Below are 53222 nucleotides of genomic sequence, written 5' to 3' on the forward strand. Positions count from 1 at the left end.
TCACTGTTTTATATTTTTTATCCATAGTTAGAGTTATATTATTATGTTGTGACTTGATATTCACTTATTGAATACTAGTATAAAAGTAGAGTGATACTTTTATAAGGGATTCAGATGGGTAGTTTTTTTGCGTTATTTTTTATGTTAATACTTGGTCTTTTTCCTGTGAATGCTTCAGAGATTGATGCTTACGTTGAACAGCATGAAACACAGTTATTTTATCCACAATTAGTTGCTCGTTTTTATCAAAATGAACAGCTGAAATGGTACTCACCAAACGCGCGGAAAAACTTAGAAAATCAATTAGCGTTATTGGTTCTTGCTGATCTTAATAATGCTCTTGAGCAACGCTACTATCATTTACAAAATTCAAAAGATCTGGAATACGATATTTTAGCAACAGATACCTTAATTTATCTTCTTACCTATCAATCTAAAATACCAAAAAGAGGACGCGGTTGGTTTTTTGGTAGTCGGCTTGATGAGCATATAGGTGAACCCTACCCACAGATTATCTCTTCAATAAATAGTGCTTTTACTGATGAACGATTGGATTACCTTACCCAAACTTTAGCTCCTAACTCAGAGAAGTACGAGGGGTTTTACGGACATTTGTTGAGCTATTATGATCCTTACAGTGAGCCAATTGAGAAACTAACCTCTTCTAAACTTATAAGGCCTAACCAAGAGATCTCTTATGTTTCGCTGGTTAATCGTCTTTATGTTGCCGGCGAGCTGACGAAAGAAGAAAGCAGAGAGCTCTTATTACATGATAACGGTCTTTATAATTTAGAACTTGTTGATGTTGTAAAACGTTTTCAAAAGCGCCACGGATTGTTGCCTGATGGGATAATTGGACCTAAAACTAAATATTGGTTGAACATGTCGGCAAAAGAGCGTGTTCGTATCATGGCATTAAATATTCAGCGATTACGCTTATGGGAAAATAAAAAAGCGCGTTTTGTGCTTGTGAATATCCCATCTTATGAAATGCAATATTGGCAAGAAGATGAGCTGTTGTTTCACAGTAAAGTGATTGTAGGGAAACTGGCAAGAAAAACACCATTGTTTTCGACATATCTTAATTCCATCGTTTTCAATCCTAGGTGGAAGGTACCAACGAAAATTATGAAAGAAGATATTTTGCCAAAAGCATTTAATGATAAAGGCTTTTTACAAGCACAAAACTTTGAAATTGTACCCACTTGGTTAAGTGATGAGGTTATTCCTATTGAAGATATCGATTGGGAACAGATGAGTATTGAAACCTTTCCTTATAAGTTGAGACAAAAATCAGGTAATAGTAATGCGCTTGGTCGTTATAAATTTAATACACCTAATCGAAATGCCATTTATTTGCATGATACGCCATCCAAATCACTTTTTAGAAAACAAACGAGAGCTTATAGCTCAGGGTGTATTCGAGTTGAAAGAGCGTCGGAGTTCGCCCAACTCTTAATGAAAGAGTCCCATTTTTCTAAAAAAGAGTATCGTAATTATCATCAGTTACCTGAAACTAAAGAAGCATTTTTATCTCAAATGATCTCGGTATATACGATTTATCAGACAGCGTGGATTGATGAAAAGAACCAAGTTCAGTTTAGAGATGATATTTATAAGTATGATCAATGGAGTAAGTCTAAAAATTGACCAATAATTGACATTTAGTATTGAGTATAAAAATAGATATAGTTCAATAAGTAAGCTGTTCACTGTGTTTTTAGCTAAAAAATAATATTGTTCATTATTTGACCGCTGATGAGGAAGTGTGTATCTTCTCGCTCAGTTATTGATTGATCTATTTATAAGTGAGCTGTTTACTGTATGTCTGAATTTAGTCCATTACGCCGTAAAATCCTGCTTGGTAGCGCTGCTACTGCTGGTTTAAGTCTATTTCCTACGTTATCTTTCGCATTACAATTTGAAGAGTCACCTCGTAAACTCGCATTAAATAATTTGCATACTGGTGAAGAACTACAGACTGAATATTTCAATGGACGAAGTTATCAGAATATAGAACTGGCAAAATTAAATCATTTATGTCGTGATTTCAGACGTAATGAAAGTATTGAGATGGACAAGCGCTTATTTGACCAATTATCAGCGATTCAAAATGTCATTGGCTGCGATACACAAGTTCAAATTATCTCAGGCTATCGTTCACCTGCGACAAATGAGATGCTAAGTGCGAAGTCAGGTGGTGTTGCTAAAAAAAGTTTGCATATGCTAGGCAAAGCCATGGATTTTCGCTTAGAAGGCGTCCCATTGGCTGAAGTGAGAAAAGCGGCATTATCATTAAAAGCGGGCGGAGTAGGGTATTATCCAGGCAGTAACTTTGTTCATATTGATACGGGTAGAGTGCGTTTTTGGTAATCAATGTTTAGGTTATACCCCGTAAGGTTCAACAGACCGTTAGGTTAAATAAACAGCAAAAAAATGGCGACCGCATTGGTCGCCATTTTTGTATTCATTACTTTCTACTTAATCTATTCTTACAGAGCTCATGTTCTGTAAGAAAAAACAAATTAGAAGTTAGCTGAACGTGGAGTACGTGGGAACGGGATAACGTCACGAACGTTGCCCATACCAGTTACATAAGATACTAGACGCTCAAAGCCAAGACCGAAACCAGCATGAGGAACAGTACCATAACGACGTAAATCGCGGTACCAACCCATGTGCTCAGGGTCAATGCCCATCTCAATCATACGTGCATCAAGAACGTCTAAACGCTCTTCACGTTGAGAACCACCGATGATCTCACCAATACCTGGTGCAAGAACATCCATCGCAGCAACCGTCTTACCATCGTCATTTTGACGCATGTAGAATGCTTTGATGTCTTTCGGGTAGTTCTTAACGATTACAGGTGCTTTGAAGTGCTCTTCAGCAAGGTAACGTTCATGCTCAGAAGACATATCGATGCCCCACTCAACATCAAACTCAAATGTACGGCCAGAATCTTTCAAGATTTGGATAGCATCTGTGTAGTCAACTTGTGCGAAATCAGAGCTTACGAATTGCTCTAGACGAGTGATTGCTTGTTTGTCGATGCGAGAAGCAAAGAATTCAAGGTCATCACGACGCTCAGCAAGAACGGCTTCGAATACATACTTAAGCATGTCTTCAGCAAGCTTAGCTACGTCATCAAGAGTAGCGAAAGCAACTTCAGGCTCAACCATCCAGAATTCAGCTAGGTGGCGGCTTGTGTGTGAGTTTTCAGCACGGAAAGTAGGACCGAATGTGTAAACTTTGCTTAGTGCACAAGCGTAAGTTTCCGCATTAAGCTGACCAGATACGGTTAGGAATGTTTCTTTACCAAAGAAATCTTTGTCGTAATCAACATTGCCTTTGTCATCCATAGGAAGGTTCGCGTGATCTAATGTAGAAACACGGAACATTTCACCAGCGCCTTCAGCATCAGATGATGTGATTAGCGGAGCAGACATCCAGAAGTAGCCTTGCTCGTGGTAAAAACGGTGAATCGCCTGAGATAGACAGTTACGAACACGTGCAACCGCGCCGATCACGTTAGTACGTGGGCGAAGGTGTGCAACTTCACGTAAATATTCAATTGAGTGACGAGTCTTAGCCATTGGGTAAGTGTCAGCGTCTTCAACCCAACCTACAACTTTAACTTCAGTTGCCGCTAGCTCAAAATCTTGACCTTTAGCAGGAGAAGCAACGATAGTACCCGTTACTTCAACAGAACAACCTGTTGTTAGTTTAAGAACTTCGTCATTGTAATTATTTAAGTCATTAGGAACTACGGCCTGAATCGGATCGAAACAAGAACCGTCATAGATAGCTAGGAAAGAGATCCCAGCTTTAGAGTCGCGACGTGAACGGATCCAACCGCGAACAGTTACTTCACTGTCAACCGCTAGTTTGCCGCTTAATACGTCTGTTACAGGCGCGTAAGTCATGTTAATTACATTCTCCATTGTTGTGCTACATGCACGAATATTTTTATTTCAAGAAATACATATTACCTTTCTTATTGATAGCTTCAAGTGTTGTTGTTCTATAAACGTGATTTTTCAGAATAAGAATCAATTTTCGATCTAAATTAGCCGAAAAAATCGCCAATATTACAAGGTAATAGGTAACTTACAGGTTGTGAGTCTTGTTGTTTAGTAGGGAAGTAGAGTACTATCGCTGCTTCATAATATAGGTAATAGAGATTTTAACTAATGACAACTGAACTATATAAAGACTTCATGTTTGAAGCAGCACACCATTTACCACATGTACCAGAAGGTCATAAATGTGGTCGTCTTCATGGTCACTCTTTTTTAGTTCGTTTGTATGTTGAAGGTGAAGTTGACCAACATACGGGTTGGGTAATTGATTTCTCTGAAATTAAAGCGGCATTTAAACCAACCTATGATCGCCTTGACCATTATTACTTAAACGACATTGAAGGGTTAGAAAACCCAACAAGTGAAGTTTTAGCTAAGTGGATTTGGAACGAAGTAAAACCAAGTTTGCCACTACTAAGCAAAATTGAAATTAAAGAAACATGTACTGCAGGTTGTACTTACCGCGGTGAGTAATCTAAATTAACTGTCATGTTTAGAGAGGGCTGAATTATTCAGCCCTTTTTTATGCCTGCCGTATATGTGCAGTAATTGAAACTAGCGCATGATCGGTACTGAATTGGTCAATATCAAATCTAGGGTTCACAATATGTTGATCTGTCACCGTATAATCAACGACTTCTAAAATATTGCCCGAAAATGAGCTATCAAATTCGTTAGATAACAAGATGTAATCCAATACAGACCCTTTTGATCCGTAGTAATGGGTACTTACTCGCTCTTCCAATAAATCTGCGCCTTTTAATCCACAATAAATATCCCAACTGTCTTTAAGCTGAAATCGAGCAAGATAATCGGTACTGAATTTATCGAATCGAAGTTCATGAGAAAGCAGCCCTTGAAATTCATCATGAAACAAAGGTTTATTAAAATCGCCCATTATAATTACAGGCTGGTTTGATTCTTTGCGTTGCTGAACAATATAGTTATGTAGAATATTCGCTTCTAATCCACGCTGAACCGTCGAAAGCCAAGAGCCCAATTGTTCATCATGAAGTTGATGAAGAGAAGAACGGTTCTCTTCATCCGTTTCGTTACTCTCTTCTGGTTCTTTAGGGCGCTGAGATTTGAAGTGAACGACATAACAGTCAGTAATCCCAAGATGAGGTAGCTCAATAGAGGCATGGACAGGTACGCGATTAAATTCAAATTCAATCCCAAAGCGAGATAATTGAGCTTGCTCGGCAATCACTGGTTGAGCATTTAAAATTGGATAACGTGAAGCAAAGGCAACCACAGGGGAGTTGAAGACATAGCCATCTTCAGATTTTGGTTCATCGACAGTGGCAAAATAGGAATAACCAAGCTCATAAACTAAAGCCTCTAAAGCGCTTGAACTGAAAACTTCTTGAAAACCAATTACATCAGAATTTAACGCGGTGATCTTATCCTTAAACCAGCCTTGTTTCTTCAGCCATTCATCTTGAGTTAGTATATTTTCAAAATCGTAATATGCATTAGGCGGCTCAACAAAGTTGAACATATTGATGGTGGTAAACGTTAGGCTTTCAGGAGATGGCAAATTAGATACTCATGTTGTTATTATCGATGGAATAGACGTTTATTAAACAAAGTATAACAGCATGAAGTAAGGTCAACACCTGCTAATAGTTTTAAGTTTAAAAGCTTATAAAAGTACATAGTTTCGCTCCCAGATGGTATAAAATGGGTATCGTCTTCTCTATCCATCAAACAAGTTGATATTTATGCGTATTTTACATACTTCTGATTGGCATCTAGGTCAAAATTTCTTCACTAAAAGTCGTCGTAATGAGCATCAAAAATTCATTAGTTGGCTACTTGAACAAGTCCAAGAAAATGCCATTAATGCGGTCATCATTGCCGGTGATGTGTTTGATACGGGCGCGCCGCCAAGTTACGCGCGTGAAATGTATAACCAATTTGTGGTGGAGATGAACAAAGTAAACTGCGAATTGATCGTGCTTGGTGGCAATCATGATTCGGTTTCGACACTCAATGAATCAAAACAACTGTTAGCTCATTTAAACGCACGAGTCATTGCGAATACCAATGATGACTTATCCACTCAATTATTAACGCTTCCAAACAGTGATGGTACAGTGGGCGCTATTTTGTGTGCGATTCCATTTATTCGCCCACGTGACGTTGTCACTAGTGTGGCAGGCTCAACCGGTGTAGAGAAACAACAAGCGCTCGGTGAAGCGATTAAACAGCACTATCATCAGTTGTATCAAAAAGCGCTAGAGTTAAGATCTGAGTTAGATCTAGATGTACCTATTATCGCAACGGGTCACTTAACGGCATTAGGCGTTAAACAATCAGATTCAGTTCGTGATATTTATATTGGCACATTAGATGGCTTTGCTGCCGATGGTTTCCCGCCTGCAGATTACATCGCGCTTGGTCATATTCACCGCCCTCAACTTGTGGCTAAATCTGAGCATATTCGTTATTCCGGCTCACCAATCCCATTAAGCTTTGATGAATTAAAATCTCAAAAACAAGTGGTGCTGGTGGAGTTTGATAAAGCAAGCGTAACTCAAATTACCCCGATTAATGTCCCTATGTTTCAACAAATGAAGGCATTAAAAGGCGATTTAGAGACAATAGAGCAAGAATTAGCGCAATTTACAGAGTGTGAAGAAACCACTTGGCTATGCATTGAAGTTGAAGTTCAAGACTATTTATCCGATCTACAGCAACGAATTCAATCCTTAACTCAAGATTTGAATGTAGAAGTGCTGCAATTACGTCGAGCAAGAAATCGCAGTGAACAAACCTTAGCGCAAGAAAAAACAGAAACACTAGCGGAGTTAACGCCTTTTGATGTGTTTACTAAACGTATAGAGCAAGAGACGTTTGAAACAGAAAAAGAGCAACAACGCGCAGAGCGAATGACGACTAAGTTTAAGCAGATTTTGTCAGAAGTAGAACACAAAGATACCGATCCACAAGAAGGTGATGCATGAGAATTTTAAGTCTAAGTTTTTCAAATTTAAACTCATTAAAAGGGGAGTGGAAAATTGATTTCTCAGCGTCGCCTTTTGCTGAAAACGGATTGTTTGCGATTACAGGCCCAACAGGGGCGGGTAAAACGACGATTTTAGATGCGATCTGTCTAGCGCTTTATCATAAAACGCCTCGCCTTGGTGGTATTTCAACCTCAAGCAATGAGATCATGACGCGTGGTACGGCGGAATGCTCTGCGGAAGTCGAGTTTGAAGTAAAAGGCAAAGCGTATCGTGCGTTTTGGAGTCAGCGTCGCTCTCGTGGCAAGGTCGATGGAAACTTGCAATCTGCAACAGTAGAACTTGCTGAAGTGGATTCTGAAAAAGTATTAGCAACGCAAGTCAAAAAGAAAGATGAGTTAATTAATACCATTACGGGTTTAGATTTTTCTCGATTTACAAAATCCATGATGCTTTCTCAAGGTCAATTTGCGGCGTTTTTAAATGCCGATGCCAATGATCGTGCCGGTTTATTAGAAGAGCTGACTGGCACTGAGATCTACGGTCAGATCTCAGAGAAAGTGCATGAGCATTACAGTGCCTCAAAGCAGAAACTGGCCGAGCTTAAAGCCAAAGCAGAAGGGGTTGAGCTACTTTCTGAAGAAGATAAGCAAGCCTTAATCGACGAGCAAACTGAACTGCAAGCCAATCAACAGCAACAGCAAGCTCAACTAGCAGAATGGCAAGCACATGTTGAGTGGTGGGTTGCAGATGCGAAAAACCAACTCCAGTGGCAGCAAGCGGTTGAAAATAACCAGTTCGCGTTAGATAAACAAAAAGAAGCGAGTACTCAGCTACACCGTTTGGCGCAAAGTGAACCAGCCGAAAAATTACGTACACCATATCAATTATGGCAAGAAGCACAAACTCGCTTTGATGGTATCGTAAAAGAGCGAACACTGACTGAGCAATTACATCAGAAAACATCAAGTGAGAGAGAGGCTATTGAGTTAACTGTTAGGCAATTAAAGCAAGTGTTTGATAGCGTTAAGGTTGAGAGTAAATCGTTAGAAGTATTGATTAATGATTCAGTGCAACCGCTAGATATTGCGATTGCACAGTTAATTCAACAATCGCAAGAAAAGCAGCAACAGCTCACGCAAGTGAATACTCGTCTTCAAGATGGCAGTAATAAACAACAACTATTAGAGGCATCATTAACAGAGTTAACCTCTAAATTAGCAGTACTGAATCGCTATGTAGAAACACATCAATCAGATTTGAATTTAGAGCGTTATTTAGGTCAATGGAAGACTCAAGTTAGTTATATTTTACAACAAGATAAAGAAACTGCATCTTTAGCTAGTAAAGTTGAGCAAACCAATAAAATAGTCGCAACTTTACTTGAGAGCATAAGTCAAAAAGAAGCGGAATTAACGCAAGTTCAAAGCGCATTAAATAATGAAACAGAAGCAACGAAAAATGCTGAACTGGTATTTAAACAGCAACAAGAAAAAGGCACTGAAACGGAGTTAACAGAGCAAATCAATGCACTTAATACTCGTCATCATTACCGTGTAGAGTTGAATCATACTAATAATGAGTTTTTACGTGCTGAAAAAGAACAACAGACGTTAAGCGAAGACCAAAAAACGCAGAGTGAAACGATTCTAACATTAGAATCGCAGCGTGCTGAACTTGTTATTGCCTGTAAGCAGCAAGATCAGAAAATCTTAGATTTAACGACGTTAATTGAGCAAGAAGGTGATCTGGTTAAGTATCGTGCTTTATTAGAAAAAGATCATGATTGTCCATTGTGTGGTTCAACGCATCACCCGCTACTAGAAAAAGCCCAAGCATTAGATATTAATCTAACGATACAACGTAAAAAAGAGGCAGAACAAAAGCGAGTTGAGATTGTAGCGCAAGGTCAATCGGTACGTGAGCAGCTAGATTCATTAAAAGTAAAACAAGAGCACACCCAAACTCAATTAATTCAATGGCAACAAACGGAAAAAATGACCAAGCAACAATGGTCAGCATTAATGGAAGTAACGCAACTCACTTTAGCGTTGGGAGATACCAATGGTATTACTCAATTTATGACTGAATGTGAAGCGTCGTTACTCACTTTAAGTGAGCAGATAAAACAATTACGCCAAGCAGATGAAAAGCGCCGAGTTCATCAAACTCAATTACAACAAGTTCAGCATCGCCTTGATACGTTAAATAAAGATCTTAATTATGATCGTCAATCACATCAAGCGGCAACTCAGCAGCTGCAAGATGACAATCAAAAAATAGTGCAGTTACAACAACATCAAACAGACTTGAATCAACAGTTAACCACAGAGATTGAGCAAGCTGGGTTTACTGCCCCAGAGTTTACTCAAATTCAATCTTGGTTTGTGCAAAAAGAACAAGATTTACAGCAAATTCAACAGCAAGTCGAAAATCGTCAAGCACTGCTTCAACAGCAGCAAAAAATGCAAAGTGATCAGGGCCATCTCGCAGAGCAGTTAGAAGATCTAAACTCTCAGCAGCAGGTTTCTCAAACTGAAGTGCAAAGGTTAGCGAGTGAGTTGGAACAACACCAGCAAAAACGGGCTGAGTTATTTGGAACACAAGAGATCAGAGCTGCGCGCACTCTCATGACTGAAAAGCTGACGCTATCAGAGCAAAACTATCACGCTGAAGAACAAAAATCACAAACATTGATACAAGATCTTGCGACTTTAAAGGGCAAGCTAAATAGCCTGATAGAAAGCCACGCAAGCTGTGAAACGTTAATGCTAGAGAGAACTACTGCGTGGCAAGATGCTTTAGTTGAAAGTCCATTGGAAACGCTTGAGCTATTCCACGAGGCGTTGATATCAGAAGAAGAGCGCCAACAGCTATTAAGCTTAAACACTGAAATACAACAAGCAATTGAGCGAACTGGCGCTTTACTAGAGAGTACACAGCAAATCAAAGAGCAGCATTATCAAGCGCCAAAAGCCGTTGAGTGGCAATTAATGCCAAAAGAAGCGGTTGAGGCTGAGTTAGCTCAAGTGAAATCTCAATCTGAGACGTTAGTGAAGCGTGATGGTGAAATCGCTCAAGCATTACGTTCAGACAGCGAGCGTAAAACCAATCAAAAAGCCTTGTTTGAAGCGATTGAAGCGTATCAGTCTGAATACGATGATATTCAATATCTACACTCATTAATTGGTTCGCAAAAAGGGGATAAATTCCGTAAATTTGCTCAAGGATTAACGTTAGAAAATCTCGTCTATTTAGCCAATAAGCAGCTTACTCGCTTACATGGCCGCTATGAGCTTAAACGTAAAGCCAGTGATGGATTAGAGCTGCAAGTGCTGGATACGTGGCAGGGCGATGTGGTTCGTGATACAAAAACATTATCTGGTGGTGAAAGCTTCTTAGTGAGCTTGGCGCTTGCATTGGCACTTTCTGATCTGGTGAGTCACAAAACAAGCATTGATTCACTGTTCTTAGATGAAGGGTTTGGTACGCTAGACAGTGAAACGTTAGACATGGCGCTTGATGCATTAGATAACTTAAATGCATCAGGAAAAATGATCGGTGTAATAAGCCACATTGAAGCAATGAAAGAACGTATTCCAGTTCAAATAAAAGTCACCAAACGCAGTGGATTAGGCGTGAGTGAGCTAGAAAAACAATATAAAAAAGTCAGTTAATTTTGCACAATGTAATGCAGTAAAAGGAATTTGAAATGGGAAAAACAAAACGAGAAATAACACTACGTTTTTTAGCTGAACCGGGGGATGTGAACTTTGGTGGTAAAGTTCATGGTGGTGCAGTGATGAAATGGATCGATTTAGCTGCTTATGCATCTGCGGCAGGGTGGAGTGGTAAATATTGTATTACTGCGTACGCAGGTGGTATTCGTTTTGTTGAGCCTATCTTTGTTGGTAATCTTGTTGAAGTCACAGGCAAAGTTATCTATACCGGAAAATCGTCTATGCACATCGCTATTGATGTGCAAGCGAGTGATCCCAAAGAGCAGAATAATCGCTTAACAACTCACTGTATCGTTATCATGGTTGCGGTTGATGGAAATGGTAAACCGACGACAGTCCCTGAGTGGATACCAGAAACTGAAGAAGACATTAAGTTAAGAGATTCAGCAATCAAGCTAATGAATATGCGTAAAGAAATTGGCGAGGAGATGGAAGCGCATGTTCAATATTTGAAATAAACATTGAGATGGCGTACTAACTGCATTTTCATTGCAATGAATTACTCTAGCCCCTAAATTTAGTGATAAATTTGGGGCTTTTTTGCTCTATTGTTTAAAAGTAAGAAATGGATAAATAACTTAGTAGAGGTCAAAGGGTAGCGGAAACAAGTTTTATTTAAGGGTTGCATTGCTAAGTTCATTATATAAAATGGATCGGGCTACTAGTTTGGTAGTTCGGTCAGTAAAGGATTTACTGGCGTTTTATAAAATGGAATGTGACTAATTAGGATGTACACATGATTTTTCAATTAACATCAGGCCCATTGTTGGAGCCTACAGAAGGTTCTCCTCATCATACTGGTTTCAAGTCATCAGTTGTTTTTTCTCTGCGTTTTTTCTCGTCTCAGTTTCTCGCGTTTCACTTCTTCTCGTATTTTCGATTTCTCCGTTTTTATTCGTAATTAATCAGCTCTAATTTCAACCGCGTTATCTTTGTGGATGGCTTTTTACGCGTTGAATTTGACAAAAAATAAAACTAAAGCTCAAACTCGAATATAGAACGAAGGAATAACAATGAATTTAAAATTAATCGGAAGCTCACTTATTATTTCAGGTACTGCGCTAGGCGCTGGTATGCTGGCAATCCCAATGGTATTGGCTCAATTTGGCCTGATTTGGGGGACTGCATTGATGTTATTGATCTTTGTAGGAACGACTTATGCCGCTTTATTGCTGCTAGAAGCAAGTATTAATGTGGGTGGTGGTTTAGGTATGAACACCATCGCTCGTAAAAGTTTAGGTAAAGGAGGGCAGCTAGTCACGAATGGTTTGTTGTATGCTTTACTTATTTGTCTTCTGATGGCCTACATTTTAGGTGCTGGAGATTTACTCAATAAATTACTTCGAAATGTTGGATTGAATTTATCCTTAGTGCAAAGCCAAATTGCATTTACCTTGGTTTCAGGTGTGATTGTTGCTTCTGGAACGGCAGTGATTGATAAATTAAACCGTGTACTTTTTGCGGTAATGCTATTAATGCTGTTGCTGACTCTTGTATTTTTGGTTCCAGGGATCGAATTAGATAATCTTCTTCAAGTATCAAATTCAAATGGCATTGAATTCGTGCAAACCAGTGCGATTATTTTTACCAGTTTTGGCTTTATGGTTGTTATCCCATCGTTGGTTTCCTATAACCATGAAGCAACGCCAAAGCAATTAAGAAATATGGTGATCATAGGCTCTGCAATTCCATTGGTATGTTATTTAGTATGGTTATATGCAGTGGTAGGTAACCTAACACCAGAGCAAATTACACACTTTTCAAATGTATCAGAGTTGATCTCAGTATTTAGTGCAGAACATGCTTTTATTAGTTTGGTTTTATCTAGCTTTACTGGACTTGCGCTATTGACGTCATTTTTAGGCGTTGCAATGGCATTGTTTACTCAAAATGAAGATACGTTTAAGCAAAATAAAGCAGTAACTTATGTCATTAGCTTTATTCTGCCGTTACTTGGTGCTGTTTATGCCGCGGATCAGTTCTTATCTGTTTTAAGCTACGCTGGGATTATTTTGGTTTTCCTTGCGGTATTTGTTCCACTTGCGATGGTTATTAAGCTTCGTCAAAAAAATGGTCAAACAGCGGATTATTTAGCTGAAGGGGGCGTTGCAATGCTTATCTTCTCTTTTGTTTTTGGTACTTTTTTATTGGTTTCTCAAGTTATCTAGTAACCTAATCCAAAGTTAATATATTTGTGCTCTATGCTACTGGTAGAGCACATACTTTTACTCTTTATGAGTAATCATTTTCACGAAATAAGAATACACAATGAATTTTAAATTATTTGGCAGCGCATTAATCCTCTCAGGAACTGCTCTTGGCGCTGGAATGTTAGCTATTCCTATGGTGTTGGCGCAATTTGGTCTTTTTTATAGCACTTTGTTAATGCTTGTTATTTGTGCCGGGACAACATATTCAGCTTTATTGTTGACAGAGGCATGCGCTAAAACAGAATTGGCTTTTGGTATTAATACCGTTGCAAATAGAACATTGGGTAAGGGTGGCCAAATAGTCACTAATGTTTTGTTTTATTTACTGCTATTTTGTATGCTAATTGCTTATATTTTAGGAGCCGCTGACTTAATTAAGCGTATCTTCTCAATGTTTACTATTGAGATGAGCATTGAAACGGCTCAAATTGGTTTTACTCTTGTCGCTAGTGCATTTGTGGTATGTGGCACCCAAATAATCGATAAATTAAATCGTGTTTTGTTTTTGTTTATGGTGTCAATGCTTGCGGTTACCTTAGTGATACTCGTCCCTGGCATGTCAGTTGATAACCTAATGCAAGTCACGAATACAGATAAAGGAATGCTGCTCAATACCAGTACTATTTTATTTACTAGTTTTGCCTCTATGCCAGTTATTCCATCACTTGTTGCGTATAACAAAGAAGCGACAAGTAAACAGCTTAGAAATATGGTTATTTTAGGATCAATTATTCCTCTTATCTGTTATCTCGTTTGGTTGTATGCCGTCGTTGGTAACCTAAATGCAGATGATATTACGCATTTTTCTAATATTTCAGATCTAATCCAAACCTTTAGTGCTAAGAATGAATATATTGAAATTATTCTTTCTATTTTTACGTCACTAGCCTTGTTGACGTCATTCCTAGGGGTGGCAATGGCTCTTTATAATCAAAATAAAGATATGATTTCACACAATAAAATTGTGGCGTATGTGTGTACTTTTATTCTTCCGTTGCTAGGTGCAAGTCTTGCTGCTGATCAATTCTTGTCAGTATTGGGGTACGCTGGGGTGATCTTAGTATTCCTCGCTATTTTTATTCCATTAGCGATGGTTATTGCTTTAAGAAAGAGAGTAAAAGATAACATAATGCCTCATACCTATCAGGCTGAAGGTGGGAAAGTAGCATTAGGCTTAACATTACTTTTTGGACTGCTGTTATTAATAAGCCAAATTTAATAGAAATTATGATCTAATCCTCTACAATTAACGTAAAAGGCAATGTGTTCTTTGTATAGGGTCAGCAAAATGAAATATTTAATAATTAGTATCGCTGCTTTATTACTTGCAGCATGTTCATCGACACCCCCACCAACATCAAATATAGAGAGTGATTGGCAAGCCTTTGGTTATGAAAGAGCAATCAAAGGTTGGATTGTTCAGTCCGAATCAAAATTGGCCAAATTAGCCGAAGGTAAGATGGTTAGTGATGCTAACTATCAAGCATATATAGCCGGTTATAATAAAGGTCAGGAAGAATACTGTGATCAAAGTGCTTACATGCTAGGTGTTGTTGGCAAGCAGTATAATGGTATCTGTGATAAGTTAGATCCGTTCTTCCGTCAAGATTATGTAAGCGGAATGCAATCTACAGCGGGTGGGATGTAATGGGGTTATTTTATATTATCGAATAAATAGATAAAAAATGGTGGACGATTATTCACCATTTTTTATATGGTCATTTTAAATTAGAGCACTTTAACGATATTAAAGCGGCCCATTTTTTTTAAAATAGGTAAAAAATCTTTGTTCACTTCTAGCATGACTTTTTTGGCTTTACTGTAAGCACTTAACTTATCATTGCCATTACCATGAGAGAATAAACGACTCTTTGGTTTATATTCGCCATCAACGATCTCTTTCCAGCGCACAATATAATAATCAGTGGTACGAACTTCGCCTGAGTGTAGGGTGCGTTTTTTCGTTATGATGTCGGGCTCAAGACTGTGCGGTAGACGTTCGAATAGACTAGGGTAGTTAAGCACCATGCTCCAACAATTACCCCATAGCTCTTTACCAACTTTATTTCGTTGTTTTATCGCTTCTTTTAAGGCTTTCTCTCTGCCTTCTTTTAGGCAGCCAATAGAGCGGTTGTACATACCATCATCAGGTGTATGTATGTGAATTTTGACGCAATTAAATGAATGAGAAATAAAGCGATGCTCGCTGTCCATTCCTGTCCATTCCGCTCGTAATTTCTGTGCTCTTGGAGAAAGAGTATGTTTTTTCTTATTCATAATTGAAATGTACTAATTATTTGCATAAAGGCATTATTGCAGTAACTGATTCATTTGTTAATAGTAAAGGCGCTTTATTCACCAATTTATTGCATATATTTAGTATAGGAGATGTAGAAGGGAAGTTGAGAAATAAAAAGAGGGCGATATACGCCCTCATTATGAACTAATTAAAATCTATCTTGGTTAACAGATAACTTTAATTGCTAAGCCGCCTTGAGAAGTCTCACGGTATTTAGCGTTCATGTCTTTGCCTGTTTCAAGCATCGTCTCGATTACTTTATCCAGAGAAACGCGAGGTGCTGATGAACGACGAAGCGCCATACGAGTTGCGTTAATTGCTTTAACAGCAGCAATACCATTGCGTTCAATACAAGGAACTTGCACTTGACCTGCAACAGGATCACACGTTAAGCCAAGGTTATGCTCCATTCCAATTTCAGCAGCCATACAGACTTGCTCAGGGCTTCCACCCATTAATTCAGCAAGACCAGCAGCAGCCATAGAACAAGCAACACCAACTTCACCTTGGCAGCCTACTTCAGCGCCAGAGATTGACGCGTTTTGCTTGTAAAGGCCACCAATAGCGCCTGAAGCTGCGAAGTAACGGATGTAATCTTTCTCAGTTACTGTTTGGATAAACTTATCGTAGTAAGCTAAAACAGCAGGAATGATACCACATGCGCCATTTGTTGGGGCTGTAACAACACGACCACCAGCAGCATTCTCTTCGTTCACAGCGAATGCGTACATGTTTACCCAATCAACGACTTCCATTGGATCTTTAGACGTCTTTTCAGAAGTCAGTAGTTGTTGACGAAGTGCGGCAGCACGACGAGGTACACGTAGAGGTCCAGGAAGGATGCCTTCCGTGCTCATGCCTTTTTCCATGCAATCACGCATGGTTTTCCAGATCTTAGCGAAATAAGTACGAACTTCATCTTCTGAAAGAATAGCGTGCTCGTTTTTCATCACTAATGTACTAATAGACAGGCCGTTTTCTTTACATAATTCAACAAGTTCTTCTGCAGAATTAAATGCGTAAGGTACTTGGATTGATGATTCAACGTCTTTACCAAAGTGTTCTTCATCAACAATAAAACCACCACCGATAGAGTAATAAGTTTTAGAGTAAACAACCTCGCCATCAACCCACGCATGGATTTGCATACCATTTTCGTGAAGTGAAAGGTTAGTTGTGTGGAAATTCATTCCACCGTCTTTTGGAAATTCTACCGTGTGGCAGTGCATGCCCACAGGTAAGCGCTCTGTTTCTTCAACACGAGCGATGAAGCCCGGAATAGAGTCAATATCTACGTGTTCTGGCGTGTTACCTGCCAGACCCATAATGATAGCGATATCAGTATGGTGACCTTTCCCTGTCAGTGATAATGAACCGTAAACATCAACAGTGATTTTAGTGATATCACGCAGTTTGCCCATACCACGTAAATCGTCGATAAACTCTTTACCTGCTTTCATTGGACCAACGGTGTGGGAGCTAGAAGGACCAACTCCAATTTTGTAGATATCAAAAACACTAATCATGTTATTACCTCGAATAAGCCCCCAAAAGAGGGGGCTTTATTATCATTATTATTAACTTCGTGTAACTAATGCTTATAAGGATTTATAAACTAGTTATTAAAGAGCGCCGTAGATTACAGAAGTTATCGCTGCAACACCACATAATGCTGTAAAGATTTGTACAGGTGCTGAAGTTTTGTACTTAGCCATTGCAGGTACTTTACGCATTGCGAAGATAGGCATTAAGAACAGGATAGCGGCAATCATTGGTGCGCCCATTGTTTCAATCATGCCCAAGATGCTTGGGTTAACGATAGAAACGATCCATGTTGTCACAACGATGAAGATTAGAGAACCTTTTTCAACAGTAGCAAGAGGTGCTTTTGTATGAGACTTAGTTAAACCAACAAGACCTTCATGAGCACCAAGGAAGTGACCGAAGTAGCTTGAAGTAATCGCAGCAAATGCAACGATAGGGCCCATGATAGAAATTAGTGGAGATTCATGAACATTAGCTAGGTAAGAAAGAACTGAGATGTTTTGTGCTTGTGCTTGTGCTAGTTGCTCTGGAGATAAAGAAAGAACTACAGAGAAAACGAAGAACATTACAAAGCTCATTAGCATCATAGCTGCACCGCCAGTGATCATGTCAGTTTTAGCAACTGCATCTTCACCGTATACGCGACGTTGTTCTTTAGAAAACTGGCTAATAACCGGGCTGTGGTTGAAAGAGAAAACAATGATTGGAATTGCTAACCAAACAACAGATGGCATTGAACCCCAATCAGGAGAAACAGACATCATCGATGTGTTCCAACCAGGAATTAGGTATACAGAAAGTGCCATTAGGATAAATACAAGAGGGTAAACCATTGCAGAAGTTGCTTTCAGCATTAGTTCTTTACCAAATACAACACCACATGTCATCAGAGTGATAAGAACGCCTGATAGTAACCAGCGTGGAATTGATTCCATGCCCATTTGGTTAACCATGAAAGAGTCTACTGTGTTTGTAATGCCGACACCGTAAATAAGTACAATTGGGTAAATCGCGAAAAAGTAGGCAAAAGTGATTAGGTTCGCGCCAGTCTTACCAAAATGCTCTTCTACTGTATCGGTAATATCAGCATCTGGATTCTTAGCAGAAAGAACGAAACGAGCCAAACTTTTGTGTGCAAACCAAGTCATTGGTGCCGCGATTAATGCAAGGATAACTAGAGGCCAAAAACCACCAGCACCAGCCTTAATTGGAAGGAATAAAACACCAGCACCTACAGCGGTACCGAATAGGGAAAGACACCAAGTGAAATCTTTATAAGTCCACTTTGTTTTTTTTGCATTTGTAGATGCAGTATTCGTTGTTTGCATAATTTTTCTCTTAATTTTTAGAACAGGAATTTTGGGAACGGCGCTATTGTCGTTATTTTGGCGAAAAAAACTTTGACCCAGATCGGATAATGAAAAAAGATGAACGGAGATCAGAAAATAATTGATAATGATCACAATAGATGTAAATTTGATATTAGTAAAACTTATCAGTAATGCTAATTTTTCTAAGTTGAAATGTAACCCATAGAATGAATAATTTCGGCCGTGATACCCCAAATGAGTTTTTTTTCAAATGGGATAAAAATCAGTTCATACGTGTGTTTTTTGTTAAATACTTTGTGCTTTGTCGTATTTGTTGGGTTAGGCAGATGGATGAGTGGTGCTTCGAATGTGCTACTAACCTCACCGTAATCGATTGCGGTGGTATAATTTTCATCAATGATAGCAATGACAGGGGTTACTTTATAGCCGGATGTTGTTGGTATTGTGTTAAGTTTTACTAATGGTTTGATCTGCGAGGGTTGGATGCCGATCTCTTCATTTGTTTCACGAATAGCGGTATGAATTAGGGATAAATCAGAGGGTTCAACCTTGCCTCCAGGGAAGCTAATTTGCCCTGGATGGTGACGTAAATGTGACGCTCGTTGGGTTAAAATTAGGTGCAAACCAGAGGGTCTTTGAACGAGAGGAACAAGGACCGCGGCAGGTTTAAAATTGTCATTTTGAAAGCGAGGATGAGCAAGTAATTCCTCGCTGTAAGAATTCGGCTTATTCAACAATAAATGAGAAAGTAAATGTGCATCCATGCGCCAGATCCTTAAATTTAAAATTATAATACAGGCAAAATTTTGCTCAATTTGTGCAAGGTCTCTTGATATTCTAGTTCAACTTGACTGTCCGCAACAATGCCACCACCAGCAGAAGCATATAAAATCTCTTGATATGCAATTAAGGTTCGTATGGTGATGCTAGTATCCATCGTTCCACAACGGCTAATATAACCAATACTGCCACAATATAAGTTACGACGATGTGGTTCTAACTCTTCAATAATTTCCATTGCTCTAATTTTTGGAGCCCCAGTGATTGATCCTCCAGGAAAAGAAGCACTCAATAAATCACTAATAGTATAGTTATCAGCTAACTCACCAGTAATCGTACTGACTAGGTGATGAACGGCAGGAAAGCTTTCAATATCAAATAATTTAGGCACTTTTACCGATCCAGGCTTGGATACTCGGCCAATGTCATTACGCAGTAAATCCACAATCATTAAGTTTTCAGAGCGATCTTTAGCGCTATGACGAAGTATCTCCGCTTCTTTAGCATCTAATTTAGGATCATTTGAGCGAGGGCGAGTTCCTTTAATGGGTTTTGTTTCTATTTTTCGGTCTTTAACTTGTAAAAAACGCTCTGGTGACACTGATAATATGGCAACTTCAGGGGTTCTAATAAAAGCAGAGAAGGGAGCGCCATTTTGAGTCGCTAATTTTTGATACGCTTGCCATTCAGAACCTTGGTATTGAGCATGAAAACGCTGTGCAAGGTTAATTTGATAGCAATCTCCTGATTTCAGATAATCTTGAATCACCGTGAATTTAGTTGCGTATTCATCCTCTGTCATATTTGATTGCCACTTAGAGGACAAATTAAACTCTGCTTTATCTTCTTTTATAGCGACAAATTGCTGTAACCAAGCAAGACGATGACTCCCTTGTGGTTGTATTAAAGTAAGTGTCGACGCTTTATGATCAGCAATTAGAGCCCAGTTATAGATCCCAACAGCCATATCAGCGGTTGGAATATCTTGCTCTGCAATACTAGGAATAGATTCCACTCGGCGGCCCAAGTCATAACTGAAGTAACCTAATGCTCCACCAATAAAAGGGAAGCCTTCTATTGAGTGGCAATGAGGCGTTAAGCGTTCTTGATAATGAGCAAGTAGTTTAAAAGGGCAGGCTTCACTGGTTATAGGTTGTTTACCGACAACGTTAATTCTGGTGACATCATGATGCGTCTGTAATGTTGCGATAGGGTCCGCTACTAAAATGTCATAGCGATTATCAACATGATCTTTTGCTGACGAGTGCAATAGCATTGCCCAAGGTTGGCTTTCAATAGCTGAAAAAAAATCAACCACAGAAGAAGAGTGATAATCAAGTTGGGTGATGAATAAGTTTGCATCTAATTGATTGTTCATTTTGAGTTTTATAACCAGAATGTGATGAGCAACGATAGCCTTGAATGGAGAGCAAGAGTATCATACTGCAAGTTCTAAAAGAAAATAATAGATGGCGAATGCTCACGGCAGCATATAAAAACATACATACTTTAGACGCCATGGAAGCATATATAAGAGGGGTTAATGATGACTGTTGGTAAAGAAACTATCATCCGTAATGAAGATGTGATCAGCTCAGTTGCTGATGCATTGCAATATATTTCTTACTATCATCCACTTGATTTTGTTCAAGCGTTAGAAAAAGCATATCACAGAGAACAAAGCCAAGCTGCGAAAGACGCAATCGCTCAAATTTTGATAAATTCACGTATGTCAGCAGAAGGGCGTCGTCCTATTTGTCAAGATACGGGGATCGTAACCTGTTTTGTTAATATCGGTATGAACGTTCGCTGGGAAGGCGATATGACCGTCCAGCAAATGATCGATGAAGGTACACGACAAGCGTATCTTAATCCGAATAATCCGCTTCGAGCGTCGATCTTGTCTGATCCTGCAGGAAAACGTATCAACACCAAAGACAACACGCCATCGGTTGTGCATATTAATATGGTGCCAGGCGATAAAGTGGAAATTCAAATCGCGGCAAAAGGCGGCGGCTCTGAAAATAAAACTAAAATGGTGATGTTAAATCCATCAGATGATATTGCTGAATGGGTAGAAAAAACCTTACCACTAATGGGTGCAGGTTGGTGTCCACCAGGTATGTTGGGTATAGGTATTGGTGGTACAGCAGAAAAAGCGGCAGTATTAGCGAAAGAATCGTTAATGGGTCACATCGATATTCAAGAATTGATAGATCGTGGACCGGAGAATGCGGAAGAAGAGCTTCGTCTTGATATATTTAACCGCGTAAATAAGCTTGGTATTGGTGCGCAAGGCCTTGGTGGCTTAACGACCGTTGTTGATGTAAAAATTAAATCAGCACCCACTCATGCTGCCTCAAAACCGGTATGCATGATCCCAAACTGTGCAGCGACTCGTCATGTTCATTTTACACTTGATGGTTCAGGTCCTGCGGACTTACAACCACCAAAACTAGAAGAATGGCCAGATATTACGTGGGAAGCTGGTGCAAACACTCGTCGTGTGAATCTAGATACGATCACAAAAGAAGAAGTACAAGAGTGGCGAACGGGTGAAACAGTTCTGCTAACAGGGAAAATCTTAACAGGACGTGATGCCGCGCATAAACGCCTGCAAAGCATGATTGAAAGCGGTGAGGGGTTACCTGAGGGCGTCGACTTCAATGGTAAGTTTATTTACTACGTCGGCCCAGTTGATGCTGTTGATGATGAAGCCGTAGGTCCTGCAGGCCCAACAACGTCTACTCGGATGGATAAATTTACTGATATGATGCTTGATACAGGCTTAATGGGCATGATCGGTAAAGCTGAGCGCGGTCCAGCAACGGTTGCTTCTATTAAAGATAAAAAAGCCGTGTATTTGATGGCTGTAGGCGGTGCTGCCTATTTAGTAGCTAAAGCGATTAAAAAAGCACGTGTCGTTGCCTTTGAAGAATTAGGAATGGAAGCGATTTATGAATTTGATGTTGAAGACATGCCAGTAACGGTAGCCGTTGATTCAACAGGTACTAATGCACATCAAATTGGTCCCGATACTTGGAAAGTAAAAATAGCTGAAATGGAATAATCGAGTTTTAGATTTTTATCAAATGTAAGAAAGCACTCATCAATCGAGTGCTTTTTTTTATACTTGTGATTTTAATGTTAACCATTTAGGCGTAAGTTGAGTTAATATGTTGTTGATATTGTGTGATTTAGATTGTTATTGGAGAGGATATGAGGCAGAAGATTGTTAGCGTAATAATGCTGCTATTAGTTGGTTGTACAACTTCGCAATATGAAGTCCCAGAAAAAAATGCCGATGATTGGTATCAATATGGAGAGCAAAGAGCTAAACATGGCTTTCTAGTCCAAGAGAGAGATGTATTAGAGGAGGTAAACTCAAAAGAGACGATCACAGGGGCGTTTTATAATGCTTATCGTCAAGGTTATTCTTCGGGTATCGTGATCTATTGTTCTCAAGAAGCCTATATTTTAGGACTAAGTGAAGCGCCATATTTTGGTATTTGCGATCAAATAAATCCTGAGTTTCGAACCGAGTATGAAAAAGGAAGAAACCATAAAAAAGAATAAAAAAGAATATTTTTATAACTTATTATATGTATCGACTGGATGAAGATAGAGATATAAGTGATAATTCTTTTATACACAATTGTTTACATAATGAAATATATTGAAAACATAGCAATAGTTTTATTGATAATTACTATTACAAGGAACGGTTTATGTTCAAAAAAACGATGGCAGCGACGCTGTTAAGTTCAGCTCTTCTCATCGGGTGTGATAAGCAAGCACCTGTGATTGCTGAGCCTGAATCGCGTCCAGCCAAGATAATGACTGTCAGTGTTGGCGATCATGAGACATCTCGATTATTTCCAGCTCAAGCAGAGGCTGGAGATAAGGCGGTTCTTGCCTTTAGAGTTCCGGGACAGCTTAACAGTTTAGATGTCCATGCAGGACAATTGGTGACAAAAGGGCAGCTATTGGCAACAATAAATCCTGATGAGTACCGCTTGATACAAAAACAGGCTCAGGCTCAATACCGTTTAATAGATGTTCAATATCAACGAATTAAAAAACTACGTAAAGATAAAGTCGTTTCAGAACAAGATTACGACAGTGCAGTAGCAAATAGAAAAACAGCCAAAGCTACGTTAGATCAGACTAGTGCTAATTTGAGTTATACCCAATTAATCGCGCCTTATGATGGCACCATTTCATTATTACCTTCTGAAAACTTTGAATACGTAACAGCAAAGCAATCTATCATGCATATTCAAACCAATGATATTTTGTATGTAGCTTTTCAACTCCCTGACTATTTATTACAGCGTTTTAGTTTTTCTGAAGTATCCGCTTCCGTGACCTTCGATTCGTTCCCTACTGTTAGCTTTCCTTTAGAATTTGAAGAAATTGATACAGAAGCAGACAGAAAAACCTCAAGTTATACCGTAAAAATGAGCATGCCAAGACCTAAAGACTTAGGCATATTGCCGGGAATGTCAGGTCAAGTGAAAGTGACCATACCAAAAGGTGGCAGTGAGAAGCTTCCGCTTTCAGCGATTGAAAAAGACGGTGATATTACTTATGTATGGCGTGTATCTGAGCAAGGTCTCGTTGAGAAAGTTGCGATTGAATTGAATGATAATCGACAAGTGATCTCGGGGCTTAATGATTCTGAACAAATTGTATCTTCAGGCATTTCTGGATTAGAAGAAGGAATGAAAGTACGTAAATGGGTTAAGGAGAGAGGATTATAATTATGCAGAAATTAATGAAACTATCCTTACTTTCAACTGCGATATTACTGACTGCTTGTAGCCCTGCGCCTATGGATACAGAAATAGAGACTCCTAATGTTGTCGTTAAAGATATTACCTCCGGGTTAGTTAGTGACAGTCTTTATCTTCCTGCTGTGGCGACAGCGGCCGATCGCTCTCATTTAAGCTTTAGACTTTCTGGTGAAGTTAAGGAACTTAATGTTCGTCCCGGTGAGATGGTAAAAAAAGGACAAGTATTAGCAGTACTAGATAAAACGGATTACAACATTGATGTTGATAATGCAAGAGCACGTTATACCGTAGCAAACAGTCAATATAGACGGTCAAAGCCATTAGTGGATAAAGGCTTACTTGCAAAGTCTCAATTTGATGAATTAGCCGCGCAGCGCCAAATCGCATTGGCAGATTTAGAGTTGGCGAAGCTTCGTTTGAGCTTTACTGAATTAAAAGCGCCTATTGATGGAATCATTTCACGAGTTAGTGTTGAGCAATTCGAGACAATTCAAGTTGGTCAGCAGATAGTCAATATACATAATCAAAATGAAGTAGATATTATTGTTCAAGTGCCAGATAAATTATATTCAAAACAACCGAACCAAGGGGTTATTGAGCAAATCAAAGCATCAGTCCGTCTTGATAGTGGAGTGTCTTACGAGGCAAAGGTTAAAGAATATACGACAGAGCCAGATCTAGACTCAGGCGCTTATCTTGTTACCTTAACCATGGCAATGCCAAAAGAACAATTTATTCTAGATGGTATGGCCGTAGAAGTAACCACTGAACAAAGCTCGTTGAATGTAGCCAGTCAATTTGGACTTATTATTCCGATTGAAGCTGTTTTTAATGAAGATGGTGATGAGGTTGATCAAAAAGAGAAATACGTTTGGGTTGTTGGTTCTGACAATAAAGTAAGAAAGCAAAAAGTAGTAACAACCAAAGCAACATCGTTTGGATTACGAGTTGTCGATGGGGTATCAACGGGAGACCGTATTGTTATCGCAGGTGTTTCACGCTTACGTGATGGTCTAGAAGTGAATATCATCAATACGGAGGAGAAATAATGAGTCAAGAAAAAGGAATTGCGGCTTACTTTATACAAAATAAAGTGATCAGCTGGATGTTGACTCTGATCTTTATGATTGGTGGTGCATCGGCTTTCTTTGGCTTGGGGCGATTAGAAGACCCGGCCTTTACCATTAAAGACGCCATGGTGGTAACCAATTACCCAGGAGCAACCCCTGAACAAGTAGAAGAAGAGGTTACTTATCCTTTAGAGAAAGCAATTCAACAATTAAGCTATGTTGATGAAGTAAATTCACTTTCAAGTCGTGGTTTATCGCAAATAACGGTAACCATGAAAAACAATTATGGGCCTGATGATCTTCCACAAATTTGGGATGAACTGCGCCGAAAAGTCAATGACTTGAAACGCCAATTGCCGCCGGGGGTTGGTGAACCTTCCGTTATTGATGACTTTGGTGACGTATATGGCGTACTTTTAGCCGTTACTGGTCAAGGATATTCTTATAAAGAGTTGCTTGATTATGTTGATTATTTACGTCGTGAACTGGAATTAGTTGATGGGGTAAGTAAAGTCTCTGTATCTGGCGTACAGCAAGAGCAAGTCTTTATTGAGGCGTCATTAAAACGAATGACAAGCCTTGGCATTTCGCCTCAAACCTTGTATGGCTTACTATCAAACCAAAATACAGTATCGAGTGCAGGTGCAGTAAAAATAGGATCTGAATACATTCAAATACACCCAACGGGCGAGTTTGAAGATGTGTCACAACTTGGTGATTTAATTATTACCGAAGGTGGCGCACAAGGCCTTATTTATCTAAAAGACATTGCCGAAGTTAAACGTGGCTATGTTGAAGTACCAAGCAATTTAGTTAACTTTAATGGTAACTTTGCGTTGAATATGGGTATTTCTTTTAGTGCGGGCGTTAACGTTGTCGAGATCGGAAAACGGGTTGATCAGCGAATGTTAGAGCTGAAAGAACAACAACCCATTGGTATTGATATTTCAGAAATATACAGCCAACCCAAAGAAGTCGACAAATCAGTAAGTGGTTTTGTGGTCAGTCTTGGTCAAGCCGTTGCTATCGTTATCATCGTTTTACTGTTCTTCATGGGCGTACGCTCAGGTTTATTGATAGGACTTATTCTGCTACTGACAGTGTCTGGCACATTTGTCTTTATGAAATATTTTGCGATTGACTTACAACGTATTTCTTTAGGTGCCTTGGTTATTGCTCTTGGTATGCTCGTGGATAACGCCATTGTGGTGGTCGAAGGCATACTCATTGGCATGCAAAAAGGACGAACTCGCCTGCAAGCTGCCACCGATATTGTCACGCAAACTAAATGGCCATTATTAGGTGCAACCGTTATTGCGGTAACTGCTTTTGCGCCTATTGGCCTATCTGATGATGCGACTGGGGAGTATTGTGGAACCTTGTTTACCGTTCTGCTTATTTCACTGATGCTGAGTTGGTTTACCGCCATTTCTCTTACTCCGTTTTTCGCTTCTTTGTTCTTTAAAGAGACAGTGAAAAATGAAGAGGAAAGTTTAGAAGAAAAAGACCCATACAATGGGATGATCTTTGTCATCTACAAGCGTTTCCTTGAGTTTTGTATGCGCTATTCGTTAGCAACCATGCTTATCTTGGTTGTTGCACTTGGCGGTAGCATGTATGGCTTTACTAAAGTTAAGCAGTCTTTCTTCCCATCATCGACAACCCCAATCTTTATGGTGGATGTATGGATGCCAGAAGGGACGGATATTCGTTCAACTAACGACACATTAAAAGAGTTAGAAGAGTGGATCTTAGAGCAAAATCATATTGAACATGTGACCACAACCGCAGGTAAAGGTCTACAACGATTCATGCTGACTTACGCACCAGAGAAGAGCTATGCCGCTTATGGTGAGATCATAACGCGTGTCGATGATTACTTAGCGTTACCTAATTTGATGGACAAGCTTCGTGAACACATTGAAGCTAACTATCCTCAAATTCAATACAAGTTAAAGCTGATTGAATTAGGGCCAGGTGGCGGTGCAAAAGTGGAAGCACGAATTGTGGGGGCTGATCCTACAATATTACGAGGTTTAGCCGCACAAGTTATTGAGGTAATGCATCAAGATCCAGGTGCAACAAACGTTCGTCATGATTGGCGTGAGCGTACTAAGGTACTTGAACCTCAATTTAACGAAAGTCAGGCACGTCGTTACGGTATTTCAAAAACAGATGTTAATGAACTGCTTGAAATGGCGTTCTCTGGCAAAGCAATTGGTGTGTACCGTGATGGGACAACTTTAATGCCTATCGTTACTCGTTTACCTGAAAATGAACGTGTAGATATTAGCACCATTGAAGGAATGAAGATCTGGAGCCCAGCGCTGTCACAATACATACCATTACAACAAGTGGTATTAGGTTATGACGTAATTTGGGAAGATCCGCTGATTGTGCGTAAAAATCGTAAACGTATGCTAACGGTAATGGCTGATCCTGATATTTTAGGTGAAGAAACGGCGTCAACATTACAGAAACGTTTACAGCCACAAATTGAAGCGATTGATTTCCCGACGGGTTATAGCTTGGAGTGGGGCGGTGAATATGAATCGTCTCGTGATGCTCAAGCGTCATTGTTCCAAACCATGCCAATGGGTTACTTGTTCATGTTCTTAGTGACGGTATTCCTATTTAACAGTGTGAAAGAGTCGGTGATTGTTTGGTTAACGGTGCCATTGGCACTCATTGGTGTAACCAGTGGTCTGCTCTTACTTAATACCCCATTTGGCTTTATGGCACTGCTTGGTTTCTTGAGTTTGAGTGGCATGTTATTGAAAAATGGTATCGTACTTCTTGATCAAATTGAGATAGAAATACACTCAGGAAAAGAACCGTATCATGCGGTCGTTGATGCCGCGTTAAGCCGTGTTCGTCCGGTTTGTATGGCAGCAATTACGACCATTTTAGGTATGATCCCATTGCTGCCAGATACCTTCTTTAAACCAATGGCGGTAACCATTATGTTTGGTCTAGGTTTTGCAACCGTATTGACCTTAATTGTGGTTCCTGTGTTGTATCGCATGTTCCATAAAATTAAAGTCGTCGAATACTAAAATAGACGCATAGAATAAATGTTCAAAAGCCCATATTAGAATATCTAGTATGGGCTTTTTTTGTGATATTCTATCGGTATCAATCTGGATAATACAAATGCAGTCCACATATTAGGAACAGTAAATGAGCCAATTAGATCAACAAACAATGGACAAAATCGTAAATTCTCATGAAGAAGAGCGTTTTACTTACTTTATGAAAGAAGTTGTCGCTAATCGTGAAATTTGGATTTTGACTGATGAACACGGTTGTGTGATGTTGAATACCGAAGAAGAAGATTGCGTTCCTGTATGGCCAAATAAAGAGTTTGCAGAAGCATGGGCAACAGGCGAATGGGACGTATGTAAAGCGGAGTCTATTTCATTAAACAAATGGCACAGTCGCTGGACAACAGGTCTTGAAGATGATGAATTAGCGGTTGTAGTATTCCCAAATCAAAACGAAGAAGGGCAAGTCCTTTTTCCCGACGAATTTGATTTTGAATTAACAAAACAAGAAAGAAAGCGTTAATATTGAATTAATATAAATAAAAATGGCGACCCATTTAGGAGTCGCCATTTTTGTAAGTAAAAACGATATAAACTGAATTAAGCAGATAACATCTCTTGATATCGAGTTAAACCTTGCTCTAAATCTTCAATCAAATCATCGACATCTTCTAGGCCAATATGCACGCGGATCAACGTGCCTTCAAAGTGAGGATGAGCCACTGTTCTTAATGCATTAAAGCTTTTAGGCTCATTCGCTAAGATCAAGCTTTCAAAGCCTCCCCAAGAATAACCCATACTAAAATGACTCATGCCATCAAGCAGTGCGGTTGTCGCCTTGCTATCAGATTGTTTTAGCACAAAAGAAAACAAGCCATTACAGCCTTTAAAATCACGTTGATAAATATCATTGCCCGGGCAGCTTTCAAGCGCAGGGTGACGAACGTGATCAATCAGTGGATGCTCTGCTAACCAATTAGCCACTTTAATACTGCTTGATTCATGCTGTTTTAGACGAACGCCCATAGTGCGTAAACCACGCATTGCTAAATAGGCATCATCAGGTGAGATACATTGGCCCATTAAATAGCTTTGCTCACGCAGTTGGTCCCAATGCTTTTCATTTGCAACCGCTGTTCCAAGCATTACATCAGAGTGACCGACAATGTATTTAGTCGCCGCTTGAATAGAGATATCAACACCATGATCAAACGGTGAGAAATTCACACCCGCAGCCCATGTATTATCAAGCATAACGACAATGTCTGACTCATGCGCGATACGAGCAAGTAGCGGAACGTCTTGAACTTCCATCGTGATAGAACAAGGCGATTCAGTGAATAGCACCGTGGTATTTGGTTTAATTAAATCACGAATGCCTTCACCAATCATTGGATCGTAATAGGTGGTTTCAATCCCCATTTTCTTTAAGATGGTTTCGCAATACTCACGAGTCGGTTCATAACAGCCATCAACCATTAAAATATGATCGCCGGTTTTTACAAAGCATAAAATCGCATTGGCAATCGCAGCCGTACCGCAAGGGTATAACGCACAACCAGTACCGCCTTCTAATTCAACCATCGCATCTTGCAAGGCGAAGTGAGTTTCAGTACCACGACGACCATAAAATAGCGTTTGTTTTGCACGGTTAATCATGGCGTGCGTTTTTTCAGCAACGGTATTAAAAACTACGGTAGAAGCGCGTTGAACGGGAGGGTTTACTACGCCTTTTGTCCATTTTTTGCTACGACCAGCGGTAACGTATTTGGTCTCTAATTTATCTGACATCTGAATCCATTCAATTATAAGTAAATAATATCTCCATAAAGCCAAAGTGAAGGCGAAATATCAAGGATTAAAACGAATTCCTGTCGAATAAATTTTAATTACTGCTAAAATTGCGCTATCTAGATGACATGTTGACTAAAAGAGTTAAATTAAAATGCAACAGAATGAATTTGAAACACTAGTTAAAGAACTATGCCAAAAAGAAAATCTTCCTCAAGTGCTAGAAGCATTAAAAGCATGCGAAGACCAAGACATCGTTGAAGCGGCACAATCGCTAGCGGGTCAATTCCGTCTTGCGGAAGTAGAAGGTGAGCAACGTATTTATCATGTATTTAATGATGAAGACGAAAATGGCGAAGCACAAGAGCTTGCAGAGTGGATCATGAACGAAGGTGATGATGTGATTAAATTCGTTGCTTGGTTCTTCTACGCAATGTTCGACATCAAGCAAAAAGAAACCTACCAAGCCGCAGGTAAAACGTACCAGCAGCCAAAGCGTTCTTAGAGTTAGATCATACTTTTTAGAGCCAATAATTATTTTTATTGGCTTTTTTATCAATTAATTAACCTATTATCCTCTTTTAGCTATTTACCTACCTATAAAGCATGATCAAAGTCTCGTTTTTACTGTAACGTATAGTTACGTATTACAAAAATTGTCTTAGATCAAAAAATTTTTAACACCATCAATGTTACAACATAATCAGTTCTTAAAAATTATATCAATAATATTGGAGTTGGTTATGAGTGCATTTTTTATCCCTAGCGTAAATTTAATGGGTGCTGGTTGTCTTGCTGAGTCAATGGATAGCATCAAATCTCAAGGTTACCAAAAAGCGTTAATCGTAACTGATAATGTATTAGTTGCGATTGGTATGGTTAAGCAAGTTTCTGATTTATTAGCCGAGCGCGGTGTAGAAGTTGCAGTGTTTGATGGAACCCAACCCAATCCAACCATTGGTAATGTAAAAGCAGGCCTTAAAATCCTACAAGAAAATCAGTGTGACTTAGTTATATCTTTAGGTGGAGGCTCTCCGCATGATTGTGCGAAAGGTATCGCTTTAGTTGCTGCTAATGGCGGTGAAATTGGTGACTATGAAGGTGTAGATCAATCGCCTAAACCGCAAATGCCACTTGTTGCTATTAATACAACAGCAGGCACGGCATCTGAAATGACTCGTTTTTGTATCATTACGGATGAAGCTCGTCACATTAAAATGGCTATCGTTGATAAGCACACTACGCCATTGATGTCGGTAAATGACCCAGAGTTAATGCTTGCAAAACCGGCCTCATTAACAGCAGCAACAGGTATGGATGCATTAACACACGCGATTGAAGCGTATGTCTCTATTGCTGCAACACCTGTAACTGATGCGGTAGCGATTAAAGCGATGGAATTAATTCAAGCGCATTTACGAACTGCAGTCGAGGATGGCCAAAACCTAGAAGCGCGTGAACAAATGGCGTATGCACAATTCATGGCGGGTATGGCATTTAACAATGCATCTCTAGGTTATGTTCATGCAATGGCGCATCAATTGGGTGGTTTTTACGACCTTCCACACGGAGTATGTAATGCGATCCTTCTTCCTCATGTACAAAGCTACAACGCGAAAGTATGTCCTGAGCGTCTAAAAGATGTCGCAAAAGCAATGGGCGTAAATGTTGAAGGAATGACAAATGAAGAAGGCGCTCAAGCTGCACTAGAAGCGATTAAGCAATTATCACAAGATGTTGGTATTCCTTCTGGTCTTACTGAGTTAAACGCAAAAGAAGAAGATTTTGATACATTGGCTGAAAATGCACTGAAAGATGCGTGTGGTTTTACTAACCCGAAACAAGCGACACATGAAGAGATTGTAAGTATTTTTAAAGCCGCTATGTAATCGCTTATTTATAAAAGCATTAATTAAGTATGTAAAGGTCTAACATTTGTTAGGCCTTTTTTTTGATTCTTGCATATTTGCTAGGTATGCTTATGATCTTTTTATCTGATTAAATCGTAGAAGATCTGATCTTCTCATTGAAAAAGGCAGTAAATCAGCATGGCAAACGTAAGAGCTCGCATAGAGTTAAAAGTAGGGCAAAAAAGTAATATCCCTGCAGAAATGCTTTCATTTGAAGGCTTAGAGACTGAAAAAGAACATGTCGCTGTTATTTTTAATCATGCAGATAAGAATCAAACATCACCTCTGGTTCGCATGCATTCAGAATGTCTAACTGGGGACGTATTTCACTCATCACGTTGTGATTGCGGTGAGCAGCTAGAAGAAACCATTAATCGTATGTCTGAAAGTGGTGGTATCATTTTATATCTTCGCCAAGAGGGACGTGGTATTGGTTTATATAACAAGTTAGATGCTTATGAGCTTCAAAGCCAAGGAATGAACACCTATGAGGCGAATAACCACTTAGGTTTTGGTGATGACTTACGTGATTTTAAAGAAGCAGCTCAAATGCTTGAAGCGCTAGGACTTTCTAAGATTAAATTAGTCACTAATAATCCGAAGAAAATTGAAGACATTCAAAACTATGGCATCGAACTTGAGGCCGTGGTTAATACGCACGCACATATTAAACAAGGCAATGAGCATTACTTGAAAGCCAAGGCAGCCCATGGGCATAACCTTGATTTAGATAAATAACCCATTATCTAGCAAATTACCTGCAAAATTATAATGAAAAGCCTCATCACTTGATGGGGCTTTTTTTATCGCTGCAAACAAATTTGTTAATCTAAATGATAAATATTTGCATTCCTATTTGGTTTGGGTATATTACGCAAATAAAAATTATTATCATTAATGAATTCTTACAGATTTCAATTAATGGTTTACATAGTCTATTCATTTGCTCAACAAGGACGATTTATGAACCACGTCAAATTTGCTCGAAATATCATTACCGCATCACTTTTTGTATTACCCACTTTTTCTTATGCAGCCATAGAAGCGAATGTGGTAGAGCATTATGCTGATATTGCACACGCGGTATACAGTGATTCACTAACGACAGCTCAGCAACTTGATCAAGCCATTCACACTTTTTTGAATAACCCATCTGAGAAAGGCTTACAAACGGTTAAAACAGCATGGAAAGCCGCGCGAGTTCCTTACCAACAATCAGAAGTGTTTCGTTTCGGTAATGCCGTTGTAGATGATTGGGAAGGGCAATTAAACGCATGGCCATTAGATGAAGGCTTAATTGATTATGTGGCTGATGATTACCAATATGAATTAGGTAATGATGGTGCTAAAGCAAATATCGTTGCTTCTACCTCAATCAAAATTGGTGCAGAAACACTGGATGTGAAAAGCATTGAAGCGGATAAATTGGCTGATCTTAATGAGCTTGGTGGTTCAGAGGCAAACGTAGCGACAGGTTATCATGCGATTGAGTTTCTTTTATGGGGCCAAGATCTAAACGGTACAAATGCAGGAGCAGGTGAACGTCCATATACCGATTATGTTATTGGCTCAGCATGTACTAATGGAAACTGTGAGCGTCGTGCTGAGTATTTAAAATCAGCGTCTGAGTTGTTAATTAAAGATTTATCTTGGATGGAAAAGCAGTGGAAAGAAGGTGAGAAAAACTACCGCGCTGAGCTGTTATCAGAGTCATCAACACAAGGCCTACGAAAAATGTTATTTGGTATGGGGTCGTTATCGCTAGGTGAACTGGCTGGTGAGCGTATGAAAGTAGCATTAGAAGCTAACTCTACCGAAGATGAGCACGACTGTTTCTCTGATAACACGCACAACTCTCATTATTATAATGAGCAAGGTATCTATAACGTTTACACAGGTACTTATACGCGTGCTGATGGCTCTCTATTATCTGGTCCAAGTATTCATGATCTTGTTGCTAAAACAGATAAAAAAGCAGCCAAAGAAATTAAACAACAATTTGATGCAACGCGCACTCAAGTTGGGACGTTAGTGTCAGCGGCTGAAAAAGATAACCAACATTTCGATCAGTTGATTGCATCAGATAATGCAGCGGGCAATGCATTGGTAAATAAATCAATCATGTCACTAGTATTGCAAACAGCATCCATTGAGCGCGCAGCAAATGTGATTGGTATTTCAAGCTTAAACCCTGATACCGCGGATCACGAATTTTAATTCTAAGAAAAAGCAGTAGTACTATTATACCAACCTAAAAAATAGGTATTAGCTCGACCACTTCTCTCGATGTAGTGGTTGAGCTCTTTTGTTTTTTAATGATGATCAGGATGTTCGATATCATGAAACCCGCAATGCTTGGAGCAATCGCTTTACTTTCAACTCTTTCTTTCTCTGCTTCTTCAAATAACACTTCTATGGATATCGCATCTGGTGGTAAAACGAGTGTGAAGAAGGAGGGCCAAAACGCATTTTCTTTACCCGCAGCGAATCTACCTATGAGTAAGCGGTTAGATTTTAGTGTCGGTAACAGTTTTTTTCGTAACCCTTGGGTACAAGCTCCAGCGTCTACTGATGCGAGAGATGGTCTAGGACCTCTATTTAATACCAATGGTTGTCAGGGTTGTCATATTAAAGATGGCCGAGGTCATGTACCAAGAGAAGGTGATACAAATTCTGTCTCTATGTTGGTGCGATTAAGTATTCCGGCATTAACCCCTGAGCAAAAAAGGCGTGTCATTTTAGAGGGGGTGATCCCTGAGCCTATTTATGGTGGTCAGTTGCAAGATTTTGCTTTACCTGGAATTGAACCAGAAGGGCAAATTAACATCACTTATACTGCGCATTCTATCACTTTGGCTGATGGTTATGTTGTCACATTACGTAAACCTAATTTATCAATCATAGAATTAGCGTATGGAGATATGGCAGATAATGTATTGATGTCTGCACGCATTGCGCCGCCAATGATTGGTTTAGGGTTATTAGAATCGATCCCTGAATCAACGATTTTAGGTTTTGCTGAGCAACAGAAACAAGAGAACAAAGGGATTTCAGGTAAAGCTAATCAAGTATGGGATGCTAAGGCTCAAGAGTTAGCATTAGGGCGCTTTGGCTGGAAAGCTGGACAACCAACATTAATGCAGCAGAATGCCGCGGCGTTTAATGGTGATTTAGGCTTAACCAGTAATATGTTCCCTAAAGATGATTGTACTCAAGCGCAAACTATTTGTGAAAAACTGCCTCATGGCGGAACTCCAGAAGTGAGTGACAAGATCTTAAATTTTGTTGAATTCTATTCACAACATTTAGCCGTGCCTATTCGTCGAAATATTCAAGATCCCCAAGTCATTAAAGGTCAGCAATTATTTAAAGATATCGGCTGTGAAAGTTGTCATAAAACGAATATCAAGACGGCAAAAATTGAAGGCAGACCAGCGTTATCTAATCAGTTAATTCATCCTTATACGGATATGTTGCTTCATGATATGGGAGAGGGGCTTGCTGATAATAGACCCGAGTTTTTAGCTAATGGTCAAGAGTGGCGAACACCACCGCTATGGGGGCTTGGTTACACACAAGAAGTGAATGGTCATACTGAGATGCTACATGATGGTAGAGCTCGAAATGCACTAGAAGCAATATTGTGGCACGGCGGTGAAGCGCAGCAAGCCCGTGATAAAGTCGTTCAATTATCGACACAAGATCGTCATGCGTTATTAGCATTTTTAGATTCGTTATAAGGTGTAAGTAATGAAAAGTATCTATCTATTGTTAAGCAGCACGGTGTTACTGACTGCCTGCCAAAGTACTAATGAGGCTAATCAAGTTCCTAACGCCACTAATATGATTGAGCATGTTTATTATATTGAACAACAATCAGCCCAACGTTTAGTTGGATCTAGCCAACGATTGGCTGAGAGTTTTGAAGGGTATTGTACGAATCAAACTGCAAAAGAAACGGTGGTTATGCAGTGGCAACAGACCATGCAATCGTGGATGGCGCTGCAAGGACAAGAGAGAGGGCCAGAAGCTGCACTGAGTTTAAATTGGAATATTCAGTTTTGGCCTGATAAGAAAAACACCACTGGGCGTAAAATGTCTCAACTGTTGAAAAAAGATCAAAGGTGGAATAGTGAGTTGATCCAACAACAGAGTGTGACGACCCAAGGTTTAGGTGCGGTGGAGTGGCTATTATTTGATCCTGAATCGACGTTACCAGCAGAAGAGTCCTGTCAATTAGGTCAAGCTATTACTGAAAATTTAGCGCTTAATACGAAAAAAATGGCTCAAGCATGGCAGATAAATCCATGGTCACAGTTAGATGAAACCATGTGGTTAAATGAATACATTGCATTGCTTGCCAATCAACTTGATTACAGTATGAAAAAACTCAGTCGACCGTTAGCAAACATAGGACAACCTCGACCTTATTTTTCTGAATCGTGGCGCTCAGAAACGTCTCTAATTTGGCTTAAATATAATGTCATGGCTATGCGTGATCTGTATTTGGCAAATGGGGTTGGGCTTGACCATTATTTACAACAGCAAGGTCATTCAGACTTAGCTGAAAGAATAGAAGACCATTTTAACTCTACGCTAGAGACATGGCCTGAATCGTCGTCACTATTTGCGGAGTTACAGACCAAATCTGGTTATCAAAATACCTTGGCTTTGTACAATAAATTAGAATATTTGAAATATCTGATCCATGAAGAAGTGGCTATCGAATTGGACATTGTTATAGGGTTTAATGCAACCGATGGCGATTAATAATCAAAGACGAAAACTATTGAAAGGCAGTTTTGGGGCGGTCGCATTATCACCTTGGCTAACAGCGTGCTCGTCGGTCTCGAATTTCGATAAAAAAGCGGCTTTAATCTCTTGCTCCCGAACGGCCAATGGTCGTTTTGGCGCAGTGGTGGCTGACAGTGAAGGTTATCCAATCCATTCTATTCCTTTACCAGAAAGAGGGCATGGTGTTGCGATTACGCCTAATGGTGAGTTGGCGGTTGCCTTTGCGCGTCGTCCGGGTAATTACATGCAACTGTTTAATATAAAAACTGGTGTGAGCTATTCCATTACACCCTCAATGCCTACTCGATACTTTTATGGCCATGGGGTGTTCTCTTCAGATGGCTTAACACTTTATACGACTGAGGGAGAGAAAGAGACTAGCCAAGGAGTCATTGGTGTTTATCAATTGCAAGGAACTCAATTAATAAAAATAAAAGAGTTCTCAGGGTTTGGTATTGGCCCACATGAGGTGATTCGTGTTGATGACACAACTTTAGCGATTGGGGTTGGAGGGGTTCATACTAAAGGCAGAGTACCTGTTAATTTAGGCACCATGAAACCTGCATTAGTTTACTTATCTACAGAAACGGGAGAAGTATTCGAATCGGTTAGTTTGTCTGATCATAAATTGAGTATTCGTCATTTATCGTTAACCCATGATGGACGAGTATTATGTGGACAGCAATATCGTGGGGAGCCAGAAGATGGCGCGCCACTGGTCGCCGTACATCGACGCGGTGGTCCCTTGATACCATTAAACGCAGAGCCTGAAGAATGGCTGCGTTTTAATCATTATATTGCCAGTATTGCTGTTCTTGGGGATCACGTTGTAGCAACGTCACCGAGAGGTAACTGTTATGGGGTCTGGAACCTAAAGACCAACCAATTAGTTGAGATCACGTATTTATCCGATGCCTCTGGAGTGGTGGCTAATAATCATTATCATGGTTTGCCACAATGGCATATTAGCTCAGGTACTGGTAGGGTGATTCATAGAACAGAAAACGGTGAGGTGACAAGTCTGCAAACCAATGTTATGTGGGACAACCATTGGAGTCAGATCCCATTTGCTCATATTCGTGTTTGATCCCTAAGAAACATCAGAATTCCCCTTAAATAATAGCCGTGGTATTCTTAGCGTAATTATTTTAGGAAGAGAAAACCATGAGTTTACAATATCAAATTATTCCAGTGACTTCTTACGAGCAAAACTGTTCAATTGTATGGTGTGACGAAACCATGAAAGGGGTTGTTATTGATCCAGGTGGTGATGCCGAACTATTAAAGCAAGCCATTGATACGTTGAATGTTGACGTTGTCAATTTGGTATTAACTCATGGTCATTTGGATCATGTAGGTGGTACTCAAGAATTAGCGACCATCACTAATGCTCCTATTACTGGTCCACAAAAAGAAGATGAATTCTGGTTACAGGCGCTTCCGAATCAAAGCCAAAGGTTTGGTTTTCCACACACTGACGCATTTGAACCGACGACATGGTTGAATGAAGGTGATGTTATTGAATTTGGTAATCAAGCATTAAATGTATTACATACACCAGGTCATACACCAGGACATGTCGTGTTATTTAATCAAGAAGCTAAAATGGCATTTGTTGGTGATGTTTTGTTTAAAGGCGCTATTGGTCGCTCAGATTTCCCACGAGGTGATTACGAAACACTGATTGCTTCAATTAAAACAAAACTGTGGCCATTAGGTAATGATATGAAATTTGTTCCGGGTCACGGTCCTGAATCAACATTTGGCTATGAACGCAAAACCAACCCATTTGTCGCGGATAAAATGCCACTTTGGTAAGAAAATTGGTAAAAGTGCGGTACTTTTCGCCATACAGTGTCATCCTCTCTATAAATATTGCGCGTTTTTTGGTATAAAACGCGCTTCGCCAATTCCAATACAACTATTTGAGTTTCACTTTAGGAATTGACATCTTTTTTCCGCTACCATTTTTGAGCACTTATCGTTTTAAAATAGAGATAGCGCAACGGAGTTTAAGTTTCATGAAAATTGCTCACAAACGCAAAGTACAGTCTAAGCTGCATAAACGCATTAAAGCAACCGCACCAAAAACTGAAGTGAAAAAAGCAGCTAAGCCTGCAAAAGTAGCTAAATCAGTTGAGAAGAAAGTGGAAGCAGTAGTTGCAGCAGCCCCTAAAGCAGTGGCAGTAGCGACAGATATCGCTCTAACGCCAAAGCAACAGACTGTATTTGATATTGTTTGCCAGAACCCTGAAGGTATCAATTCAAAAGATATTGGCCTTGCAGCAGGTCAAGAAGAAGCAAAAGCGGCAGCATGGGCAACAGGTGGTTTGAAAAAGCTAGTTGAAGAAAACCTAGTTGTACGTGAACAACTTGCTGGTAATAAAGTAAGCTATAAAGCAGCGTAATCAATACGTTAGTTTAGCTTATTTTAAGACACAAAAAGGCCGAGGTATTCTCGGTTTTTTTGTGTCTTAAATTCGGCCATAAAAAAAGGACACCGTGTGGTGTCCTTTTTTATTGTTTATTCAGCTTATTATTAAAGTAACTACTTATTATTGGAATAGGTATTAGAACTTCAATTTAACTTCAAGACCAACAAATTGGTCTGTATATGGCATACCAGCATCATAAGCGAATTGTGCAGCATCACCATTACTAAACCAAGCGTTGTAAGCGAGCTTAACTTCAGTGTCGCCACCCCATGCATCCGTTACCCAGTAATGAATATGCCCAACAGGGTTTAAGAAGAACAAACTCACGCTACCTAGTGTATCTGATCCCATGACCTCGCCACCATTATCAGTAATACGTAATTCTTGTTGTAACATCAATTCACCAACCACAGCACCGAAGAAAGGAGTTACGAATAGATCTTGAATAGAAGGCACTTCTGCAAAGGCTTCTACACCATATTCCCAGAAGAAAGTAGACATCGTTGTTGAGTATAGGAAAGATTCGAATTCATTGAATCCAGCATGACGAGCAGCAGTATAGTAAACACCACCAAAATATGGGTGCATAATGTAGTTTAAGAAATGTTCATCTTTATCCCAAACTGGACCTGCACTCACGTTATCTTTCCATTTATTACCAAGACCTTTAAGACTTGAGTCTTCAGAATCCCATTTTGTAATGCTTTCTGGTAAAAATGTCATTAATCCTACTGTCGCAACACTTAACCCAAGGATGGTGTAAGATTGCTCCATAAGGTAATCCCAATCACGCTCGTTAGAGACACGTAAATAATGCGGTAACTGGGTGCTTTCTGCATAAGTATCGGCTTCGGCAACTTTTGATGGTGTACCACCATCTAATCGCATTGGCGAAATAGTAAAAGAATCATTTGAACAGTAGCTAGAGTAAATGCTTGTTGAACAGTCGTGTTGGTAATCCATCTCATAGGCGCTATTGATATCTAGAGCATAGGCTTGCGTTGAAGCGGCACACCCTAAAAGCAAACTGACTATTGCTTGTTTTTTCACGGAAAGTCCTTAATTAAATCAAATACTGAGCTAGATCACAATTATCTACTATTAATTAAAAAATGCAAAACATAAAAGTAAAAAAGGCCTATTTACTCTTCATCTTCATGAGTAAATAGGCCTTAAATACAGGTGCTTATAGTATATGTGTTTAGTTCATTTATTATGATGTGTTACCAGCTATAAAGAACTGAACAATTGACTGCCTATAATTATTAATCCAAAGCTTAAAACAATAACTAAAGCAGGGATACCACCAATAACGGTGTATTCAGGCTCTTTATGTGTTCTTCGCGCTGAAACAACGAGAGCAACCGGTAAGAATAGAGCTAATATCACCAGGGCTATTGCTGCGTAACCTAATGCGGTAATAAAGCCTTGTGGGTAAAATAAAGCAAACATCAATGGTGGTGTGTAAGTTAATAAAGCCGTCACAATGGATGATCTTTGCCATTGCTTTGATGAATCACGCAGAAATTCAAATAAGCCTAAACTAACGCCAATAAAAGAAGTTAGCAGTGCTAAATCGGCAAACAGTGATAAGGCCATCTGTATAAATTGATGGTCAATAGATTGCTGGATGGTGGTAATAAATTGGTTTAGGCCATTAATTTGTTCAAATTCAGATTGAGATAATTGACCTAAAGTAATACCTTGCCAAAATAAGTAGATAACTAAAGGAAGTGAAGAACCAACCAGTAAACTGACTTTTATCTTCTTTATGTCTAATTCAAGGTAATTAACAATGGCCGGAATACTGCCATGAAAACCAAAAGAGGTGAAAATCACAGGAAGAGCAGTAATAAATACGCCTTGATGCACAGGAAGTGACATTAAGTATTCACCAGTAATGTTTGGCGTTAAGAAAAACAGAATAGCCACTAGCATGATTAATTTTAAAATGAATAACCCTCGGTTAATCACATCAACCGTTTTTGTTCCTAATGTAATAATTATAGCTACGATTACGGTGAACAAAATAGTAGAGATTGTTTTTGATAGTTCGAAAGGAGCAATTAGGTTGATTTTTTCATGAAATTGCTCACTTCCGCCGGCGATGTAAGCGGCACATAATGCATAAAAAAGAAATAACATTGAAAAAGTAGCAATTCGTTGTCCATTCTTCCCTAAAAATTGAAATGCAAGACTGTGCAGTGTTGCGCTACGGTGTCCATACTGGTGAACCTCTAGCATTAATAAGCTCGTGTAGCTCATTATCGCCCAAATACCGACCATTAATAGACTTGCTGTAAAGAAACCTAGACTTGCAGAAACAAGAGGTAGGGCTAACATACCCGCGCCAATAGTGGTTCCTGCGATAATTAGAGCGCTTCCTAGTACTTTTGTCTTCATTTATATCACTTCTTATGCTGAATCAATTAAAACTGAGTCTTATTCCTATGATAAGAATGTACCCGCAATTGAAATTTAACTCAATACATTTGTACAATTTAAAATACACTTGTTGTAATTAATTATTTACAGCAAGGCTAGGAGGGAAGATTATCTATAATTAAAACAAGATAGGTTTTTTAAATTGATTAATGTGATAAATTAGGTGCAATTATAGAAATATCAAAGAGGAAAAGTGCATGTTGCAAGTAGCAATGATTAGCACAGGTGAAGAGGTCTTACATGGTGATATTGTCGATACTAATGCAGCATGGTTATCTCAACAATTTTATCAACATGGTTTTAAGTTATCTAACCGTTCAACTGTTGGTGACAACATTGATGTATTAGTTGCTGAAATACAGCATCAAATTAAGAATGCATCCGTTGTTATTGTAAATGGTGGATTGGGTCCTACGTCGGATGATATTTCTAGTGAAGCAGCAGCAAGGGTATTAAATACGCCATTAGTGATGTCCCAATATTGGTTAGACAGAATGCAAGCTCAGTACCTTAACCAAGGTAAAGAGATGCCACGAAGTAATATTAAGCAAGCAATGCTGCCTGAAGGGGCGCAATTGATTGATAACCCAGTAGGGACTGCTTGTGGTTTTTTTATTGAGGTTAACAAATCAATAGTGATATTCACACCAGGTGTACCGTCTGAGTTTAAAGTGATGGTAGAGCACCAAATTTTGCCTAGAATGAAGCAATGGCATCCTATGGTTGAAGCATCTGAATGCAGTCGCTTGTTTACTTTTGGTTTATCAGAATCAGGTATTCAGGACACATTACAGCAGGTTCGTTTACCTCATGGCTTTGAAATTGGTTATCGCTCATCTCTTCCTTTTATCGAAGTAAAATTATTTGGCCCTGCAAATCATGATGCTCGCTTTCCTATTTTAGAAAGAATTTATCATTTGCTTGGTGATAATGTGGTTAGCGTTGATGAATCAATGCTACCAAATGTAGGGGCATTGTTGAGTGAGTTTTCGTTAAATATTACCGTAGCAGAGCAAGCAACAGGTGGTTGGCTAACGAATTGGTTACAAGAAGATGAACAGATAAGAATGAATATGAAGCAAGGTTGGATCCTCTCTTCTCTGGTCGATCAGCAAATGGCAGGACAAGATCCTCTTGCGGCTGCGCTGGCTTTGGCTGCGGCAACTCGTGAGAGAACTAAAACCGCGATTGGTTTATCTTCAGGCCCAGTGATTCAAGGTAAAGTTGCTGTCGCATTATCGACACCTTACGGCGAGTGGGGGCAGTTGGTTAGTTTAAAGCGTAATTACAGTTATAATGAAATGCGTTCTATTTTATCAACATTAATGCTGGATATGTTACGTCGTTGTTTAGAGAAGAAGCCGATGTTTGGTCAGTATCAATCGATCAATCGAGAGTCTGAGATTTATGTTCCGCAGAGTGCTTTACAATAAATAAAATATTTTAGTCAATAAAAGAGAAGCGATCCCATCCCATCAGGGATCGCTTTAAGCCTTTTTAGCGGCAAGCTGGAAGTTCACTCCCTCAAGAACTAGGTCTGTCTTTGCTTTGCATACACAAGGTAAAATTTCGTTTGGCGCTAAAAAGGCCAGCGGAAATGACTGATAAGTCACTTCTCCTGAGACTAGCGTACAACGGCAAGTACCACAGTCACCATTGCGACAATGAGACTCAACTTGCATTCCTTGATCTTCCATGACCTCTAGTAGAGATCTATTTTTTTGATTGTTTAATGTCACAATACTATTGATGTGTATCTTTGTCATATAGCTAACCAAGGATTGCTTAGATAAAATGTAGGCGAAAGAATACCACAACCAATATCAATAATAGAGAGATAAATGGTAGGGATATTAGGTTAAAGCGTCTATTTTATTATGCTCAATGTAACAATTACGGCCGCTTTTTTTTGCGCTATATAATGCTTTATCAGCTTGTTCAATTAATTGGTTGAGAGTTAGCGCATTGAAATAATCAGTGGCATAGCATAGCCCAACAGAGACTGATACGTAATTAGAGCAGGTCGATGTCTCATGTGGTATTAACAATGCTTTGATCTGATAGAGTAATGACGTCAATTTCTTAACCACTTTATCTTGCTCTATTGTTGAGATTAGAATAAAAAATTCATCTCCACCATATCGATACACTTGAGTATTTAATCCGTGAAAGTGATCTTTGATTAAATTACTTATCTTAATTAAAACCTTATCCCCAGCAATGTGCCCATAGGTATCGTTGTATTCTTTATAGTGATCGATATCTAACATGATCCCTGTGTACTTTGGCGTTAACTGAGTTTTTAGTTGATTAAATCTGGAGTCAAGAGAGCTACGGTTCCACAATTGAGTCAAGTGATCTGTTTGTGACAGTAATACTAGCTGTTGTCGATTGTATTGATTTTCAAGAGCAATAGACATGTAGCTTATTAGTTGAGTAAATAGCTCAAAATGAAAAGCTTGATACTGATAACTTTTTTTGGCTTGGACAGTAAAACAGGCTTTAATTTCATTATTTATGGTTATAGGTGAAAACATGATTGATTTAAAGTGAATCTGTTTATCACAGTTATCGCCTAACATTGCTACTTTTTGTTCACTGTTCATATGATTATAGTAAAACGAAGAGTCGTTTTTGATGCAATAACTCATATAGGAACTCTCACTTCTACAATCAGAAATATAAGAGTTTTTCTTTGGGGTATCAATGTTGTAATAATCAATGGCTATCTGATCTTTCTCTTTATCAAAAAAACCTAATGCTAATATATCTATTTGAAATAGAATAGAAAGCTCTTGCTGTATTGTTGGTAAAACATCCTGTATATCAGAACAGTTATTAATGTATTGACCAATTTTATTGATTACAGCTAAGTTGTCAGAAAGAGATTTCATTGTACTTAACTCTAATTTTGCGACATTTAAGCGATACAATTGCTGAAGATAATCACTTTCTCTTTTAAGTAGTTCTCTTCTAGAATTAAGTAATGATGAGGTTAATGTTTGATAATGCTTTTCTCTATACTCTGGGTCATCAATATCTTTAATACGCAGCAAAATAATATCATTGAAACCGTCAATTAGTTTGTCGCTTTCAATGGTTTTTGCAATAGATAGCCCTTTTTCAATATAAGTATCTAATTTATCATAGCGATGATAGCTAGTAAGAAAATGGCAATACTCTAAAATCATTTCTGAAATGTAATAGTCGTACTGGCAGGCTTGCATATTTTCAATTGAAAGAAGATGAAAGTGTTCAGCTTGCTCTATTTCCCCTATACCATTAGATATTTCAGCCTTTATTTTATAATAAAATCCCAGAAATTTTGGCTCTGATTGAATATCAGAATATAAAGAATCGAGTATCTCTTGGGCTTCAGAAAATAAAAATTGTTTGGCCTTGATATCAGCAATATTAAACAGTGATAGAGCGGATGAATATTTAGGGCCGTGCTCAGTAAGTAGGGCTGTTGCCTCATTTAAGTAGGCAAGGGCTTCATTAAAGTTACCAATCTGACTAAAGATATCACCAATGTTGTTTTTAATGATACCCGTGATGTAATCATCACAAAATTGCTCTGATCGTTCGGCTTTAGCTAAAAATTTATGTGCATAGAAATAGTTACCGAGCATGCCATAAAGCGTACCGATATTGTAATGGCAAAAACAGGTCAAAAAATCTTGCTTAGCTTGTTGAGCAAAAGTGATAGCATCAAAAAATAAGCTAATAGATTCAATGAGCCTTCCTGAACGAGACAGAAGGTAAGCATGGAATATATGCTCAAAGTGTGGTGCGATAACTTGTTTCTGTTTTAATGTTTCAACAGTGATAGTGTTCAGTTGATATTGAACGTGCTCTTTGGATGTCGCCATTGGTAACTGACGAATGTGTTCTAATAAGTAGTTGTTCCATGATTCTTTAGCCATAATTTATTTTTTTAATTTTATTTTATTTCAAGTAATTATGTCATAAATGGCTTTTTATATGAAGCAAAGTCTCATTAATGGGATTTTTTTTGTAAAAATCGTGCATTAGGTCGAATTTTGGCTATAAAAAAGCCAAGTAAAAATACTCGGCTGTTTATATTTATGCGTAGTTGTGAGGTTTAAAGCTCAAAATCACCTAAATCATCGTCATCCATGTCATTATCAATTTGTCCAACAAGGTATGAACTGATTTCAGTTTCTTGTGGAGCCACCTGAACATTGTCAGAGCTCAACCAAGAGTTAATCCATGGAATAGGGTTTTGTGTTGCACCTTCATAAGCACTGTTAAGACCAACTGCTTTCATACGTAAATTAGTAATGTATTCTACGTATTGGCAAAGAATGTCTTTATTTAGACCAATCATTGAGCCATCTTTAAATAAGTAGTTTGCCCACTCTTTCTCTTGCTCTGCGGCGGCTTTAAATAAATCAAAGCACTCTTGCTCACATTCCGCCGCAATTTCAACAAACTCTGGGTCATCTTGGCCTGTACGAAGTAGGTTTACCATATGCTGAGTACTGGTTAAATGAAGCGCTTCATCACGAGCGATCAGTTTGATGATTTTTGCATTGCCTTCCATTAATTTACGCTCTGCAAATGCGAAAGAACACGCAAAGCTAACATAGAAACGAATCGCTTCTAGTGCATTTACAGACATCAAACAAAGGTAAAGTTTTTTCTTTAGTTCACGTTTTGAAACGATAACTTCTTCATTGTTAATGGTATGCGTACCTTCACCTAAACGATGGTAATCATTTGTTGCTTGGATCAAGTTATCATAATAGTGCGCAATGTCTTTCGCACGCTTTAGAATTTCTTCATTTTCAACAATGTCATCAAAAATTACTGAAGGATCATTAACAATATTGCGAACAATATGGGTGTATGAACGTGAGTGGATCGTTTCAGAGAAAGACCATGTTTCAATCCATGTTTCTAACTCAGGAATAGAAACTAAAGGCAATAAAGCAACGTTTGGGCTGCGTCCTTGAATTGAATCTAAAAGTGTTTGATATTTTAAATTACTAATGAAGATATGTTGTTCATGCTCAGGTAAATTATTGTAATCAATACGGTCACCTGATACATCTACTTCTTCTGGACGCCAAAAGAACGAAAGTTGCTTTTCGATAAGTTTTTCAAAGATCTGAAATTTTTGCTGGTCATAACGAGCAACATTTACCGAATTACCTAAAAACATAGGTTCTTTCAATTGATCATTTTTTTCTTGTCGAAAAGTACTGTACGCCATGGAAACCTCAATATTATCAAGCCGAAAGAAGAGAAGGGCTTTATTCTTATGAAAAGTGATACTAATAAACACTTAATGAAGTATTTATTAGTATCACATAAAGTAAAAAGACTTAAAATAAAATAAGCCCGCCATAAAGCGGGCTTAATTTTAAAGTGAAACGTTAGATCTTACAACCGCCACCAGCACAATCGTCATCTTGTACAAGATCACCTTGTGAGTCACTAGCGCCATCACGAGTGTTATGGTAGTACAGCGTTTTTAGACCTAGTTTATAAGCAGTCAGTAGATCTTTAAGTAACAGCTTCATTGGTACTTTGCCGTTTGGCTGAATGTTAGGATCATAGTTGGTATTTGCAGAGATAGCTTGGTCAACAAACTTCTGCATAATACCTACAAGTTGTAGGTAACCATCATTTGAACCAATGTTCCAAAGTAACTCATAGTTATCTTTTAAATTTACATAATCAGGAACAACTTGCTTCAAGATACCATCTTTAGATGCTTTAACTGATACGAATCCACGTGGAGGCTCAATACCATTAGTTGCATTAGAGATTTGAGAAGAGGTCTCTGAAGGCATTAATGCAGACAGTGTTGAGTTACGTAGACCATGTGTCTTGATCTCTTCACGCAGTGTTTCCCAATCTAAGTGCAATTGCTCACTGCATACGTTATCAATATCTTTTTTATAAGAATCGATTGGTAAGATACCTTGCGCGTAGGTTGTTTCATTAAATGCAGGACAAGCGCCTTGCTCTTTGGCTAAACCAACAGAGGCTTTTAGAAGATAGAACTGGATAGCTTCAAACGTTTTATGTGTTAAACCGTTTGCACTGCCATCAGAGTATTTAACGCCATTTTTTGCAAGGTAGTAAGCATAATTGATAACACCCACACCTAACGTACGACGATTCATTGTTGACTTGTATGCTGCTGGAAGAGGGTAGTCTTGATAATCAAGTAGCGCATCAAGAGCGCGTACTGCAAGTTCCGCTAATTCTTCAAGTTCTTCTAGCTTCTCAATCGCACCTAAGTTAAATGCAGACAGAGTACAAAGTGCAATCTCACCTTCTTCATCATTAACGTGTGTTAGTGGTTTCGTTGGCAAAGCAATTTCTAAACATAAGTTAGACTGACGAATAGGAGCTACACTTGGGTCGAATGGACTGTGTGTATTACAGTGATCGACGTTTTGAATGTAGATACGACCTGTAGATGCGCGTTCTTGCATCAGCAAAGAGAACAGTTCAATCGCTTTTATGGTTTCACGCTTGATTGATGTATCTTGCTCGTAGATATCGTATAGACGTTCAAATTCTACTTGATCAGCAAAGAATGCATCGTATAGACCAGGAACATCAGATGGTGAGAATAAGCTAATGTGACCACCTTTAATTAGGCGAGTGTACATTAGTTTATTGATTTGTACGCCGTAATCCATATGACGAACACGGTTCTCTTCTACACCGCGGTTATTTTTAAGAACTAATAGAGATTCTACTTCACGGTGCCAGATAGGGTAGAACAATGTCGCTGCACCACCACGAACACCACCTTGAGAACAACATTTTACTGCGGTTTGGAAGTATTTGTAGAATGGGATACAACCAGTATGGAAAGCTTCACCATCACGGATCTCAGAGCCAAGAGCACGAATACGACCAGCATTAATCCCAATACCAGCACGTTGAGATACGTAACGTACAATCGAACCTGCAGTTGCATTGATAGAGTCTAAGCTATCATCACATTCAATTAGTACACAAGAGCTAAACTGACGAGTAGGAGTACGTACACCAGACATGATTGGTGTAGGTAGCGAAATCTTGAATCGTGATGTTGCATCATAGAAACGTTGAATGTAATCAAGACGCGTATCTTTTGGGTATTTAGCAAATAAACACGCTGCAACTAAGATATAAAGGAATTGTGCACTTTCGTAGATCGCGCCCGTTACACGGTTCTGAACGAAGTATTTACCTTCAAGTTGTTTCACAGCAGCGTAAGAGAAATCCATATCACGATCATGATTGATCATTTGATCCATCAAGTTGAATTCTGCTTCGGTGTAGTCTTCTACTATATGCTTATCGTATTTACCTAATTCGATGAGGTTATTAACGTGGGTAAACAGTGTTGGCGGTTCAAATTGGCCATACGCTTTCTTACGAAGGTGGAAAACAGACAAGCGAGCTGCAAGATATTGGTAATCTGGTGTTTCTTCTGAGATAAGATCGGCAGCTGCTTTGATGATAGTCTCATGAATATCAGAGGTCTTCATACCCTCATAGAATTGGATATGAGACTTCATTTCAACTTGTGATACTGAAACGTTATCTAGACCTTCTGCAGCCCAGGTGATCACTTTATGGATCTTGTCTAAATTGATCTTTTCTGTGGTGCCATTTCGCTTCGTAACGGTAAGCTGATGAGTCATTTGTCTACTTTTCCTTAGGATGAGGAACGAAAGATGTAATATTTGTAATTTTCGTTATTAATTTGTGATCAAGCGCATAGTGTTGAATTTGTAACTAAACACTATATATAGGGCTTAATAAATAATTGGCTACAAGATAATGATAAAATGAGCAGTGATCAAGTCTGAAATTAAGCAAGCCCTGTGGATAACCTATGAATTAAAAAAAACAGTAAGTAGCTACTAACCGAGTGAGATTAGCTATACCAAGACATCAGAAATAACGTATTTCATAATGGTTGATAAGTAGGCAGTAAAAAAAATATTTTTCTTGATTTTTGTGGTTTCGGTGGATCTCTAAGAATCAAAAAAAATTGCTGATTTGTTGTTCTAATTTTTACAGTAATGTAGGTTTCGTGACCAAAAGAAAAATTAAAAAAAATCACTCTTTATTTGTATGAAGAATACAGATAAAGAGTAATAAGTATGGTAGATGAACAATTGAATTTATAAAGTTGTGTGAACGATATAGTTAACATCAACATTTTTGCCCAATGAATAAACATCTGTTAACGGGTTGTAATGTAAGCCAGTAATGCCTTGTTCTTGCAACGCGGTTTGATCTAGCATCTTTAATAATTCAGAGGGACGAATGAATTTATTATGGTCATGTGTCCCTTTTGGCACGAGCTTTAGCAATTGCTCTGCACCAACAATAGCAAACAAATACGATTTAATATTACGATTTAGTGTTGAGAAAAATACGTGCCCGCCAGGTTTAACCATTTTTGCACATGAACGAATAACAGAAAGTGGATCAGGGACATGTTCAAGCATTTCCATGCAAGTCACGACATCGTATGTTTCTGGATTTTCTTCAGCGTGTTGTTCTGCCGTTGATTGAATGTACTCTAATGTTGTTCCTGTTTCCAAAGCATGTAAACGAGCAACCGTTAAAGGTTCTTTTCCCATATCCAAACCAACAACATCAGCGCCTTGATTTGCCATGCTCTCAGCTAAAATGCCCCCTCCACAGCCAACGTCTAATACTTTTTTACCAAATAAACCATTGGCATTATCTAAGACATAATTAAGGCGTAATGGATTGATTTGATGTAATGGTTTAAATTCACCTTCAAAATCCCACCAACGAGACGCCATATCTTCAAACTTTTTGATTTCTGCCGGATCGACATTTAACGGTTGAGTCATAGTTCATATTCCTTTTTAATCTTCCTCTATTATATACAGAAAAAAAACAGAAAGAGAGAGTTAAAAGTGGTGATTTTTTAGTCGCATTTGTTATGTTTTTCAAGAATATGATGATCTGGTATGTGACTTGCTCCTTATTTCGTAGGATTCTTAAGCTTAAGAGTTATTTTGCGAATTAAAACGATGCGAAATTGAAGAGTTATGTGCTATATTTTGCAATCTTGCACGTTTATCAGTATCAATTACTTTATCTTTATAGATAGTATGATTGATAAAGTAATTGATATTGATACGACAGAACTAATTGAGGGATATTGGCTCTATGAGCGATCTTGCTAAAGGGATCACGCCCGTAAATATTGAAGATGAGCTTCGAGGTTCATACCTAGACTATGCGATGTCAGTAATCGTTGGTCGTGCTCTTCCAGATGTGCGTGATGGTCTAAAACCTGTACACCGCCGTGTTTTATTTGCGATGGATGTATTGGGTAATGATTGGAATAAACCATATAAAAAATCTGCCCGTGTAGTCGGCGACGTAATTGGTAAGTATCATCCACACGGTGATAGTGCTGTATACGACACGATAGTACGTATGGCGCAGCCGTTCTCACTACGCTATATGCTTGTTGATGGCCAAGGTAACTTTGGTTCTATCGATGGGGATTCAGCAGCGGCGATGCGTTATACCGAAGTTCGTATGTCGAAAATTGCTCACGAATTGTTGGCAGATTTAGACAAAGAAACCGTAGATTACGTTCCTAACTATGATGGTACAGAACAAATCCCTGCGGTATTACCTACTCGTGTACCTAACTTATTAGTTAATGGTTCATCAGGTATCGCTGTTGGTATGGCAACAAACATTCCACCTCATAACTTAACTGAAGTGGTTAATGGTTGCTTAGCATTCATCGAGAATGAAGACATCACTATCGATGAGCTGATAAACTACATTCCAGGTCCTGACTTTCCGACTGCTGCATTAATCAGCGGTCGTAAAGGCATCGTTGATGCATATAAAACAGGTCGTGGTAAAGTTTACATGCGTTCTAAAGCAAACATCGAAGCTGACAAGAATGGCAAAGAAACCATTATTGTTACTGAGATCCCTTATCAAGTAAACAAGGCTCGTGTGATTGAAAAAATTGCAGAGCTTGTTAAAGATAAGAAAGTAGAAGGCATTTCAGCACTGCGTGACGAATCTGATAAAGATGGTATGCGTATTGTTATCGAATGTAAGCGTGATGCTGTAGGTGAGGTGGTTCTTAATAACCTGTACTCACTAACTCAGCTTCAAACGACATTCGGCGTAAACATGGTTGCACTAGATAACGGCCAACCAAAACTGTTCAACTTAAAAGAAATGTTGAAGTGTTTTGTTGATCACCGTCGTGAAGTGGTAACTCGTCGAACTATTTTTGAATTACGCAAAGCGCGTGATCGTGCTCATATCCTTGAAGGTTTAGCACTAGCATTAGCAAACATTGATGAAATCATTGAGCTAATCAAAAATGCGCCGACTCCTGCTGATGCAAAACAAGGTCTTATCGCTCGTGGTTGGGATCTTGGTAACGTAGCTGACATGCTAGAGCGTGCAGGTACAGATGCCGCTCGTCCTGATTGGTTAGAGCCAGAGTTTGGTATTCGTGAAGGTAAATACTTCTTAACGGAACAACAAGCTCAAGCTATTCTAGAATTACGTCTTCACCGTTTAACTGGTTTAGAGCATGAAAAAATTCTAGATGAATACAAAGCGTTATTAGACGAAATCGCAGAGCTAATGCATATCCTTGCAAGTACTGAGCGTCTAATGGAAGTTATCCGTGACGAATTAGTAGCCGTTCGTGATACTTATGGTGATGAGCGTCGCACTGAAATTGGTGCTGCAATTCACGATATCGACATGGAAGACTTAATCACACAAGAAGACGTAGTAGTAACGCTTTCTCGTGAAGGTTATGTTAAATACCAAATTTTAGGTGACTACGAAGCTCAACGTCGTGGTGGTAAAGGTAAGAGTGCAACTAAGATGAAGGACACCGATTATATCGAGCGTCTACTTGTTGCTAATACTCATGATAATATCCTTTGCTTCTCTACACGTGGTAAAGCATACAGCTTGAAAGTATTCCAACTTCCTCAAGCTAGTCGTACTGCTCGTGGTAAGCCTATCGTTAACATTCTTCCTCTAGAAGAAGGTGAGCGTATTACCGCAATTCTACCAGTGTCTGAATACTCTGAAGATAAGTTTATCTTCATGGCTACAGGTGATGGTACGGTTAAGAAAACATCACTGGACCAATTTGCTAAAGTTCGTGCGAACGGCTTGATTGCGGTTAATCTACGTGAAGATGATTCATTGATCGGTGTTGATATCACTGATGGTTCAAATGAAATCATGTTGTTCTCTAAAGCAGGTAAAGTCGTTCGTTTCAGCGAAGAACATGTTCGTGGAATGGGCCGTACTGCTTCGGGTGTTCGTGGTATGAAGCTGACTGGTGAAGATCAGGTTGTTTCGTTAATTGTTCCTTCAAATGAAGGTGACATTTTAACAGTGACAGAAAATGGCTACGGTAAACGTACTAAACTGTCTGAATACCCAACGAAGAGCCGTGCAACACAGGGTGTTGTATCTATCAAGGTTTCTGATCGTAACGGCAGTGTAGTCGGTGCAGTGCAGACTGAAGATGGTGATGAGTTCATGATGATCACGGATGCAGGTACATTAGTTCGTACTCGTGTTTCGGAAGTTAGCCAAGTGGGTCGTAATACCCAGGGTGTTACTCTGATCCGTACTGCTGAAGATGAAAATGTAGTTGGTTTGCAACGCATTGATGAGCCAGAAGATCTTGAAGTCCTTGACGGTGAAGTAGCAGAAGCGACAGAAAATACTGAAGCAACTGAAGCACCTCAAACTGATGAATCAGATGCTAAAAACATTGAAGAATAAGTAGTAACTTAGTCTTAAATAAAAGCCCGCTTATTAAAGCGGGCTTTTTTTTGGGTAATTATTTTATTTTTTAGAATAGTAGATTATTCTTATCATCTCGTATTGATATTTATCTATTAACAAATGTCAAATAAAGATTGTTTTGTATAAAAGCTTGC

The 53222-nt window shown here is 39.0% G+C and carries 41 protein-coding genes; 26 read left to right on the plus strand and 15 right to left on the minus strand.

Annotated features, from left to right (window positions below):
- Positions 1-114 precede the first annotated feature (114 nt).
- Both PVK62_RS03595 and PVK62_RS03600 read left to right on the plus strand, forming a co-directional pair.
- Positions 115-1650 carry a L,D-transpeptidase family protein gene (locus tag PVK62_RS03595; RefSeq protein ID WP_274444586.1) on the plus strand — a complete coding sequence of 512 codons (1536 nt, stop codon included), beginning with the start codon at positions 115-117 and terminating at the stop codon, positions 1648-1650.
- Between the two features lie 174 nt (positions 1651-1824).
- Complete coding sequence (locus PVK62_RS03600) at positions 1825-2373, plus strand: YcbK family protein (protein WP_274444584.1); 549 nt, start codon at positions 1825-1827, stop codon at positions 2371-2373.
- 152 nt (positions 2374-2525) lie between these two features.
- Here PVK62_RS03600 and asnS read toward each other — a convergent pair whose 3' ends face one another.
- A complete protein-coding gene (asnS, locus tag PVK62_RS03605) occupies positions 2526-3926 on the minus strand; it encodes an asparagine--tRNA ligase (RefSeq protein WP_274444583.1) in 1401 nt (466 codons plus the stop codon).
- Between the two features lie 267 nt (positions 3927-4193).
- Here asnS and queD point away from each other — a divergent pair, with 267 nt between their 5' ends.
- Positions 4194-4556: a 6-carboxytetrahydropterin synthase QueD gene (gene queD / locus PVK62_RS03610; RefSeq protein WP_061002237.1), complete on the plus strand. Its 363-nt coding sequence runs from the start codon at positions 4194-4196 to the stop codon at positions 4554-4556.
- A 49-nt stretch (positions 4557-4605) separates the two neighbouring features.
- Here queD and PVK62_RS03615 read toward each other — a convergent pair whose 3' ends face one another.
- Positions 4606-5622, minus strand: coding sequence for an endonuclease/exonuclease/phosphatase family protein (locus PVK62_RS03615; protein WP_443111754.1), 1017 nt, complete (start codon positions 5620-5622; stop codon positions 4606-4608).
- 184 nt (positions 5623-5806) lie between these two features.
- Here PVK62_RS03615 and sbcD point away from each other — a divergent pair, with 184 nt between their 5' ends.
- The 6 genes from sbcD to PVK62_RS03645 all read left to right on the plus strand — a co-directional run bounded on the left by sbcD (position 5807) and on the right by PVK62_RS03645 (position 14649).
- Positions 5807-7051: an exonuclease subunit SbcD gene (sbcD, locus tag PVK62_RS03620; protein ID WP_274444581.1), complete on the plus strand. Its 1245-nt coding sequence runs from the start codon at positions 5807-5809 to the stop codon at positions 7049-7051.
- A complete protein-coding gene (locus PVK62_RS03625; protein WP_274444579.1) occupies positions 7048-10728 on the plus strand; it encodes an AAA family ATPase in 3681 nt (1226 codons plus the stop codon). The genes sbcD and PVK62_RS03625 overlap by 4 nt, the downstream gene beginning before the upstream one ends.
- Before the next feature lie 35 nt (positions 10729-10763).
- On the plus strand, positions 10764-11249 hold the full coding sequence (locus tag PVK62_RS03630) for an acyl-CoA thioesterase (protein WP_274444578.1): 486 nt from the start codon (positions 10764-10766) through the stop codon (positions 11247-11249).
- Positions 11250-11804: 555 nt separating this feature from the next.
- Entirely contained in the window at positions 11805-12959 is a 1155-nt protein-coding gene (locus tag PVK62_RS03635) for an amino acid permease (protein WP_274444576.1), read from the plus strand.
- Positions 12960-13059: 100 nt separating this feature from the next.
- Positions 13060-14220: an amino acid permease gene (locus PVK62_RS03640; protein ID WP_274444575.1), complete on the plus strand. Its 1161-nt coding sequence runs from the start codon at positions 13060-13062 to the stop codon at positions 14218-14220.
- A 69-nt stretch (positions 14221-14289) separates the two neighbouring features.
- The gene (locus tag PVK62_RS03645) at positions 14290-14649 is read left to right on the plus strand and encodes a DUF2799 domain-containing protein (RefSeq protein WP_274444574.1); all 360 of its coding nucleotides are present in this window, start codon (positions 14290-14292) and stop codon (positions 14647-14649) included.
- Between the two features lie 80 nt (positions 14650-14729).
- Here PVK62_RS03645 and PVK62_RS03650 read toward each other — a convergent pair whose 3' ends face one another.
- The 5 genes from PVK62_RS03650 to pabB all read right to left on the minus strand — a co-directional run bounded on the left by PVK62_RS03650 (position 14730) and on the right by pabB (position 20334).
- On the minus strand, positions 14730-15278 hold the full coding sequence (locus PVK62_RS03650) for a hypothetical protein (protein ID WP_274444573.1): 549 nt from the start codon (positions 15276-15278) through the stop codon (positions 14730-14732).
- A gap of 186 nt (positions 15279-15464) precedes the next feature.
- Positions 15465-16826, minus strand: a complete 1362-nt coding sequence (locus PVK62_RS03655; RefSeq protein WP_274444571.1) for an L-serine ammonia-lyase — start codon at positions 16824-16826, stop codon at positions 15465-15467.
- Between the two features lie 96 nt (positions 16827-16922).
- Positions 16923-18173: an aromatic amino acid transport family protein gene (locus PVK62_RS03660; protein WP_274444569.1), complete on the minus strand. Its 1251-nt coding sequence runs from the start codon at positions 18171-18173 to the stop codon at positions 16923-16925.
- A 185-nt stretch (positions 18174-18358) separates the two neighbouring features.
- Positions 18359-18940, minus strand: coding sequence for a CoA pyrophosphatase (locus PVK62_RS03665; protein ID WP_274444567.1), 582 nt, complete (start codon positions 18938-18940; stop codon positions 18359-18361).
- A 23-nt stretch (positions 18941-18963) separates the two neighbouring features.
- Positions 18964-20334: an aminodeoxychorismate synthase component I gene (gene pabB, locus PVK62_RS03670; RefSeq protein WP_274444565.1), complete on the minus strand. Its 1371-nt coding sequence runs from the start codon at positions 20332-20334 to the stop codon at positions 18964-18966.
- A 165-nt stretch (positions 20335-20499) separates the two neighbouring features.
- On the opposite strand from pabB, the gene PVK62_RS03675 reads away from it, so the two are divergent.
- The 6 genes from PVK62_RS03675 (at position 20500) to PVK62_RS03700 (ending at position 28389) form a co-directional block, all read left to right on the plus strand.
- Positions 20500-22026: a fumarate hydratase gene (locus tag PVK62_RS03675; protein ID WP_274444563.1), complete on the plus strand. Its 1527-nt coding sequence runs from the start codon at positions 20500-20502 to the stop codon at positions 22024-22026.
- Between the two features lie 149 nt (positions 22027-22175).
- A complete protein-coding gene (locus PVK62_RS03680; protein WP_274444561.1) occupies positions 22176-22532 on the plus strand; it encodes a DUF2799 domain-containing protein in 357 nt (118 codons plus the stop codon).
- Between the two features lie 152 nt (positions 22533-22684).
- Positions 22685-23719, plus strand: coding sequence for an efflux RND transporter periplasmic adaptor subunit (locus PVK62_RS03685; RefSeq protein ID WP_274444560.1), 1035 nt, complete (start codon positions 22685-22687; stop codon positions 23717-23719).
- 2 nt (positions 23720-23721) lie between these two features.
- Positions 23722-24801, plus strand: coding sequence for an efflux RND transporter periplasmic adaptor subunit (locus PVK62_RS03690; protein ID WP_274444559.1), 1080 nt, complete (start codon positions 23722-23724; stop codon positions 24799-24801).
- Positions 24801-27878 carry an efflux RND transporter permease subunit gene (locus tag PVK62_RS03695; RefSeq protein ID WP_274444558.1) on the plus strand — a complete coding sequence of 1026 codons (3078 nt, stop codon included), beginning with the start codon at positions 24801-24803 and terminating at the stop codon, positions 27876-27878. The genes PVK62_RS03690 and PVK62_RS03695 overlap by 1 nt, the downstream gene beginning before the upstream one ends.
- Positions 27879-28026: 148 nt before the next feature.
- Positions 28027-28389, plus strand: coding sequence for a DUF2750 domain-containing protein (locus PVK62_RS03700; protein ID WP_371413442.1), 363 nt, complete (start codon positions 28027-28029; stop codon positions 28387-28389).
- Between the two features lie 77 nt (positions 28390-28466).
- Here the strand turns inward: PVK62_RS03700 and PVK62_RS03705 are convergent, their stop codons facing one another.
- Entirely contained in the window at positions 28467-29657 is a 1191-nt protein-coding gene (locus PVK62_RS03705) for a cystathionine beta-lyase (protein ID WP_274444557.1), read from the minus strand.
- A gap of 154 nt (positions 29658-29811) precedes the next feature.
- Between PVK62_RS03705 and PVK62_RS03710 the strand changes: the two genes are divergently transcribed.
- From PVK62_RS03710 to PVK62_RS03750, 9 genes are all read left to right on the plus strand, one after another.
- A complete protein-coding gene (locus tag PVK62_RS03710; RefSeq protein WP_274444556.1) occupies positions 29812-30162 on the plus strand; it encodes a hypothetical protein in 351 nt (116 codons plus the stop codon).
- A gap of 238 nt (positions 30163-30400) precedes the next feature.
- A complete protein-coding gene (yiaY, locus tag PVK62_RS03715) occupies positions 30401-31546 on the plus strand; it encodes an L-threonine dehydrogenase (RefSeq protein ID WP_274444555.1) in 1146 nt (381 codons plus the stop codon).
- Between the two features lie 159 nt (positions 31547-31705).
- Positions 31706-32305, plus strand: coding sequence for a GTP cyclohydrolase II (locus tag PVK62_RS03720; RefSeq protein WP_274444906.1), 600 nt, complete (start codon positions 31706-31708; stop codon positions 32303-32305).
- A 225-nt stretch (positions 32306-32530) separates the two neighbouring features.
- Positions 32531-33784, plus strand: coding sequence for an imelysin family protein (locus tag PVK62_RS03725; protein ID WP_274444908.1), 1254 nt, complete (start codon positions 32531-32533; stop codon positions 33782-33784).
- Between the two features lie 122 nt (positions 33785-33906).
- Positions 33907-35307, plus strand: a complete 1401-nt coding sequence (locus PVK62_RS03730; protein WP_274444909.1) for a di-heme oxidoreductase family protein — start codon at positions 33907-33909, stop codon at positions 35305-35307.
- Between the two features lie 10 nt (positions 35308-35317).
- Complete coding sequence (locus PVK62_RS03735) at positions 35318-36337, plus strand: imelysin family protein (protein ID WP_274444910.1); 1020 nt, start codon at positions 35318-35320, stop codon at positions 36335-36337.
- Positions 36327-37448, plus strand: coding sequence for a DUF1513 domain-containing protein (locus PVK62_RS03740; RefSeq protein ID WP_274444912.1), 1122 nt, complete (start codon positions 36327-36329; stop codon positions 37446-37448). Before PVK62_RS03735 ends, PVK62_RS03740 begins: the two co-directional genes overlap by 11 nt.
- Positions 37449-37525: 77 nt before the next feature.
- Positions 37526-38179 (plus strand): MBL fold metallo-hydrolase, encoded by a 654-nt coding sequence (locus PVK62_RS03745; RefSeq protein WP_274444913.1) that lies wholly within the window; start codon positions 37526-37528, stop codon positions 38177-38179.
- A gap of 203 nt (positions 38180-38382) precedes the next feature.
- On the plus strand, positions 38383-38769 hold the full coding sequence (locus tag PVK62_RS03750) for a hypothetical protein (protein ID WP_274444914.1): 387 nt from the start codon (positions 38383-38385) through the stop codon (positions 38767-38769).
- A gap of 162 nt (positions 38770-38931) precedes the next feature.
- On the opposite strand, the gene PVK62_RS03755 is transcribed toward PVK62_RS03750, so the two are convergent.
- Both PVK62_RS03755 and PVK62_RS03760 read right to left on the minus strand, forming a co-directional pair.
- The gene (locus PVK62_RS03755; RefSeq protein WP_274444916.1) at positions 38932-39846 is read right to left on the minus strand and encodes a DUF3943 domain-containing protein; all 915 of its coding nucleotides are present in this window, start codon (positions 39844-39846) and stop codon (positions 38932-38934) included.
- A gap of 180 nt (positions 39847-40026) precedes the next feature.
- On the minus strand, positions 40027-41199 hold the full coding sequence (locus PVK62_RS03760) for an aromatic amino acid transport family protein (RefSeq protein WP_274444917.1): 1173 nt from the start codon (positions 41197-41199) through the stop codon (positions 40027-40029).
- Between the two features lie 239 nt (positions 41200-41438).
- On the opposite strand from PVK62_RS03760, the gene PVK62_RS03765 reads away from it, so the two are divergent.
- Positions 41439-42674 (plus strand): CinA family nicotinamide mononucleotide deamidase-related protein, encoded by a 1236-nt coding sequence (locus PVK62_RS03765; RefSeq protein WP_274444919.1) that lies wholly within the window; start codon positions 41439-41441, stop codon positions 42672-42674.
- Positions 42675-42728: 54 nt separating this feature from the next.
- On the opposite strand, the gene yfaE is transcribed toward PVK62_RS03765, so the two are convergent.
- From yfaE to ubiG, 5 genes are all read right to left on the minus strand, one after another.
- Positions 42729-43007 carry a class I ribonucleotide reductase maintenance protein YfaE gene (gene yfaE, locus PVK62_RS03770; protein WP_274444920.1) on the minus strand — a complete coding sequence of 93 codons (279 nt, stop codon included), beginning with the start codon at positions 43005-43007 and terminating at the stop codon, positions 42729-42731.
- Between the two features lie 87 nt (positions 43008-43094).
- Complete coding sequence (locus PVK62_RS03775; protein ID WP_274444921.1) at positions 43095-45167, minus strand: GGDEF domain-containing protein; 2073 nt, start codon at positions 45165-45167, stop codon at positions 43095-43097.
- Between the two features lie 179 nt (positions 45168-45346).
- Positions 45347-46480, minus strand: coding sequence for a class Ia ribonucleoside-diphosphate reductase subunit beta (nrdB, locus tag PVK62_RS03780; protein WP_274444922.1), 1134 nt, complete (start codon positions 46478-46480; stop codon positions 45347-45349).
- A 163-nt stretch (positions 46481-46643) separates the two neighbouring features.
- Positions 46644-48920: a class 1a ribonucleoside-diphosphate reductase subunit alpha gene (gene nrdA / locus PVK62_RS03785; RefSeq protein ID WP_274444923.1), complete on the minus strand. Its 2277-nt coding sequence runs from the start codon at positions 48918-48920 to the stop codon at positions 46644-46646.
- A 486-nt stretch (positions 48921-49406) separates the two neighbouring features.
- Positions 49407-50111: a bifunctional 2-polyprenyl-6-hydroxyphenol methylase/3-demethylubiquinol 3-O-methyltransferase UbiG gene (gene ubiG / locus PVK62_RS03790; protein ID WP_274444925.1), complete on the minus strand. Its 705-nt coding sequence runs from the start codon at positions 50109-50111 to the stop codon at positions 49407-49409.
- A gap of 322 nt (positions 50112-50433) precedes the next feature.
- On the opposite strand from ubiG, the gene gyrA reads away from it, so the two are divergent.
- Positions 50434-53064 (plus strand): DNA topoisomerase (ATP-hydrolyzing) subunit A, encoded by a 2631-nt coding sequence (gene gyrA / locus PVK62_RS03795; protein WP_274444927.1) that lies wholly within the window; start codon positions 50434-50436, stop codon positions 53062-53064.
- Positions 53065-53222 lie beyond the last annotated feature (158 nt).

The sequence above is a fragment of the Aliivibrio sp. S3MY1 genome (assembly GCF_028765575.1).
Lineage (GTDB): Bacteria > Pseudomonadota > Gammaproteobacteria > Enterobacterales > Vibrionaceae > Aliivibrio.

What these genes read in the sequence shown, in the direction of transcription:
- PVK62_RS03730 (WP_274444909.1), top strand. Translation starts at nt 33,907, where the DNA reads ATGAAACCCGCAATGCTTGGAGCAATCGCTTTACTTTCAACTCTTTCT.
- PVK62_RS03775 (WP_274444921.1), bottom strand. Translation starts at nt 45,167, where the DNA reads ATGGCTAAAGAATCATGGAACAACTACTTATTAGAACACATTCGTCAG.
- PVK62_RS03745 (WP_274444913.1), top strand. Translation starts at nt 37,526, where the DNA reads ATGAGTTTACAATATCAAATTATTCCAGTGACTTCTTACGAGCAAAAC.
- PVK62_RS03740 (WP_274444912.1), top strand. Translation starts at nt 36,327, where the DNA reads ATGGCGATTAATAATCAAAGACGAAAACTATTGAAAGGCAGTTTTGGG.
- PVK62_RS03665 (WP_274444567.1), bottom strand. Translation starts at nt 18,940, where the DNA reads ATGGATGCACATTTACTTTCTCATTTATTGTTGAATAAGCCGAATTCT.
- nrdA (WP_274444923.1), bottom strand. Translation starts at nt 48,920, where the DNA reads ATGACTCATCAGCTTACCGTTACGAAGCGAAATGGCACCACAGAAAAG.
- PVK62_RS03685 (WP_274444560.1), top strand. Translation starts at nt 22,685, where the DNA reads ATGTTCAAAAAAACGATGGCAGCGACGCTGTTAAGTTCAGCTCTTCTC.
- PVK62_RS03760 (WP_274444917.1), bottom strand. Translation starts at nt 41,199, where the DNA reads ATGAAGACAAAAGTACTAGGAAGCGCTCTAATTATCGCAGGAACCACT.
- PVK62_RS03710 (WP_274444556.1), top strand. Translation starts at nt 29,812, where the DNA reads ATGCAACAGAATGAATTTGAAACACTAGTTAAAGAACTATGCCAAAAA.
- PVK62_RS03750 (WP_274444914.1), top strand. Translation starts at nt 38,383, where the DNA reads ATGAAAATTGCTCACAAACGCAAAGTACAGTCTAAGCTGCATAAACGC.
- ubiG (WP_274444925.1), bottom strand. Translation starts at nt 50,111, where the DNA reads ATGACTCAACCGTTAAATGTCGATCCGGCAGAAATCAAAAAGTTTGAA.
- PVK62_RS03700 (WP_371413442.1), top strand. Translation starts at nt 28,027, where the DNA reads ATGGACAAAATCGTAAATTCTCATGAAGAAGAGCGTTTTACTTACTTT.
- gyrA (WP_274444927.1), top strand. Translation starts at nt 50,434, where the DNA reads ATGAGCGATCTTGCTAAAGGGATCACGCCCGTAAATATTGAAGATGAG.
- PVK62_RS03765 (WP_274444919.1), top strand. Translation starts at nt 41,439, where the DNA reads ATGTTGCAAGTAGCAATGATTAGCACAGGTGAAGAGGTCTTACATGGT.
- yfaE (WP_274444920.1), bottom strand. Translation starts at nt 43,007, where the DNA reads ATGACAAAGATACACATCAATAGTATTGTGACATTAAACAATCAAAAA.
- PVK62_RS03635 (WP_274444576.1), top strand. Translation starts at nt 11,805, where the DNA reads ATGAATTTAAAATTAATCGGAAGCTCACTTATTATTTCAGGTACTGCG.
- PVK62_RS03705 (WP_274444557.1), bottom strand. Translation starts at nt 29,657, where the DNA reads ATGTCAGATAAATTAGAGACCAAATACGTTACCGCTGGTCGTAGCAAA.
- PVK62_RS03645 (WP_274444574.1), top strand. Translation starts at nt 14,290, where the DNA reads ATGAAATATTTAATAATTAGTATCGCTGCTTTATTACTTGCAGCATGT.
- PVK62_RS03655 (WP_274444571.1), bottom strand. Translation starts at nt 16,826, where the DNA reads ATGATTAGTGTTTTTGATATCTACAAAATTGGAGTTGGTCCTTCTAGC.
- PVK62_RS03695 (WP_274444558.1), top strand. Translation starts at nt 24,801, where the DNA reads ATGAGTCAAGAAAAAGGAATTGCGGCTTACTTTATACAAAATAAAGTG.
- PVK62_RS03600 (WP_274444584.1), top strand. Translation starts at nt 1,825, where the DNA reads ATGTCTGAATTTAGTCCATTACGCCGTAAAATCCTGCTTGGTAGCGCT.
- yiaY (WP_274444555.1), top strand. Translation starts at nt 30,401, where the DNA reads ATGAGTGCATTTTTTATCCCTAGCGTAAATTTAATGGGTGCTGGTTGT.
- PVK62_RS03640 (WP_274444575.1), top strand. Translation starts at nt 13,060, where the DNA reads ATGAATTTTAAATTATTTGGCAGCGCATTAATCCTCTCAGGAACTGCT.
- PVK62_RS03660 (WP_274444569.1), bottom strand. Translation starts at nt 18,173, where the DNA reads ATGCAAACAACGAATACTGCATCTACAAATGCAAAAAAAACAAAGTGG.
- PVK62_RS03625 (WP_274444579.1), top strand. Translation starts at nt 7,048, where the DNA reads ATGAGAATTTTAAGTCTAAGTTTTTCAAATTTAAACTCATTAAAAGGG.
- nrdB (WP_274444922.1), bottom strand. Translation starts at nt 46,480, where the DNA reads ATGGCGTACAGTACTTTTCGACAAGAAAAAAATGATCAATTGAAAGAA.
- pabB (WP_274444565.1), bottom strand. Translation starts at nt 20,334, where the DNA reads ATGAACAATCAATTAGATGCAAACTTATTCATCACCCAACTTGATTAT.
- queD (WP_061002237.1), top strand. Translation starts at nt 4,194, where the DNA reads ATGACAACTGAACTATATAAAGACTTCATGTTTGAAGCAGCACACCAT.
- PVK62_RS03675 (WP_274444563.1), top strand. Translation starts at nt 20,500, where the DNA reads ATGATGACTGTTGGTAAAGAAACTATCATCCGTAATGAAGATGTGATC.
- PVK62_RS03690 (WP_274444559.1), top strand. Translation starts at nt 23,722, where the DNA reads ATGCAGAAATTAATGAAACTATCCTTACTTTCAACTGCGATATTACTG.
- PVK62_RS03720 (WP_274444906.1), top strand. Translation starts at nt 31,706, where the DNA reads ATGGCAAACGTAAGAGCTCGCATAGAGTTAAAAGTAGGGCAAAAAAGT.
- PVK62_RS03630 (WP_274444578.1), top strand. Translation starts at nt 10,764, where the DNA reads ATGGGAAAAACAAAACGAGAAATAACACTACGTTTTTTAGCTGAACCG.
- asnS (WP_274444583.1), bottom strand. Translation starts at nt 3,926, where the DNA reads ATGACTTACGCGCCTGTAACAGACGTATTAAGCGGCAAACTAGCGGTT.
- PVK62_RS03735 (WP_274444910.1), top strand. Translation starts at nt 35,318, where the DNA reads ATGAAAAGTATCTATCTATTGTTAAGCAGCACGGTGTTACTGACTGCC.
- sbcD (WP_274444581.1), top strand. Translation starts at nt 5,807, where the DNA reads ATGCGTATTTTACATACTTCTGATTGGCATCTAGGTCAAAATTTCTTC.
- PVK62_RS03680 (WP_274444561.1), top strand. Translation starts at nt 22,176, where the DNA reads ATGAGGCAGAAGATTGTTAGCGTAATAATGCTGCTATTAGTTGGTTGT.
- PVK62_RS03650 (WP_274444573.1), bottom strand. Translation starts at nt 15,278, where the DNA reads ATGAATAAGAAAAAACATACTCTTTCTCCAAGAGCACAGAAATTACGA.
- PVK62_RS03725 (WP_274444908.1), top strand. Translation starts at nt 32,531, where the DNA reads ATGAACCACGTCAAATTTGCTCGAAATATCATTACCGCATCACTTTTT.
- PVK62_RS03595 (WP_274444586.1), top strand. Translation starts at nt 115, where the DNA reads ATGGGTAGTTTTTTTGCGTTATTTTTTATGTTAATACTTGGTCTTTTT.